The 57,027-nt window shown below is 61.4% G+C and carries 51 protein-coding genes (1 of these 51 running past the window's edge); 25 read left to right on the top strand and 26 right to left on the bottom strand.

Features of this window, described 5'->3' with window-relative positions; all coding sequences use genetic code 11:
* The first annotated feature begins 18 nt into the window (after positions 1–18).
* Together AF70_RS07255 and AF70_RS07260 are read left to right on the top strand one after the other, a co-directional pair.
* On the top strand, positions 19–1,128 hold the full coding sequence (locus tag AF70_RS07255; RefSeq protein WP_028938809.1) for a DUF3182 family protein: 1,110 nt from the start codon (positions 19–21) through the stop codon (positions 1,126–1,128).
* Entirely contained in the window at positions 1,118–1,876 is a 759-nt protein-coding gene (locus AF70_RS07260) for a S9 family peptidase (protein WP_019581399.1), read from the top strand. Before AF70_RS07255 ends, AF70_RS07260 begins: the two co-directional genes overlap by 11 nt.
* A gap of 40 nt (positions 1,877–1,916) precedes the next feature.
* Here AF70_RS07260 and AF70_RS07265 read toward each other — a convergent pair whose 3' ends face one another.
* The 6 genes from AF70_RS07265 to AF70_RS07290 all read right to left on the bottom strand — a co-directional run bounded on the left by AF70_RS07265 (position 1,917) and on the right by AF70_RS07290 (position 11,759).
* On the bottom strand, positions 1,917–2,903 hold the full coding sequence (locus AF70_RS07265; protein WP_028938810.1) for a lysylphosphatidylglycerol synthase domain-containing protein: 987 nt from the start codon (positions 2,901–2,903) through the stop codon (positions 1,917–1,919).
* Entirely contained in the window at positions 2,900–4,186 is a 1,287-nt protein-coding gene (gene clsB, locus AF70_RS07270) for a cardiolipin synthase ClsB (protein WP_028938811.1), read from the bottom strand. The genes AF70_RS07265 and clsB overlap by 4 nt, the downstream gene beginning before the upstream one ends.
* Positions 4,183–4,980, bottom strand: a complete 798-nt coding sequence (locus AF70_RS07275) for an endonuclease/exonuclease/phosphatase family protein (RefSeq protein ID WP_028938812.1) — start codon at positions 4,978–4,980, stop codon at positions 4,183–4,185. The genes clsB and AF70_RS07275 overlap by 4 nt, the downstream gene beginning before the upstream one ends.
* Positions 4,977–5,903, bottom strand: a complete 927-nt coding sequence (locus AF70_RS07280) for a DUF72 domain-containing protein (protein ID WP_028938813.1) — start codon at positions 5,901–5,903, stop codon at positions 4,977–4,979. The genes AF70_RS07275 and AF70_RS07280 overlap by 4 nt, the downstream gene beginning before the upstream one ends.
* A 157-nt stretch (positions 5,904–6,060) precedes the next feature.
* Positions 6,061–7,272: an MFS transporter gene (locus AF70_RS07285; RefSeq protein WP_028938814.1), complete on the bottom strand. Its 1,212-nt coding sequence runs from the start codon at positions 7,270–7,272 to the stop codon at positions 6,061–6,063.
* A 146-nt stretch (positions 7,273–7,418) separates the two neighbouring features.
* On the bottom strand, positions 7,419–11,759 hold the full coding sequence (locus AF70_RS07290; protein WP_028938815.1) for a DEAD/DEAH box helicase: 4,341 nt from the start codon (positions 11,757–11,759) through the stop codon (positions 7,419–7,421).
* A gap of 225 nt (positions 11,760–11,984) precedes the next feature.
* Between AF70_RS07290 and AF70_RS07295 the strand changes: the two genes are divergently transcribed.
* Entirely contained in the window at positions 11,985–12,869 is an 885-nt protein-coding gene (locus AF70_RS07295; protein WP_032830885.1) for a sugar nucleotide-binding protein, read from the top strand.
* Positions 12,862–13,791: an NAD-dependent epimerase/dehydratase family protein gene (locus AF70_RS07300; protein ID WP_019581391.1), complete on the top strand. Its 930-nt coding sequence runs from the start codon at positions 12,862–12,864 to the stop codon at positions 13,789–13,791. The genes AF70_RS07295 and AF70_RS07300 overlap by 8 nt, the downstream gene beginning before the upstream one ends.
* A gap of 200 nt (positions 13,792–13,991) precedes the next feature.
* Here the strand turns inward: AF70_RS07300 and AF70_RS07305 are convergent, their stop codons facing one another.
* The 5 genes from AF70_RS07305 to AF70_RS07325 form a co-directional block, all read right to left on the bottom strand.
* The gene (locus tag AF70_RS07305) at positions 13,992–14,690 is read right to left on the bottom strand and encodes an OmpW family protein (RefSeq protein ID WP_019581390.1); all 699 of its coding nucleotides are present in this window, start codon (positions 14,688–14,690) and stop codon (positions 13,992–13,994) included.
* Between the two features lie 164 nt (positions 14,691–14,854).
* The gene (locus AF70_RS07310; protein WP_028938816.1) at positions 14,855–15,373 is read right to left on the bottom strand and encodes a DUF3299 domain-containing protein; all 519 of its coding nucleotides are present in this window, start codon (positions 15,371–15,373) and stop codon (positions 14,855–14,857) included.
* A gap of 11 nt (positions 15,374–15,384) precedes the next feature.
* Complete coding sequence (locus AF70_RS07315; RefSeq protein ID WP_028938817.1) at positions 15,385–16,650, bottom strand: ABC transporter permease; 1,266 nt, start codon at positions 16,648–16,650, stop codon at positions 15,385–15,387.
* 1 nt (position 16,651) lies between these two features.
* A complete protein-coding gene (locus tag AF70_RS07320) occupies positions 16,652–17,362 on the bottom strand; it encodes an ABC transporter ATP-binding protein (RefSeq protein WP_019650853.1) in 711 nt (236 codons plus the stop codon).
* 47 nt (positions 17,363–17,409) lie between these two features.
* Complete coding sequence (locus AF70_RS07325) at positions 17,410–17,997, bottom strand: DUF2796 domain-containing protein (protein ID WP_028938818.1); 588 nt, start codon at positions 17,995–17,997, stop codon at positions 17,410–17,412.
* 135 nt (positions 17,998–18,132) lie between these two features.
* Here AF70_RS07325 and AF70_RS07330 point away from each other — a divergent pair, with 135 nt between their 5' ends.
* On the top strand, positions 18,133–18,474 hold the full coding sequence (locus AF70_RS07330) for a hypothetical protein (RefSeq protein WP_019581386.1): 342 nt from the start codon (positions 18,133–18,135) through the stop codon (positions 18,472–18,474).
* Between the two features lie 15 nt (positions 18,475–18,489).
* Here AF70_RS07330 and trxA read toward each other — a convergent pair whose 3' ends face one another.
* The 3 genes from trxA to AF70_RS07345 form a co-directional block, all read right to left on the bottom strand.
* On the bottom strand, positions 18,490–19,362 hold the full coding sequence (gene trxA / locus AF70_RS07335) for a thioredoxin (RefSeq protein ID WP_019581385.1): 873 nt from the start codon (positions 19,360–19,362) through the stop codon (positions 18,490–18,492).
* A 193-nt stretch (positions 19,363–19,555) separates the two neighbouring features.
* On the bottom strand, positions 19,556–20,212 hold the full coding sequence (locus tag AF70_RS07340; protein ID WP_028938819.1) for a methyltransferase: 657 nt from the start codon (positions 20,210–20,212) through the stop codon (positions 19,556–19,558).
* Entirely contained in the window at positions 20,209–20,673 is a 465-nt protein-coding gene (locus AF70_RS07345) for a YbaY family lipoprotein (RefSeq protein ID WP_018925687.1), read from the bottom strand. The genes AF70_RS07340 and AF70_RS07345 overlap by 4 nt, the downstream gene beginning before the upstream one ends.
* A 116-nt stretch (positions 20,674–20,789) precedes the next feature.
* Between AF70_RS07345 and nrdR the strand changes: the two genes are divergently transcribed.
* From nrdR to AF70_RS07405, 12 genes are all read left to right on the top strand, one after another.
* Positions 20,790–21,254 carry a transcriptional regulator NrdR gene (nrdR, locus tag AF70_RS07350; protein WP_007906838.1) on the top strand — a complete coding sequence of 155 codons (465 nt, stop codon included), beginning with the start codon at positions 20,790–20,792 and terminating at the stop codon, positions 21,252–21,254.
* Positions 21,251–22,384 carry a bifunctional diaminohydroxyphosphoribosylaminopyrimidine deaminase/5-amino-6-(5-phosphoribosylamino)uracil reductase RibD gene (gene ribD / locus AF70_RS07355; RefSeq protein WP_018925688.1) on the top strand — a complete coding sequence of 378 codons (1,134 nt, stop codon included), beginning with the start codon at positions 21,251–21,253 and terminating at the stop codon, positions 22,382–22,384. Before nrdR ends, ribD begins: the two co-directional genes overlap by 4 nt.
* A gap of 44 nt (positions 22,385–22,428) precedes the next feature.
* A complete protein-coding gene (locus tag AF70_RS07360; RefSeq protein ID WP_019581381.1) occupies positions 22,429–23,094 on the top strand; it encodes a riboflavin synthase in 666 nt (221 codons plus the stop codon).
* A gap of 16 nt (positions 23,095–23,110) precedes the next feature.
* Complete coding sequence (gene ribBA, locus AF70_RS07365) at positions 23,111–24,202, top strand: bifunctional 3,4-dihydroxy-2-butanone-4-phosphate synthase/GTP cyclohydrolase II (protein WP_018925690.1); 1,092 nt, start codon at positions 23,111–23,113, stop codon at positions 24,200–24,202.
* 91 nt (positions 24,203–24,293) lie between these two features.
* Positions 24,294–24,770 (top strand): 6,7-dimethyl-8-ribityllumazine synthase, encoded by a 477-nt coding sequence (gene ribE / locus AF70_RS07370; protein ID WP_003228649.1) that lies wholly within the window; start codon positions 24,294–24,296, stop codon positions 24,768–24,770.
* Positions 24,767–25,267: a transcription antitermination factor NusB gene (nusB, locus tag AF70_RS07375; RefSeq protein WP_007933632.1), complete on the top strand. Its 501-nt coding sequence runs from the start codon at positions 24,767–24,769 to the stop codon at positions 25,265–25,267. The genes ribE and nusB overlap by 4 nt, the downstream gene beginning before the upstream one ends.
* A 23-nt stretch (positions 25,268–25,290) precedes the next feature.
* Complete coding sequence (gene thiL, locus AF70_RS07380) at positions 25,291–26,256, top strand: thiamine-phosphate kinase (RefSeq protein ID WP_028938820.1); 966 nt, start codon at positions 25,291–25,293, stop codon at positions 26,254–26,256.
* Complete coding sequence (locus AF70_RS07385; RefSeq protein WP_019581378.1) at positions 26,253–26,756, top strand: phosphatidylglycerophosphatase A; 504 nt, start codon at positions 26,253–26,255, stop codon at positions 26,754–26,756. Before thiL ends, AF70_RS07385 begins: the two co-directional genes overlap by 4 nt.
* 22 nt (positions 26,757–26,778) lie before the next feature.
* Positions 26,779–27,513 (top strand): ABC transporter substrate-binding protein, encoded by a 735-nt coding sequence (locus AF70_RS07390; protein WP_019581377.1) that lies wholly within the window; start codon positions 26,779–26,781, stop codon positions 27,511–27,513.
* 140 nt (positions 27,514–27,653) lie between these two features.
* Positions 27,654–28,271, top strand: a complete 618-nt coding sequence (ribA, locus tag AF70_RS07395) for a GTP cyclohydrolase II (RefSeq protein ID WP_007933624.1) — start codon at positions 27,654–27,656, stop codon at positions 28,269–28,271.
* Complete coding sequence (locus AF70_RS07400; protein ID WP_019581376.1) at positions 28,268–28,687, top strand: hypothetical protein; 420 nt, start codon at positions 28,268–28,270, stop codon at positions 28,685–28,687. The genes ribA and AF70_RS07400 overlap by 4 nt, the downstream gene beginning before the upstream one ends.
* On the top strand, positions 28,687–29,487 hold the full coding sequence (locus tag AF70_RS07405; RefSeq protein ID WP_028938821.1) for a cobalamin-binding protein: 801 nt from the start codon (positions 28,687–28,689) through the stop codon (positions 29,485–29,487). Before AF70_RS07400 ends, AF70_RS07405 begins: the two co-directional genes overlap by 1 nt.
* Before the next feature lie 55 nt (positions 29,488–29,542).
* Here the strand turns inward: AF70_RS07405 and dxs are convergent, their stop codons facing one another.
* The 3 genes from dxs to AF70_RS07420 all read right to left on the bottom strand — a co-directional run bounded on the left by dxs (position 29,543) and on the right by AF70_RS07420 (position 32,659).
* Entirely contained in the window at positions 29,543–31,441 is a 1,899-nt protein-coding gene (gene dxs, locus AF70_RS07410) for a 1-deoxy-D-xylulose-5-phosphate synthase (protein WP_028938822.1), read from the bottom strand.
* Positions 31,442–31,532: 91 nt separating this feature from the next.
* Positions 31,533–32,420 (bottom strand): (2E,6E)-farnesyl diphosphate synthase, encoded by an 888-nt coding sequence (gene ispA, locus AF70_RS07415; RefSeq protein WP_019581373.1) that lies wholly within the window; start codon positions 32,418–32,420, stop codon positions 31,533–31,535.
* Positions 32,417–32,659, bottom strand: coding sequence for an exodeoxyribonuclease VII small subunit (locus AF70_RS07420; RefSeq protein ID WP_028938823.1), 243 nt, complete (start codon positions 32,657–32,659; stop codon positions 32,417–32,419). The genes ispA and AF70_RS07420 overlap by 4 nt, the downstream gene beginning before the upstream one ends.
* 509 nt (positions 32,660–33,168) lie before the next feature.
* On the opposite strand from AF70_RS07420, the gene AF70_RS07425 reads away from it, so the two are divergent.
* The 6 genes from AF70_RS07425 to AF70_RS07450 are packed head-to-tail and all read left to right on the top strand — an operon-like array spanning position 33,169 to position 43,347.
* Positions 33,169–33,960 (top strand): YfaP family protein, encoded by a 792-nt coding sequence (locus AF70_RS07425; RefSeq protein WP_018925700.1) that lies wholly within the window; start codon positions 33,169–33,171, stop codon positions 33,958–33,960.
* 37 nt (positions 33,961–33,997) lie between these two features.
* Positions 33,998–35,710, top strand: coding sequence for a DUF2138 domain-containing protein (locus tag AF70_RS07430; RefSeq protein WP_028938824.1), 1,713 nt, complete (start codon positions 33,998–34,000; stop codon positions 35,708–35,710).
* The gene (locus AF70_RS07435; protein ID WP_032830886.1) at positions 35,680–36,345 is read left to right on the top strand and encodes a DUF1175 domain-containing protein; all 666 of its coding nucleotides are present in this window, start codon (positions 35,680–35,682) and stop codon (positions 36,343–36,345) included. The genes AF70_RS07430 and AF70_RS07435 overlap by 31 nt, the downstream gene beginning before the upstream one ends.
* A gap of 11 nt (positions 36,346–36,356) precedes the next feature.
* Positions 36,357–40,916 carry an alpha-2-macroglobulin gene (locus AF70_RS07440; protein ID WP_371929192.1) on the top strand — a complete coding sequence of 1,520 codons (4,560 nt, stop codon included), beginning with the start codon at positions 36,357–36,359 and terminating at the stop codon, positions 40,914–40,916.
* A 1-nt stretch (position 40,917) separates the two neighbouring features.
* The gene (locus tag AF70_RS07445) at positions 40,918–42,537 is read left to right on the top strand and encodes a DUF2300 domain-containing protein (protein ID WP_028938826.1); all 1,620 of its coding nucleotides are present in this window, start codon (positions 40,918–40,920) and stop codon (positions 42,535–42,537) included.
* Between the two features lie 3 nt (positions 42,538–42,540).
* Positions 42,541–43,347: a YfaP family protein gene (locus AF70_RS07450; protein WP_028938827.1), complete on the top strand. Its 807-nt coding sequence runs from the start codon at positions 42,541–42,543 to the stop codon at positions 43,345–43,347.
* 688 nt (positions 43,348–44,035) lie between these two features.
* On the opposite strand, the gene AF70_RS07455 is transcribed toward AF70_RS07450, so the two are convergent.
* The 9 genes from AF70_RS07455 to AF70_RS07495 form a co-directional block, all read right to left on the bottom strand.
* A complete protein-coding gene (locus AF70_RS07455; protein ID WP_028938828.1) occupies positions 44,036–44,782 on the bottom strand; it encodes a S24 family peptidase in 747 nt (248 codons plus the stop codon).
* 228 nt (positions 44,783–45,010) lie between these two features.
* Complete coding sequence (gene ppa, locus AF70_RS07460) at positions 45,011–45,538, bottom strand: inorganic diphosphatase (RefSeq protein ID WP_007933577.1); 528 nt, start codon at positions 45,536–45,538, stop codon at positions 45,011–45,013.
* 114 nt (positions 45,539–45,652) lie between these two features.
* Positions 45,653–46,465, bottom strand: coding sequence for a zinc-dependent peptidase (locus AF70_RS07465; RefSeq protein ID WP_028938829.1), 813 nt, complete (start codon positions 46,463–46,465; stop codon positions 45,653–45,655).
* A 6-nt stretch (positions 46,466–46,471) separates the two neighbouring features.
* Complete coding sequence (locus AF70_RS07470; RefSeq protein ID WP_028938830.1) at positions 46,472–47,128, bottom strand: DedA family protein; 657 nt, start codon at positions 47,126–47,128, stop codon at positions 46,472–46,474.
* A 268-nt stretch (positions 47,129–47,396) separates the two neighbouring features.
* Positions 47,397–47,858 (bottom strand): N-acetyltransferase, encoded by a 462-nt coding sequence (locus AF70_RS07475; RefSeq protein WP_028938831.1) that lies wholly within the window; start codon positions 47,856–47,858, stop codon positions 47,397–47,399.
* A 113-nt stretch (positions 47,859–47,971) separates the two neighbouring features.
* The gene (gene eutC / locus AF70_RS07480) at positions 47,972–48,796 is read right to left on the bottom strand and encodes an ethanolamine ammonia-lyase subunit EutC (protein WP_028938832.1); all 825 of its coding nucleotides are present in this window, start codon (positions 48,794–48,796) and stop codon (positions 47,972–47,974) included.
* A gap of 8 nt (positions 48,797–48,804) precedes the next feature.
* Positions 48,805–50,199 (bottom strand): ethanolamine ammonia-lyase subunit EutB, encoded by a 1,395-nt coding sequence (locus tag AF70_RS07485; protein ID WP_018925735.1) that lies wholly within the window; start codon positions 50,197–50,199, stop codon positions 48,805–48,807.
* A gap of 119 nt (positions 50,200–50,318) precedes the next feature.
* Positions 50,319–51,689: an ethanolamine permease gene (eat, locus tag AF70_RS07490; protein ID WP_019650879.1), complete on the bottom strand. Its 1,371-nt coding sequence runs from the start codon at positions 51,687–51,689 to the stop codon at positions 50,319–50,321.
* A gap of 190 nt (positions 51,690–51,879) precedes the next feature.
* The gene (locus AF70_RS07495; protein ID WP_028938833.1) at positions 51,880–53,400 is read right to left on the bottom strand and encodes an aldehyde dehydrogenase family protein; all 1,521 of its coding nucleotides are present in this window, start codon (positions 53,398–53,400) and stop codon (positions 51,880–51,882) included.
* A gap of 479 nt (positions 53,401–53,879) precedes the next feature.
* On the opposite strand from AF70_RS07495, the gene AF70_RS07500 reads away from it, so the two are divergent.
* Positions 53,880–55,793: a sigma-54-dependent Fis family transcriptional regulator gene (locus AF70_RS07500; RefSeq protein WP_019581357.1), complete on the top strand. Its 1,914-nt coding sequence runs from the start codon at positions 53,880–53,882 to the stop codon at positions 55,791–55,793.
* 187 nt (positions 55,794–55,980) lie between these two features.
* A protein-coding gene (gene mpl / locus AF70_RS07505) for a UDP-N-acetylmuramate:L-alanyl-gamma-D-glutamyl-meso-diaminopimelate ligase (RefSeq protein ID WP_019581356.1) crosses the window boundary here: on the top strand, positions 55,981–57,027 show its 5' portion. Its footprint extends 303 nt past the window's final position; only the first 1,047 of its 1,350 coding nucleotides appear in the window; its start codon is at positions 55,981–55,983; its stop codon lies beyond the right edge, outside the window.

Below are 57,027 nucleotides of genomic sequence, written 5' to 3' on the forward strand. Positions count from 1 at the left end.
AGATTGAAGGGGGGACGCATGACCCCAACAAATCGCAAGAAACTGGTACTCGCCCATTCGGTACGGCCCGATGCCCCGCTGCACGAAGTTGAAACCAATCGCGCGCTGGCCCGCTGGCTGGCGCAGATCGTCGGGCTCGAATACGGCGGCAGTTACGACCCGCAACTGCACAGCGGTCGTGACCGCTATCTGTTGCCGACCCAGACGCTGGTGGGCGCCGCTACCGCCCGGAAGCTGGGCGTCAAAGGGCCGGAGGATTTGTGGGGCGGTTACGTCGACCACGATTTCATCGGTACCAAAGCCATCAGTCATGGGCTGTTGAACCGCGATGCGTTCGCGCCCGAAGGCTGGGCACCGTTGTTTTGCGAACGGGTGCGCAGCGTCGTGCTCGACGGCCTCAGCGTGTTCTCCCTGGACGATGCGCGCCCGGCGGCGGAGCACCTGCTCTACAGCGGCCCGATCCGCATCAAGCCTATTCACGCCTGCGCCGGGCGCGGTCAGGAAGTGATCAAGAGCCTCGACCAGTTCGACGCCATCCTCGCTCGCCCCGAGGCCAAGGCACTGTTCACCGAAGGCGTTGTGCTGGAGCAGGATTTGACCGAGGTGATCACCCACAGCGTCGGCCAAAGCTTCATCGGCGACAAAGTGCTGAGTTATTGCGGTGATCAATACTTGACCGAAGACGCTCAGGGCGAGCAGGTTTATGGAGGGTCCAACCTGTTGGTGGTGCAGGGTTATTACGAGGACCTGCTGGCGCTGGAACTGCTGGATGAGGTGAGGCTGGCGATCCAGCAGGCACAGGTATTCGACAGTGCGGCGGATGAAGCCTACCCCGGTTTCTATGCTTCGCGGCGCAACTACGACATCGCCCAGGGGCTGGACTGCAACGGCCGACAACGCAGCGGCGTGCTCGAACAATCCTGGCGTTTGGGCGGTGCCAGCAGCGCCGAAGTCGCGGCGTTGCAGAGCTTTGTCAGCGACCCCGGCCTGCGTGCGATTCGCGTGTCGTCGGTCGAAACCTATAGCGATCAATCGCTGCCGGAGAACGCCATCGAGATTTACCGCGGGCCGGCGGAGCGCAGTGATTTTCTTCTCAAGTACGTGACGGTCAAATCCTATGACGGCTAGAAGCGAAACCATTCAGATCGACATCGACGATGAACAGATGAGCGGGACTTTCCTCAGCCCCAAATCGAAAGTCCCGGGGGTGCTTTTCGTCCACGGTTGGGGCGGTAGCCAGGAGCGCGACCTGGAGCGCGCCAAAGGCATCGCCGGGTTGGGTTGTGTGTGCCTGACGTTCGACTTGCGAGGTCATACCGGCGGGACCGGCATTCCGTTGTCCAGGGTTACCCGCGAAGACAACCTGCGCGACCTGCTGGCAGCCTACGACCGCTTGCTCGCCCACCCGGCGCTCGACACCTCCGCGATTGCGGTGGTCGGCACCAGTTATGGCGGTTATCTGGCGGCGATCCTGACGACGTTGCGTCCGGTGCGCTGGTTGGCGCTGCGGGTGCCGGCGTTGTACCGCGACGACTTGTGGCACACGCCCAAGCGTGAGTTGGACAAAGCCGACTTGCGCGACTATCGCGGCACGCTGGTGCGCGCCGACAGCAATCGCGCGTTGCACGCCTGCTCGCAATTCACCGGGGATGTGTTGCTGGTGGAGTCCGAGACCGATGCCTATGTGCCCCACGCGACGATCATGAGTTACCGCGCCGCGTGCCAACAGACTCACTCGCTGACTCACCGGATCATCGATGGTGCGGATCACGCCTTGAGCGACCCGGTTTCGCAGCAGGCGTACACCTCGATCCTGGTGGGCTGGATCACCGAGATGGTGGTGGGTGAGCGGTTGAGCATCATTCAATCGAGTTGAGAGAGGCGGTGGTCTTGCGATCATTCGTGGATGCGACCGCTCACCGAGGTTTCTTCGAGATCCGCAACGACTTGGCCTTGGCTTCCACCACCAAGTACATCACCACGGTTATCAACAGCGGCAGAATGAAATAGATCGCCCGATAAGCGATCAACCCTGCCACCAGGCTGCCCCGCGATACTTCGTGCTGCAGCAGCGCCACGAACACCGCCTCCAACACACCGAGCCCGGCCGGGATATGGGTGATGACCCCGGCAATGGCGCTGATCAGCAACACACCAAGCACCAGCGGATAGTCCAGTTTGCTCGGCAGCAACGTGAAGATCACCGCCGCCATCAGCGCCCAGTTCAGTGCGCCGAGGGCCAGTTGCAGGATTGCCATGCGTAGCGACGGCAGAATGATTTCCACGCCGCGAACCGACCATTTCCGGCGCCTGGAATACCGGCAGGCCGCCAGATATCCCATGCTCAACAGCAGCAACAAAATCCCCACGTCTTGCAGTGCATTGCTGCTCACTTTCCAGCCCGGCGGCATTCGCATCAGGCCGCTGCTGAACACCGCGCCGGCAATCACCATGTAGCCGAACCAGTTGGTCGCCAGGCTCAGCCCGAGGATTTTTGCGATGTTGCCTTTGCTCACGCCGAGCCGCGAATACAGCCGATAACGCATGGCGACACCGCCGACCCAGGCGCTCAGGTTGAGGTTGAAGGCATAGCTGATGATCCCCACCGGGAGGATCTGCCGCCAAGTCAGGTTCTGCCGGATGTAGGTGCGCCCGATCAGGTCGAAACAGGCATAGACCAGAAAGCTTGCCAGGGTCACACCTGACGCAATGATCAACGTGCGTACTTTGAAATCAGCCAGGGTATCGAACACTTCGTTCCATTCGATGCGCTGGGCAAGCATCGTGAACAATACGATCAGCGCCAGGAAGAACAGCATCGTCAGCGGCCTTTTCCAGCGGTGCCAGTGGTGTTTGCCCGGCGTGTCGGAGTGCGACGCAGGCTGCGCTTCGGAATGGCTCATGCCTTGGCGCTCCCGGGTGGATGGATGAAGGGCTTCAGGCGCGGTTTATGCGCCGGCAACCAGCCGGCCCATGCGGGGAAATGCCGCAGGAAGTGAAACACCAGAAAGCCGATGGTCATGTCCCAGATCCGCCCGCGAGGGGCTGTGTCCACCGACATGACCTTGCAATGGTTGCTGCTCAACTCGTCGAGACGCTCGTACAGATCGCGGTTGAAGGCACGGTCGCGGATCAGCACGTTGGCTTCCAGGTTCAGGGACAGGCTCAGCGGGTCGAGGTTGCTTGAGCCGACAGTGCTCCAGTCCTCGTCGACCAGGGCGACTTTGCCATGCAGAGGGCGGTCGCAATATTCGTAGATCAACACCCCGGCCCGCAGCAGGTAGTCGTAGGTCATGCGCGCGGCGAGTCTGGCCACCCGCAGGTCCGGTTGTCCCTGAAGAATCAGGCGCACCTCGACCCCCCGGCGTGCCGCATTGCGGATCTCGTGCAGCAGCCGATAGCCTGGAAAGAAGTAGGCATTAGCGATCACCACGCGACGCCGGGCACTGCGCAGCACCTGTAAATACACCTCTTCGATATCTTTTGGGTGTTCTGCGTTGTCGCGATACACCAGTCGTACCTGACCGTCATGATCGTCGACCGCCAGTTCAGCATGCCGCTGCCGGCGGCGTTGCCACCAGTATTTGGCCCGGGCCGGTCGACCGCCTTGCAGCAAGGCGAAATGATGAATATCGGCCACCGCCGGGCCTTGCACTTCAACCGAATAATCCTGCTTGGCCTCGGGGCCGAAGTCGGCCAGATGGTCGGCGGAAAAATTGATTCCGCCGAGGAACGCAATCGTGCCGTCGACCACCACAATCTTGCGGTGCAGACGGCGGAACCAGTTGGTGCGGATGCCCAGATGGCGCGGGGCGGGGTCGAATATTTGCAGGCGCACACCTGCATTGCTCAGGGCGGCGAGGAACGCCGTACTCAGTTCGCCACAGCCGAATCCATCGAGACTGACGGTAATACGCACGCCGCGTTGCGCCGCTTCAATCAGGATCTGTTGAAGCTCATTGCCGACCTTGTCCTCGAACACAATAAACGTCTCCAGCAGGATTTCACTCTGGGCCTGGCGCAGCACTTCAAACACCCGTGGAAAGTACGCCTCACCGTTTTCCAGCAACTCGACCCGGTTGTTACCGTGCCAGCCGTATTCAACATCAGTCACCGCAGGCTCGCGCACGGGGGGAGGAGGGGAGACGTGTTCGGCCGTGGTTTTTTCCATCGATGGGCTGCTCATAACTCGATCTCCACCGACAGGGGCGCATGGTCGGAAAGGTGTGACCAGGGGCGTGCCGCCAGCACTTGCGGATGGCTGGCCTTGAGATGGCGCACGTAGATGCGGTCCAGGCGTAACGTCGGTAAGCGCGCCGGGAAACTGCGCGCCGGTTTGCCGTGAAACTCGGCGAACACCTCACGCAACCCGCAAGGCTTGAGCAACGCATCGGCGCGCTGGCGCCAGTCGTTGAAGTCGCCGGCGACCACCACCGGGGCATCTTGCGGTAGCTCTTCCAGGCGTCGGATCAGCAGCTTGAGCTGGGCCGTCCGGTGGCTTTCGCGCAGCCCCAGATGGACGCAAATGGCATGCACTTCCCGGCCATCGCCGGGCATGCGCAACACGCAATGCAGGACTCCACGGTTTTCATGGCCGCTGATGGACACGTCGAGATTGTCGTGGCGAATGATCTGGAATTTCGACAACAGTGCATTGCCGTGATCGCCCGCCGGGTAGACCGCGTTGCGCCCGTAGGCGAATTGCGGCCACAGGCTATCGGCAAGGAATTCGTACTGGGGCATCGCCGGCCAATTGTTGTAGCGCTGGGGATGCTGTTCGTGGGTGCCGTGGACCTCCTGCAAAAACACCACATCGGCGGACACACTGCGCACCGCTTCGCGCAACTCGGGCAGGATGAAGCGCCGATTGAGTGCGGTGAACCCCTTGTGGGTGTTGACCGTCAGCACGGTGAAGCGGCTCACGGCATTGCTGATGGGTTGCTGCTCATCCGTCCCACCGACCGGTTCGGGAATGCTCATGGCAGCGCTCCTTCGGCAACCGGCTCGCCGGGGACCGTGACAAGGTCTTTGTCGAGATGCAAACGCTCAAGCAGGTGGCGGGCATCGAAGGGCGCGCGGACTTTGATGTCGTTATCGAAATAGCAGAACACTTCCCGGGATCTGCGAGTCTTGGGTTTTTGCCGGGGCGCGATCAATTGCGGATCTGCCGGTTGCTGGCCGTGATGCCAGGCCTCGATCCGCTCGCTCCAGCGTTGCAGCGCTTGAGGAGTGTAACCGCTGGCGTAGAGTTCTTCGGCGCCGTGCAGGCGCAGGTAGATGAAGTCGCTGGTGAGGTCTTCGCGGTACGGCCATTTACCGGCGGTATCGGCAATCACCAACGCGGTGTTGTAGCGTTTGAGCAGCCGGACGAAGGCCGGATCGACGAAGCTTTCGTGGCGAATTTCCACGGCGTGGCGCACCGGTTTTTTGCCATAGGCCTTTATGCTGGCGTGACCGTTCAGACGTGGTTCGTGCTGGCGGGCGAGGGCGGCGGCCTGTTCGGTGTCGTGGGGAAGTTGTTCAAGGAAATGTTCGAACAGCTCCGGGTCGAATTTGAAGCTGGGCGGAAACTGCCAGAGGATCGGGCCGAGTTTTTCCTTGAGCTCCAGCACCCCGGAGGCGAAGAAATTCGCCAGGGGTTTATGGATCTCCCGCAGGCGCTTGATGTGGGTGATGAAGCGCGGCGCCTTGACGCTGAACACGAAGCCTGGCGGGGTTTCGGCGTACCACTGGGCGTAACGTTCGGGGCGTTGCAGGGCGTAGAACGATCCATTGATTTCGATGCTGTTGACTGCCCGTGACGCGAATTGCAGTTCGCGTTTGTGGGTCAGCCCCTTCGGGTAAAAGCCTCCCCGCCAGGGCGTGTAGCGCCAGCCTGAAATACCGATATGAATCGCCGCCATGTCGCCTCCCATCCTCGGACAGCCCTGTCTTTTGATGACTGCCAGGCGTGCGAGAAAGTTTCGACGGGGCTACGGACGGTAAAAGCAAAAGATCGCAGCTTTCGGCAGCTTCCCACAGGCGCGCAGGAGTTGCCGAAAGCGACGATCATTTGATCTATCAGTGTCCGGCGACGATCCGGGCCGAACCTTCAGCCGGCTCCGCATACACCGGGCCCAATCGATCGAGACGACCACTCCAGGCGGTCAGTGCCAATGCCGCCAACACCACCAGGCCACCGATCCATGCGGTATGGATCAGGCCCATATGCGCCACGATCAAGCCACCACCCCACGCACCGCCGGCAATGCCGAGGTTGAATGCCGCAATGTTCAGGCCCGACGCCACGTCCACCGCGTGCGGGGTGTGATGTTCGGCCTGACGCACCACATACACCTGCAGCCCCGGCACGTTACCGAACGCCACCGCACCCCAGACCAGCACAGTGGCCAGGGCCAGCCATGGATTGGCGGCGGTGAAGGTCAGTGCGAACAGTACGGCGGCTAGCAGGGCGAAGATGATTTTCAGGGCGCCGATCGGGCCGCGTTTATCCGCCAGCTTGCCGCCCCAGATGTTGCCGACGGCCACCGAGATGCCGTACACCAGCAGCACCAGGCTGACGGTGCTGGCGCTGAAGCCCGCAATGTCCTGAAGAATCGGCGCCAGAAAGGTGAAGGCGATGAACGAGCCGCCGTAGCCGACCGCCGTCATGGCATACACCAACAACAGGCGCGGTTGCTTGAGCACTTGCAACTGCTGCAACAGCGAAGCCGGTTTGCTGTGGGCGATGTTCTTCGGTACGTAGAGCAGGCTGCCGATGAAGGCGATCACACCCAGTGCAGACACCGCGAGGAAGGTTTCACGCCAGCCGAAATGCTGACCGATAAACGTCCCCAGCGGCACGCCAGTGACCAGCGCCACGGTCAGGCCGGTGAACATGATGGCAATCGCGCTGGCGGCTTTTTCCTTCGGCACCAGGCTGGTGGCGATGATCGAGCCAATTGAGAAAAACACCCCGTGGGCCAGGCCGGTGACGATCCGCGCAATGATCAGCGACTCGTAGCTGGGCGCTTTCCAGGCCAACAAGTTGCCGAGGGTGAACAGCACCATCAGCGACAACAGCAGCAGTTTACGCGGGACTTTGCCGGTGAGGGCGGTCAGCACCGGCGCGCCGACGGCCACCCCGAGTGCATACAAACTGACCAGCAAACCGGCGGACGGCAGGCTGACGCCGAGGTCGGCGCCGATGGTGGGTAACAGGCCAACGATGACGAACTCCGTCGTCCCGATGGCGAAAGCGCTGAGGGTCAGCGCCAGCAAGGCAATGGGCATGGCTGCAACTCCGGTGGATTGATTGATGGAGCGCAGTGTCGGGGTTTGGGGAGTGCGGAAAAATACAGGGATGGGCATTTGATATTTGCGTGCAAAGCAAATATCTCACGGCTGGCATTAAACCTTGTGGCGAGGGAGATTGAATCCTACAGGGGGGAGTGGCGGATCAGTGTATTGCGTACTTCTGTAGTCGATTGCTGATCCAGCTCCAGCCAGAACTGCTGCTTGCCGGCGATCTCGGCGGCAGCCGGCAAGCCATCGCGATACACCAGCCGATTGCTCGCCAGCGCCGGCACTTTTGCGCCCGGCAGCAGGGTGCCGGCGAGGTTCAGCGGATCCACCCCGCACACCGCGATCAAACTACCGTCATGGGGGCGCCGCCTGACTTCGCGCAGCAACGGGATCGCCTCGGGCAGGGCAAACTGTTCGCCGGCCAAACCACTGACAAACCGCCCGCCACGAATCTCGCCCCGGGCCTCCAGCCGATGGAACGTGCGCAGCAATTCCCGCCAACTCGGCAACCAGTCCGCCTCGCGCTCCAGTAAGCGCCAGAACACCACGCCGTACCGGCGCAGCAAGGTCATGGCTATGTGTTCCAGGGTTTCTGTGGGTGTGGACGTCGGGCGTTGTTTATCCACAACCGGCTTATCCACAACCGGCGCGACCGCACTGCGGCGCAGCAACGCCCAACGCCCGGCGTCGTCCATCCCGCCGACAAACGCTCCACGCCCGCGTCGACTGCTGCGATTCTGGCGTTTGCTGGCCGGGGTGATCAGCGCCCGCAACCCGGCGAAACTGTCGGCGTTTACCAGTCCGGCGCCGACCAGTTCCTGCAAGGCGATTTCCAGTTCCGAGCGCAGCAGATGGGCCTCGTGAATCAGCTCATCGAAAAACAGAGCGCCGTGCTGGCTGAGTGCTGCATGGACCTTTTGTGTTTTGGGCGACAGTTCGTTGACCGGTGTCTGCTCGGTCAAGCTGCTCCACAACCCGACCTGACTACGCGGCAGCAACAGAATCGGCGTGCTGCGCAATGCCGTGCCGGCGCTCTTGTTGCGCGCGGTCAGGCGGGTCCAGACCAGTTTGCCGCTGCGGCATAACTCATCCAGCCAGCTCGCCGAATAGTCTTTGAGCCGCGCCGGCAGAATGTCGCTGTCCCATGCCGAAGCAGCGGCGGGGTAGCCTTCGAACTGGCTGATGATCGCCGGCAACACTGCGCTGCCCTGGCCTCGGCTCAGGGTGGAAAGATGCTGCCAGTCGAACAGAAAGCGCATGAAATCCTGCAACGCCACCGGCTCGATTTCTCGGCGCAGCCGTTTGACCGTGTAGCGATGAATCCGCGCCAGCAGATGCCGTTCGCACCATTCCTCTTCGCGGGTGTCCGGGCTGAACTGCCCGCGCAGCACGTAACCTTCACGTTCCAGTTGGGCCAGGGCCTGAGTGACTTGAAGCGCCGGTAATCCAAACGGTTCGGCAATCGCTTTCAGCGGCAATGGACCAAACGCACTGAGTCGCGCACGGACCACTTCCAGCACCGCTTCGTCCGGCTCCCAGGTTTCATCGAAACCGGGCAACGCCTCCAACGACGGAAACAAGGTGGCCTGTGGATAAATCGCCCGCAGGCAGGTCAGTCGCTCCAGTGGCAGCCACAGCGATTGCTTGGCGTTGATCTGCAAACGGCTGGCGCGGCCACTGTTGGCCAGGGTGTTCAGCCATTCGAGCCAATTGGGGTTGGCCCGGGCCTCGGCGTCGGTGATGCACGCCAGGCTCATCAAGGCCTCATGCATTTCATCGAGGCCGGTTGGCGTTGGCCAGGCTTCGTCGCGCACCGCGGCAATCGCCTCGGCGTCCAGCGCACCGAGGTCGTTGGTGGACTGCGGATCGCTCCAGCGGCGGTTGAGCACCGCCTGAGTGCGGCGTTCTTCCAGCGGCGCGTCGTCGAGGAAGGTGTAGGGGCGGGCACTGAGGATTTCCGCCGCCAGTGGCGAAGGCGCCGGCAGGTCGCGGCTGATCAGGCGGATATCGCCCTGTTCCATGCGCCGCAACAACGCCAGCCAGCCTTCGCTGTCCATGGCCTCGTGCAGGCAATCGTCGAGGGTTTGTTCCACCAGCGGATGGTCGGGAATCTCGCGCTCGCCGGCGAGGTTTTCCACGCAGGCGATCTGATCGGGAAACACGCTGGCGATCAGGTCTTCGCTTTTCATCCGCTGGATCTGCGGCGGCACTTTGCGGCCGCCGCTGTAGCGTGGCAGCGCGAGGGCGACCCCGGCATTCCAGCGCCAGCGCACGCCGAACAGCGGGGCCTCGAGCACCGCTTGAGTCAGGATATGTTCGGCGCTGTTGCTGTGCAGGTAGCGCCAGACGTCGTCCAGCTCGAAGCTGTGGCTGGTGGACAGCGACAACACGATGGCGTCCTCGCTGGCGGCGGCCTGCAATTCGAAGTTGAAGGTGCGGCAGAAACGCTTGCGCAGGGCCAGGCCCCAGGCGCGGTTGATGCGGCTGCCGAACGGTGAGTGGATGATCAGTTGCGTACCGCCTGACTCGTCGAAAAAACGCTCCATCACCAGTGTGTCCTGGGACGGCAAGGCGCCGAGGGTCAGGCGGGCCTGGGCCAGGTAGTCGACCAGTTGCTCGGCGCTGGCGAGGTTCAAACCGAGAGTGTCGGTCAGCCAGTCGAGGGCTGGTTGCAGATCGCCGGGTGTGGCGGTGAGCAGTTCATCGAGTTGCGCTTGCAGACGGGCCACGGCGAACGACAGTTCATTGCTGCGACCGGGTGCTTCACCGAGCCAGAACGGAATGGTCGGCGGCTGGCCCTGAGCATCTTCGACCCGGACCTTGCCGGTTTCGACCCGCAGGATTCGATACGAGGTATTGCCCAGCTGAAAGATATCCCCGGCGATGCTTTCCACCGCGAAGTCTTCGTTGACGCTGCCGATGTTCAGCCCCTGAGGCTCCAGCAACACGCTGTAGTCGGCGTTGTCGGGAATCGTCCCGCCGCTGGTCACGGCGGTCAGCTTGGCGCCCCGACGACCGCGCAAGGTTCGGCTTACGGCGTCCCGGTGCAGGTACGCGCTACGTATGCCCTGGCGACCGTTGTAGCCCTCGGCGAGCATGTGCAGCAACGCCTGATAATGTTTTTCGTCGAGCTTGGCGTAAGGCGAGGCTTTACGCAGCATCTCCAGCAACGCCTGCTCGTGCCATTCCTGGCAACTGACCTCGGCGATGATCTGCTGGGCCAGCACGTCCAGCGGTGCTTCGGGGATCAGCAAGGTGTCGAGTTCGCCACGGCGCACGCAATCGAGCAAAGCGGCGCATTCGATCAGGTCGTCGCGGGTGGTGGCGAACAATCGGCCCTTGGGCGTGCCGCCGACCTGGTGCCCGGAGCGGCCGACCCGTTGCAGAAAACCGGCAATCGAGCGTGGCGAAGCGATCTGGCACACCAGGTCGACGTCGCCGATATCAATCCCCAGTTCCAGCGAGGCGGTGGCGATCAGCACTTGCAGCTCGCCGCGCTTGAGCCGTTGCTCGGCGTCCAGGCGAAATTCCTTGGCCAGGCTGCCATGGTGGGCGGCCACCGCGTCTTTGCCGAGGCGTTCGCTCAAGTGTCGGCTCAGGCGTTCGGCCAAGCGCCGGGTGTTGACGAAAATCAGCGTGGTCCGGTGATCGCGGGCGAGGGCGGCGAGGCGGTCATAGACCAGCTCCCACACGTCGTTGGCCATCACCGCCGACAGCGGCACGGGCGGCACTTCGATATCGAGATCCCGTGGGCGGGCATGGCCGATGTCGATGATTTCGCAGTCGCGATCACGACCAACCAAAAAACGCGACACCGCTTCGATGGGTTTTTGCGTGGCAGACAGGCCGATCCGCACCAGCGGTTGCGGGCAAAGTGCTTGCAGGCGCTCCAGGCTCAGGGCCAGGTGACTGCCGCGTTTGCTGGCGGCGATGGCGTGGATTTCGTCGACGATCACCGTTTGCGTGGTGCCGAGCATTTTCCGGCCGGAGTCGGAGCCGAGCAGTACGTAAAGGGATTCCGGAGTGGTCACCAGAATGTGCGGCGCGGTTTTGCGCATGGCCGAGCGATCTTTTTGTGGTGTATCGCCGGTGCGCACGGCAGTGCTGATCGGCACGTCGGGCAGGCCCATCAGGCGTAACTGCTCGGTGATGCCGGCCAGCGGGTTTTGCAGGTTGATCCGGATGTCGTTGGACAGGGCCTTGAGCGGCGAAACGTAGACCACCAGGGTTTCGTCTGGCAGGCCATCCGGGTTTTCCAGGCCACGATGGACCAGATCGTCGAGCACGGCCAGAAACGCGGTGAGGGTTTTGCCGGAGCCGGTGGGCGCGGCAATCAGCGTTGAACGGCGCTGGCGGATCAACGGCCACGCCCGGGCCTGGGCGGCGGTAGCCGTCGCGAAGGTGTTGCTGAACCAGGCGCTGACGGCGGGGTGGAAACCGTTCAGAGCGCTGTCTGCGGGGATGGGCAGGTTCATGAGCCAATTTATGCGGGTGGGGGCGGGAAGTTGCAAGTACCGCTCAGGCTCTGTGTTGATCCTGAGGCCAGTAGCTGCACCACAAATCCCCGGGAACTACACTTTACGGGTGACGGTTGCGCACTAAACCCGCAAAATGCAACGATTCCGGCAATTATTGAGGACATCGCCTGCGGGCGTTGTCGATAAAGCCATCGTTCCAATCAGACTGGGCCTGCTGACTCTATGCGAATGCGCCTTATGTTACTGGGCGGCGGAAATGCCCTTGGGCAGGCGCTGATTCGCCTCGGTGCGGAGGAAGACATCGGTTTCCTCGCCCCCCGCCCACCACAAGACGGCTGGGACGCCGCGAGCCTGACGCAACTGCTCGACGATACCCGTCCGGATGCGTTGATCAATCTCGCCTACTATTTCGACTGGTTCCAGGCGGAGACCGTCAGCGAACAGCGTCTGGCCGGGCAGGAGCGCGCCATCGAGCGTCTGGCCGAATTGTGCCAGCATCACAACATCGTGCTGGTGCAACCGTCGAGTTATCGCGTGTTCGATGGCTCCCGGGCGACCGCCTACAGCGAAAAAGACGAACCGGTACCGTTGGGCCTGCGCGGTCAGGCCTTGTGGCGAATCGAACAAAGTGTGCGCGCCACCTGTCCGCAGCACGTGTTGCTGCGTTTCGGCTGGCTGCTCGATGACAGCCCCGACGGCACCCTCGGACGATTCCTCGCCCGGGCGGAGAAAGCGGAAGAATTGCTGTTGGCCGATGATCGTCGCGGTAATCCGACGCCGGTGGACGACGCCGCCCGAGTGATCATTTCGGTGCTCAAGCAACTCGATTGCGCGGCGCCGCTGTGGGGCACTTACCACTACGCCGGGCATGAGGCGACCACGCCGCTGGCACTGGGCCAGGCGATTCTCACTGAAGCGCGCGCCCTGCACCCGCTGGCCATCGAAGCGCCGACCGCCCAGGCTCACGCCGCGCGGCCCGACGCTGCCGAAGAACCGCAACACGCGGTGCTGGCCTGCAAGAAAATTCTGCACACTTTCGGGATCAAACCCCGCGCCTGGCGCGCGGCACTCCCGGGCTTACTGGATAGGTTTTATCGCCATGGCTGACGGCCCTGTTTTAATCACCGGCGGCGCCGGTTTCATCGGTTCGCACCTGACCGATGCCTTGCTCGCCAAAGGGCATTCGGTGCGAATTCTCGATGACTTGTCCACCGGCAAGCGCAGCAACCTGCCGATGGACAATCCCCTCGTCGAACTGATCGAAGGCGATGTCGCTGATGCCGCCCTGGTGGCGCAGGCGATGCTCGGTTGCAGCGCGGTGGCGCATCTGGCCGCGGTGGCTTCGGTGCAGGCTTCGGTGGATGACCCGGTGAAAACTCACCAGAGCAACTTCATCGGCTCGCTGAACGTCTGCGAAGCCATGCGTCAGGCCGGTGTCAAACGCGTGTTGTACGCGTCCAGCGCAGCGGTCTATGGCAACAACGGTGAAGGCGAGTCGATCGACGAAGACACGCCCAAGGCACCGTTGACGCCGTATGCGGCGGACAAGTTGGCGAGCGAGCATTACTTCGATTTCTATCGCCGCCAGCATGGTCTGGAACCGGTGATTTTCCGCTTCTTCAACATCTTCGGCCCGCGCCAGGATCCGTCCTCGCCGTACTCCGGAGTGATCAGCATTTTCAGCGAGCGCGCGCAGAAAGGCCTGCCGATCACCGTGTTCGGTGATGGCGAGCAGACTCGGGATTTTGTCTACGTCGAGGATCTGGTGGACGTGCTGGTGCAAGCCATCGAGAAACCGCAGGTCGAGGTCGGCGCGGTGAATGTCGGCTGGAATCAGGCGACGACTCTCAAGCAGATGCTTGAAGCCCTTGAAGCCGTGGTCGGCAAGCTGCCGCCCGTGAGCTATGGCCCGGCGCGTTCCGGTGACATCCGCCATTCACGAGCGAATAACCGGCGTTTGCTGGAGCGGTTCACCTACCCGGAGCAGACGCCGATGAGCGTTGGCCTGGCGCGTTTGCTGGGGCGCTGAGGTTTTACACAGTTGTGAAAAAGGCGCCTTGAAGGCGCCTTTTTTGTGTGTCGAATATGACCGGTGCAGTTCTTTGTGGTGAGGGGGCTTGCCCCCGTTGGGTTGCGAAGCAGCCCCACTGCATTTCGCCTGACGTCCTCATCGGTTGGATGGCGCCTGCTGCGCAGGCGAACGGGGGCAAGCCCCCTCGCCACAGTTCCTTAGAACTTGTAACCCAGACCGACCATGTAGATGAACGGATCGACGTCCACGTTCACCCGTGCGCGGGTGCCCGGAGCCACGGCGTTGTTTTCCACGGTGGCACGGGTGTCGATGTCGATGTAGCGCACTTGGGCGTTGATCATCACCTTATCGGTGAGCATGTAGTCGGCACCGACTTCCCAGGCCAGGCCCCAGGAGTTTTTCGCGTTGAAGTTGCTGAAGCCATTGGCGCTGGCTTCGCTGCTGACGTGCTCGTCGTAGATCCAGGTGTAGTTGATCCCGCCGCCGACATACGGCTGGAATGCGGACTTGGCATCCATCGGATAGTAGACCAGGCTCAGGGTCGGCGGCAGGTGTTTCAGGGTGCCGAGTTTGCCGTTGGCGGCGCCTAGCGCGGTGCCTTTGAGCTTCACCTCATGCTCGAACGGCGAAGCCGCGAGCAGCTCGATCGCCAGGTTGTTGCTGATCATGTACGCAAAGTTCAGGCCCAGTTGCGTGTCGCTGCTCATGGTGGCCTTGCCACCCAGATCGGCGCCCTTCAGCGGGCCTTGATCGACCTTGACGCTGGAGCTGTCGGCCGTCGGATTCACGGTGATCGCACCGGCCCGAACGATGATGTCGCCGGCGGTGTGGGCATGGGCGAGCGGGGCTGCGAGCGCGAGGGCAAGCAGTGAAGCGCTGAGCAGGGACTTGTGCATGGGGGCTCCAAAGGACGTTAAAAATGCTTGATGTCCAATGGTAGGGATCCAACTGATACGGTCTTTTGACTCAGCTCAATGAAACAGTGATGGGCTGATTTTGAGGGCCTCATCGCGGGCAAACCCGCGATGGCAGTCTTGTAGGCGACAAATAACCACCGGATTCACTCCGGCAGTTCATACACATAAATCTTCTGCGCCTCCATCTGATACCCGGCATCCGCCAATTCGCTGGTGGACGCCTTGACCTGCAACGCACCTTCGACCCAGTACGGCTGGTACAGCTCATCGAGCTTCACGCCGACTTCGCTTTTGACGTGCACGATCTGGTTCGACGGCGGAGGCGGTACATGGATGCAGGCGCCGAAATACGGCACCAGCAGAAACTCCGTGGTGCGGCCTTCTTCACTGACCTCCAGCGGCACGATGTACCCCGGCAAGCGAATGTTCTGGCCATCGAGACTTGTCACCACCGGCGCGTTCGGCATGTCCTGTTTGGCGGCCGGGGCCGACTCCGCGGACAACGCATCGCTCATCTTCGACAGGTCGTGCAGCGGCGTCATGTTCGGCACTTCCGGCGGGGCATCCGGCGGGATCATTTCCGACCAGGTCAGGTCTTTCGGCTCGGCCGCCCACAGCGGCAGAGCAACCAGCATCAACAGCGCAAGCAGAGCGCGGGGCATGTTCAACGTCCTCACAGGCGGATCGACAGGCCATCGGCCAAGGATTGGCGATAAGCGCGCCAGGCCGGCACGCTGCCCATCAGCAGCGCGGCGATCAGGATGCCACCGAGCAGCGTCCATTCATATTCGCTTGGCCAGGCCAGCGGCAGGTACAAACCGTAATTCGACTGCACGTAACCCTGCGCCACGGCGATGCCCACATACAGCAACGCCACGCCGACAATCACCCCCGACAGCGCCAGGGCAAACGCTTCCAGCACCAGTAAAGTCGCGATATGCCATGGTCGCGCGCCCACCGAACGCAGAATCGCCATCTCCCGGCGTCGCTCGTTGAGGCTGGTGAGAATCGCCGTGAGCATGCCGATCAACCCCGTCAGCACCACGAACAGCGAGACGACGAACAAGGCTTTTTCCGCCGTGCTCATCAAACTCCACAGCTCCTGCAACGCCACACCCGGCAGGATCGCCAGCATCGGTTCGCCACGGAATTCGTTGATTTCACGTTGCAGCGCGAAGGTCGAAATCTTGTTGTTAAGGCCGAGCATGAACGCGGTGATCGCTTGCGGCGTCAGGTCCATGTTGCGCGCCTGATCTGCACTGACCCGACCGTTACCCCGCGCCGGTACACCGTTGTGCCAGTCGATGTGGATCGCTTCCATGCCGCCGAGGCTGATGTGCAGCGTGCGGTCCACCGGGGTGCCGGTGCGTTTGAGGATGCCGACCACGGTGAACGGCTTGTCGTCGTGCTTGACCAGGCTGATCGCCGCCACGCCATGGGCCAGCACCAGTTTGTCGCCGAGTTTGTAGTGCAGCGCATCGGCCACTTCGGCACCGAGCACCACTTCGAACGGATCGCTGGCGAAGGCACGGCCGTCGGCCAGTTCCAGATGCTGTTGATGGCCGTACTGGTAATGCTCGAAGTACGCCTCGGTGGTGCCCATCACCCGATAACCACGATGGGAATCGCCGAGGGACATCGGGATCGCCCACTTCACTTTCGGGTTGTTGGCGAACTGCTCGAAGCTGTCCCAGCGGATGTTGTTGGTGGCGTTGCCGATACGGAATACCGAATACAGCAGCAGGTTCACCGAGCCGGAACGCGCGCCGACGATCAGGTCGGTGCCGCTGATGGTGCTGGCGAAACTGGCCTTGGCTTCGGTGCGCACTCGTTCTACCGCCAGCAACAGGCAGACCGACAGGGCGATGGCGAACGCGGTGAGGATCGCGGTGAAGCGACGGTTAGCGAGGCTGGCCATGGCTAGACGAAACAAATACATCTCAAACCTCGGACGGGGTGGCGGCGCGATTGAGATCGGCCAGCGACAGGTGGCGATCGAACAGCGGCGCGAGGCTCTGATCGTGACTGACGAACAACAGGCTCGAGCCGGCTTCGCGGCATTCGGCGAACAACAGGCGAATGAAGTTTTCGCGAGCGTCGTAGTCCAGTGCCGAGGTCGGTTCGTCGGCGATCACCAGTTCCGGCTGACCGATCAACGCACGCGCGGCAGCGACCCGTTGCTGCTGGCCGATGGACAGCGAATCGGCGCGGCGGCCCAGAATGTTTTCGTCCTTCAGGCCCAGATGGGCGAGCAGGGTGGCGGCGGCCTGATCGACACTGCCGTGGCGCTGTTTCGCCCGCTCGGCGCGCAGTTTCGAGAAGTGACAGGGCAGTTCGACGTTCTCCCGCACCGACAGAAACGGCAGCAAGTTGAATTGCTGGAAGATGTAGCCGGTGTGATCGACCCGGAAGTGGTCGCGAGCCCCGGCAGACAGTTCGGTCAATTCCTGGCCGAGCAGCCGGATGCTGCCGCGATCAGGCTTTTGCACACCGCCGAGCAAGCCGAGCAGGGTGGTCTTGCCGCTGCCGCTGGGGCCTTTGAGGAACAGGGTTTCACCAGGCTCCAGGCGAAACGCCGGGATGTCCAGCAGCGGCGGGTGACCGGGCCAGCTGAAGCCCAGGTCGGACAATTCGATGAGTGCTTGGGTCATGTGAAACCGGTCAGGTTGGTGGTGAACCCTGTGGGAGCGGTGTCGGATCAGAATTTCAGGGCAGCCGCCTTGGCCGTCACCTCAACCCCTTGCTGTCCGCTCGGGCTGATCAGTTGTACCTGAATCTTCTGGGTAGCCGGGAACGTGTTGAAGACAGTCGCCAGGTCCAGGGTCTTCAGCGCGCCCGGGGCCGAGCAGCTGAATTGGTAACGGGCGTGGATTTCGCTGTGGTCATGTTGATGCTCGTGACCGTCCTTGGCTTCTTCATGCTCATCGTCGGCATCCGGTTTGTCACCGAACAACGGGCTTTCCAGTTCCTGGGTCGCGACCACGCAACCGGCGACTTTCGGCAGGTTGAACAGCGTCAGCGGTTTTTCCAGTTGGGCACGGACCGCGGCGACTTTGGCCTTGTCGGCGTCGGTGGTGGCAGCGTGTTCGAAGCCGACCAGGTTCATTGCCGGGCTTTCCAGTTCCAGCTCCAGGGTCTGGCCGTCCAGCGCAGCATTCAAACGACCGACGCCGTGTTCGTGGGCGCCGAGGCTGCCGTGCTCGTGGTCGTGATCTTGCTCGACAGCCGCGTGGGCGACAGCCAGCGGTAACAAGGCAAACGGCAAAGCGAGCAGCAGACGGCGCATGGCGGGTCTCCGAAAAGTAAAATGAAAAATTTGTTATGTAATCTTATAACGAAAGTGCCGAGAGTTTGACCGTCTGCTTGGCGTTGCGCAAGACCCATGGGAGCATGCGAGTCAGGAATGTGCTGGAGCAGACTTATGTTGCGAATACGCGGAAGCATCGGCGACTGGCCGGTGGATTTGACCCTGGAACTGGATGAGGGCGACTGGGCGCAGCTCGGTGCGCAGTTGCAGGCTGCCAAACCCGAGGCGAGTGTGACACCGGCCAAACCGGTGAATCAGGACGAGGCGCTGTGGCAGATCGCTAAAGAACTGCTGCGCAAGGCCGGGCAATTGAGCGGGCCGGATTTGCTGGAACAACTGGAAGGGCTGACCGGCAGTGCAGCGGCAGGCAAGCGCTTATTGGTGCGTTTGCGCCACTGCGCAGAGGTCAAAGTAGTGAGCGGTGGGGATACGCCGCTCTACAGCTGGATCGAGTAAGCCGCAAAAAAGAGCTTAATAGAGCGCGGCAAACAGCTTGCGACGGTACGTGGTCACCAACGGGTGATCGTTGCCCAGCAGTTCGAACACTTGCAGCAAGGTCTTGTGTGGCAAGCCTTCGCTGTAGCTGCGATTGCGGATGAACAGTTTCAGCAAGGCATCCAGCGCCGCGTCGTATTGCTGACGGGCCAGTTGCTGGATCGCCAATTGATAGACCGCCTCATCGTCCTGCGGGTTTTTCGCCAGGCGTGCTTTCAGGTCTGCCGCATCCGGCAAATCCCTGGCCTGGCCGAGAAACTGGATCTGCGCCTTGGCGCCGGCCAGCGCGGCCTTGTGCTCATCGGTCTTGACCGCGTCGAGTACGGTTTGCGCTTCACTCAGTTCGCCGCGCTCGGTGAGGCAGCGGGCGTAGAGGATCAGTGCTTTGGCATTGGTGTTGTCTTCAGTCAGCAAGACTTTGAGCGTGGCTTCGGCGTCGGCGAAACGACCGTCATCGAACAGCGCCTGAGCCTGTTCGAACGGATCGGCGACGGCTGGAGGCGGCATTTGCACATGAGGTTCGAGCATCGTGCGCACAGCGGATTCCGGTTGCGCACCGGCAAAACCGTCCACCGGCTGACCATCCTTGAACAGCACCACGGTCGGCAGGCTGCGAATGCCGAAACGCGCAACAATGTCCTGCTCGATGTCGCAGTTGACCTTGGCCAGCAGCAACTCACCCTGATAGCTCTCGGCGATGGTTTGCAGCATCGGCATCAAGGCCTTGCACGGCGCACACCATTCGGCCCAGAAATCCACCAGTACCGGTTTGTGGAAAGAGTTCTCGATCACCGACTGGTCGAAATCGGCAGTCGTGGCGTCGAAGATGTACGGCGTTTCCTGACTCATGGGGGATCTCGTAAAAGCGTGGATGAGGCCACTATAAGGCTTGGTGGGGGGCGGCTGAAAGCGGGGTGATCATTGAGTGATGTGCTGCCAGGCAGGACGTCTTCGCGGGCAAGCCTCGCTCCTACAGGTCCGCGCTGATTTCGAAATCGCCACCCAACCCTGTAGGAGCGAGGCTTGCCCGCGAAGCTTTTTGCTAACCGCGCCGCGCGTGGTAAAGGCTCACATGCCGAAACTCTTCGGGTTCGGCCAGGTCCGGCAAGGTCATCGCCTGCAGCATCTCGATGCGCCGATACAGCGGATGGCGAAAATCCCGCACCCGTGAATCCGCCACCAACGCTTCCCGGCCACGGCTGAGAAACTCGTCGAGTAGCGGCAGATTTTCCCGGTCGTACAACACGTCGGCCACCAGAATCAGATCAAATCGATCCGCTTCGGCGAAAAAATCCGTCGAGTAGCGCAGCTGCACATCATTGAGTTCGGCATTCGCCCGACACGCGGCAATCGCCAGCGGGTCCAGGTCACAGGCCACCACTTCCAGCGCCCCGGCCTTCACAGCCGCAATCGCAGCCACGCCGGAACCGGCACCGAAATCCAGCACCCGTTTGCCTTCGACCCAGTGCGGGTGTTTGGCGAGATAGCGGGCCACGGCCAACCCACTGGCCCAGCAGAAACTCCAGTACGGCGGCTCGTGGAGAATTCGTCGGGTTTCTTCGGGGCTGAAGGCGCGGTCCATGTTGTCGCCGTCGATCAGCCAGAGTTTCAGCTCGGTGCCCGGTAACTCACAGGCTACAAGCTGTGCGTCACCGAGCAGTTCACCCAACGCCTGTTGCAGGTCGAGCGGTGCAATCATGGCGCTTTGACGAATTGCAACTGACCCAGGGCCTGGGTTGTCGGCTGGGTGATGAGTTGCGCCGGCAGATGCAGAATCAACTGCCCGGACTGGCTGGCGCGGCCGCGCAGTTCAACGCGAGCGCCAACCGGGAAGGATTCAGGGTTGAAACGCAGGCGAAACGGCAACACCTGATTGGTGCCGATCAGGTTGGCACTGGCGAGCAATTGTTGCGGGCGATCCTTTTCGTCGATCACCAGCAGCGCCAGTTCGACTTCAGCGTCGGCCGGCACGCCCATCAGGGTGCCACTGATTTCACGTTGGTAAGCCGGCAGCGGGCCGAGCTCGGCAGACGCCTTGGCTTTCTTCTGCGCCTGTTGCGGCGCTGGGCCTGGTGTTGGTGGCTGGGGCTTGGGTGCATCGCTGCCACAGGCCACCAGCAGGCTGAAAAGACTGAGCAAAACGAGCGGTCGTAACGACATTGGCGGCTCCAGCAAGGTGAAAACATTATAGCCCGTCTGTATACCGCAAACCCTATGGCTTGTCTTGCCACGGGGATGCGCTACCATGGCCCTCCCATTTTTTGTTGCCTGCCACCATGCACTGTCCCTTCTGCGGTGCCAACGACACCAAGGTCATCGACTCGCGTCTGGTCGCCGAGGGCGAACAGGTGCGCCGCCGGCGTGAATGCCTGGCCTGCGGCGAACGCTTCACGACGTTCGAAACCGCTGAACTGGTGTTGCCGCGCCTGATCAAAACCGACGGCAGTCGCCAGCCGTTCGACGAAGAAAAGCTTCGTGCCGGCATGCAGCGAGCGCTGGAGAAGCGCCCGGTGAGTGTCGAGCGCCTGGAATCGTCGCTGGTGCACATCAAACACAAGCTGCGCGCCACCGGCGAACGCGAGGTCAAATCCCTCGTGGTCGGCGAACTGGTGATGGCCGAGCTGAAAAAGCTTGATGAGGTCGCCTATATCCGCTTCGCTTCGGTGTATCGACGCTTCCAGGACCTCAACGAGTTCCGCGAAGAGATAGATCGCCTCGCCCGTGAACCGGTGAAAGAATGACCACCTCCCCGGAACAAGCCATCCTCGACGCCCATTACATGGCCCGTGCCCTGGAACTGGCGCGCAAAGGTCATTACACGACGCACCCCAACCCGCGGGTTGGCTGCGTGGTGGTGCGCGACGGGCAGATTGTCGGCGAAGGCTGGCATGTGCGCGCCGGCGAGCCCCATGCCGAAGTCCATGCCTTGCGTGCCGCCGGTGACAAGGCGCGAGGCGCCACGGCTTATGTGACCCTGGAGCCGTGCAGTCACCACGGCCGCACGCCGCCCTGCGCCGATGCGCTGGTGAATGCCGGTGTGGCGCGCGTCGTTGCGGCGATGCAGGACCCGAACCCGGAAGTTGCCGGTCGCGGTCTGCAACGTCTGGCCCAGGCGGGTATTGCCACCGAAAGCGGTGTGCTGGAAGGTGAGGCGCGCAAGCTCAATGAAGGCTTCCTCAAACGCATGGAACACGGCTTGCCGTTCGTGCGGGTCAAGTTGGCCATGAGCCTCGACGGTCGCACAGCGATGGAAAGCGGCGAGAGCCAATGGATTACCGGCCCGGCGGCGCGCTCGGCGGTACAACGGCTGCGCGCGCAGGCCAGCGTGGTGCTGACCGGCGCCGACACGGTGCTGGCGGACAATGCCCGCTTGACCGTGCGTGCCGATGAATTGGGCCTCGATCCCGAACAAACCGCCTTGGCCATGAGCCGTCCGCCACTGCGCGTGCTGATCGACGGTCGCCTGCGGGTGCCGTTGGACGCGCCGTTCTTCAAGGCCGGCCCGGCATTGGTCGCGACGTGCATGGCGATCGAAGAGCAATACGCCAACGGTCCGGAATGCCTGATCGTGGCGGGCGACGATGGCCAGGTCGACCTGCGCAAGTTGCTGGTTGAATTGGCTGCGCGTGACGTCAACGAGGTACTGGTCGAAGCCGGGCCGCGTCTGGCCGGGGCGTTTGCTCAGCAAGGGTTGGTGGACGAGTTCCAGATTTTCATTGCCGGCAAGTTTCTCGGCTCCACGGCGCGCCCGTTGCTGGACTGGCCGCTGGCGCAGATGAAAGATGCGCCCGAGCTCAAAATTACCGAAATCCGCGCGGTTGGCGATGACTGGCGAGTCATTGCCATACCTGTCCCAACGGTCAGCGTATAATTCCCGGCTGCAGCCCAGAAGGCCCTGTTCTCGAGGAGGACTCCATGTTTACCGGCATCATCGAATCCATCGGCAGTATTCGTGCATTGACCCCAAAAGGCGGAGATGTGCGGGTTTACGTAGAAACCGGCAAGCTCGACCTGAGCGACGTCAAACTGGGTGACAGCATTGCTGTCAACGGCGTGTGCCTGACGGCGGTTGAACTACCGGGCAATGGCTTTGCGGCGGACGTCAGTCGCGAAACCCTCGACTGCACCGCCATGAATGACCTCAAGAGCGGCAGCCCAGTGAATCTGGAAAAAGCCCTGACCCCGACCACTCGCCTGGGTGGGCACTTGGTCAGCGGTCACGTCGACGGTGTCGGCGAAGTGGTTTCGCGCACCGACAATGCCCGCGCCGTGGAATTTCGCATCCGTGCGCCGAAAGAACTGGCCAAGTACATCGCCCATAAAGGTTCGATCACCGTCGACGGCACCAGCCTGACGGTGAACGCGGTCGATGGCGCCGAATTCCTGCTGACGATCATTCCGCACACCCTGAGCGAAACCATCATGGCTGCTTACAAGCCTGGTCGCCGGGTGAACCTGGAGGTCGATCTGCTGGCTCGTTATCTGGAGCGCCTGCTGCTGGGCGACAAGGCTGCTGAGCCAACTGCCGGCAGCACTATTACTGAAAGCTTTCTGGCCCAAAACGGCTACCTCAAATCCTGACTCAAGGGGGTGCCTTGTGGCGCTCAATAGCATCGAAGAACTGGTTGAAGACATCCGCCAAGGCAAGATGGTCATCCTCATGGATGACGAAGACCGCGAGAACGAAGGCGACCTGATCATGGCCGCCGAGTGCTGCAAGGCTGAGCACATCAACTTCATGGCCAAGCACGCCCGTGGCCTGATCTGCATGCCGATGAGCCGCGAGCGCTGCGAACTGCTCAAGCTGCCATTGATGGCGCCACGCAACGGTTCCGGCTTCGGCACCAAATTCACCGTGTCCATCGAAGCCGCCGAAGGCGTGACCACCGGTATCTCCGCGGCCGACCGTGCGCGTACCGTACAAGCCGCTGCCGCCAAAGACGCCAAGGCTGAAGACATCGTCAGCCCCGGCCACATCTTCCCGCTGATGGCCCAGGCCGGCGGCACCCTGGCCCGCGCCGGCCATACCGAGGCGGCCTGCGACCTGGCGCGCATGGCCGGTTTCGAGCCGAGCGGTGTGATCTGCGAAGTGATGAACGATGACGGCACCATGTCCCGTCGCGCCGAACTCGAAGCGTTTGCCGCCGAGCACAACATCAAGATCGGCACCATTGCCGACCTGATCCACTACCGGATGATCCACGAACGTACCGTTCAGCGGATTGCCGAGCAGCCGCTGGACAGCGAACTGGGCCAGTTCAACCTGGTGACCTATCGTGATTCGGTGGAAGGCGACGTGCACATGGCCCTGACCCTGGGCAACGTGTGCGCCGAAGAACCGACCCTGGTTCGGGTGCACAACATGGACCCGCTGCGTGACCTGCTGATGGTCAAGCAACCGGGCCGCTGGAGCCTGCGCGCCGCCATGGCCGCGGTTGCCGAGGCTGGCAGCGGTGTGGTGCTGTTGCTCGGTCACCCGCTCGATGGCGACGTGTTGCTGGCGCACATCCGCGAAACCGCCGACCACAGCGCAGTGAAAAAACCGACCACCTACAGCATCGTCGGTGCCGGTTCGCAGATCCTTCGGGACCTGGGTGTGCGCAAAATGCGCCTGATGAGTGCGCCGATGAAATTTAATGCGATATCCGGTTTCGATCTGGAAGTTGTAGAATACGTGCCCTCCGAATAATGACCGGTTGTTTCCAGTCCTTGATTCGCGGCTAACACATCACTGAGGGATGCGTAGAAAACGCGTCCCGGCTCTTTAAGAGATCTAACGAATGACCCTGAAGACCATCGAAGGTACCTTCATCGCCCCTAAAGGCCGCTACGCTCTGGTAGTGGGCCGTTTCAACAGCTTCGTGGTTGAAAGCCTGGTCAGCGGTGCAGTTGATGCCCTGGTTCGCCATGGCGTGAGCGAAAGCGACATCACCATCATCCGTGCGCCTGGCGCCTTCGAAATCCCGCTGGTTGCGCAGAAAGTCGCTCAGAAGGGCGAGTTCGCGGCAATCATCGCCCTGGGCGCGGTCATTCGTGGCGGCACTCCGCACTTCGAATACGTGGCTGGCGAGTGCACCAAGGGCCTGGCCCAGGTGTCCATGGAGTTCGGCGTACCGGTCGCTTTCGGCGTACTGACCGTTGATTCCATCGAACAAGCCATCGAACGTTCCGGCACCAAGGCCGGTAACAAAGGTGCTGAAGCTGCCCTGTCCGCTCTGGAAATGGTCAGCCTGCTGGCGCAGTTGGAGGCCAAGTGATTAGCGACGATAGCGATCGTTTCAACCCGCGCGATCCAAAGCCTGCGGATGCCGGCAAGCCATCGAAAAGCGCCAAGCGTCGCGAAGCCCGTCAGCTCGCGACCCAGGCACTGTACCAATGGCATATGGCCAAGCAGTCGCTGAACGAGATCGAAGCGCAGTTCCGGGTCGATAACGATTTTACCGATGTCGATGGCGCGTACTTCCGCGAAATCCTGCACGGGGTTCCGCAGTTCAAGACCGAGATCGACACCGCGCTCAAGCCTTGCCTGGACTTGACCATCGAAGAGCTGGACCCGGTTGAACTGGCGGTTCTGCGCCTGTCCACATGGGAACTGCTCAAGCGTGTCGACGTGCCATACCGCGTGGTGATCAACGAAGGTATCGAACTGGCCAAGGTCTTCGGTTCCACCGACGGCCACAAGTTCGTCAACGGTGTGCTCGACAAGCTGGCCCCGCGTCTGCGTGAAGCCGAAGTGAAGGCATTCAAGCGCTGATCGGCGCTTGAATTGCCATTGCCATGGGTGAGTTTGAGCTGATCCGCAACTTCTTCGCCGCCGCGCCTTGCGCGCAGGGCGGTGAAGGCGTTGCCCTCGGGATCGGCGACGACTGCGCCTTGCTGGCTATTCCTCCCGGGGAGCAGTTGGCGATTTCTACCGATACGCTGGTGGCCGGTGTGCATTTCGCCGACCCCTGCGATCCGTTTCTGCTCGGCCAACGCTCGCTGGCCGTGGCCGTCAGCGACCTGGCCGCCATGGGCGCCACCCCCGTTGCCTTTACCCTTGCCTTGACCTTGCCGACCGGGACTTCCGATTGGCTGGAAGCGTTCGCCCGTGGTTTGAACCTCATGGCGCAGAATTGCCGTGTGGCACTGGTGGGCGGCGATACCACTCGCGGGCCGTTGAGCCTGACCATGACCGTGTTCGGCCGGGTGCCGACCGGTCTGGCGCTGACCCGCAGCGGCGCACAGCCGGGTGATTTGCTCTGTGTGGGCGGTGATCTCGGTAACGGCGCGGGCGCATTGCCGCTGGTGCTCGGCCAGCGGACTGCGGACGCGGCCATCGCCGATCCATTGCTGGCCCACTACTGGTCGCCGCAACCGCAACTGGCGTTGGGCCAGGCCTTGCGTGGCAAGGCTACCGCTGCGCTGGACATCTCCGACGGCCTGCTCGCCGACTGCGGGCATATTGCCCTGGCGTCGAAAGTCGGGATTCGGGTAGAGCGCAGCAGGCTGCCGTTGTCGAAGGCGCTGCTGGCTTTCCTCGGTCAATCCGGCGCTGAGCAGGCTGCCCTGAGTGGCGGTGACGATTACGTGCTGGCCTTCACCTTGCCGCCTGCCGAGTTGCCATCGTTACTGGCGGACGGCTGGTCGATCCATGTGCTCGGGCAGGTGGTTGCAGGGCAGGGCGTGATTCTGCTGGACGCCGACGGACACGACATCACCCCGCCAATCCGGGGTTACCAACATTTTCGGGAGACACCGTGACAGATCATCCCAAACAGGTTCCGTCGGAGTTCGTACCGCCGTCGGTCTGGCGCAATCCATGGCATTTCCTGGCGTTCGGCTTCGGCTCGGGCACCCTGCCAAAAGCGCCGGGCACCTGGGGTTCGTTGGTGGCGCTGCCCTTTATTCCGTTGTGGCAGATGCTGCCCGACTGGGGCTACTGGCTGATGCTCGGCATCACCATGTTGTTCGGCTTCTGGCTGTGCGGCAAGGTTGCCGACGATTTGCGCGTGCATGACCACGAAGGCATCGTCTGGGACGAAATGGTCGGGATGTGGATCACCCTGTGGCTGGTGCCGGAAGGTTGGTATTGGTTGCTGGCGGGGTTCCTGATGTTCCGCTTCTTCGACATCCTCAAGCCGTGGCCGATTCGCTGGATCGACCGGCATGTGCACGGTGGCGTCGGCATCATGCTCGACGACGTGCTGGCCGGGGTGTTTGCGTGGTTGGCGATGCAGGGGCTGGTGTGGTTCTTCGCCTGAAGAATGCAGCCGAGGATAAAAGATGGTTCGCTGGTTGATGGTGATGGTTTTCGCGACGTTTTGCTCGTTCGCCCAGGCGGGGGATGCGCCGACGACGCCGTCCGTGATTCATCTGGCCAGCGAAGCGTGGGAAGACTTTACCGCCGCCGATGGCCATGGTTTGGGCTGGGACGTGTTGCGCGAAGTGTTCGAGCCGGCAGGCGTTAAGCTGGATATTCGAATCGAGCCGTATACGCGTGCCGCGGGCCTGGCACAGCGTGGCGAAGTGGACGCGTGTGTCGGTGCCTATCGGGATGAAGTCAGTGACGTGCTCTATCCGCGCTGGAGTTTCGATACCGATCCGATCTATGCGCTGGGCCTGGCCACCAATCCGGCGCCGACCGCGCAAACCCTGGGTAATTATCGATTGGCCTGGCTGCGTGGCTACAAGTACCAGGCTTACCTGCCCAACGTGCAGCGCTATAACGAAGTCGCGCGGCGTACCGGGATTCTGTCGATGCTGATCCACAACCACGTCGACTACTACATTGACGCGCTGGACGAGGTTAACTCTATCGTCAGCCGAGCCAAGGATCCGTCGCAGTTTCGCCGCACGCACATCGCGGATTTACCGCTGTACCTGTGCTTTGCCGATACCCCTCGGGCACGGCAGTTGATGGTGCTGTTCGACCAGCGTATGGAGTTGCTGGTAAAAAGCGGTCAGCTGAAACCGGTCTTCGAACGCTGGAAACAGCCCTATCCGTTCGGCTCGAAATGAAAGCGGTCAATGCGGGTGCGGGGCAGATATCAAACTTTTTGATCGTTATGGCCGATAATTCAGCCTAAGCGTCTGTAGGAGCGTGCTGTTACAATGCCGCCTCTGCGAATCTTCAGTACTTATAGATCAGGAGCACACCGGTGCCTGTCGTTTTTGTCGCCGCTTCCAAGCTGCCAACGCCTTTTGCGCAATTCACCATGCACGGTTTTCTCGATGAAGAAAACGGTCGCGAGCACGTGGTGCTGAGCCTGGGTGAGATCGCCGACGGTGCTCCGGTACTCGGCCGGTTGCACTCCGAATGCCTGACCGGCGATGCCTTGTTCAGCCAGCGTTGCGACTGCGGTTCGCAACTCGAGGCGGCGTTGCAGGCGATCGCCCGTGAAGGCCGTGGCGTATTGCTCTACTTGCGTCAGGAAGGTCGCGGCATTGGCCTGCTGAACAAGATCCGCGCCTATGAATTGCAGGACGGCGGTGCTGACACCGTTGAAGCCAACGAACGTCTGGGCTTCGCCGCCGACCAGCGCGACTACGCCATGTGCCTGCCGATGCTGGAGCACCTGGGCGTGAAGTCCCTGCGTCTGATGACCAACAACCCACGCAAGGTCAAAGCCTTGACCGACATGGGCATCGTGGTTGCCGAGCGCGTGCCGTTGCACACCGGGCACAACCCGCACAACAAACTCTACCTGGCCACCAAGGCCAGCAAGCTCGACCATATGATGGGCAACGAGCATCAGGGCGAGGTTGACCGGGCGTGACCCGCGGTCAGGTACGGCGACGACTGGCCGTCAACTGGTGGCAATATCTGGCGTTGGCCTTGCTGCCGCTGTTCGTGGTCAATGGCTTATTCGGCCAAAGCGAGGCGATTCTGCCGGTGCTGGCCATGCCGTTTTTCATTGCCGGTGTGGCGTCGATGTTTGTCAGCCTGAAGTTCTTTGGCGGTTACAAACATGCGCTGATCGCGACCCAAAAAGCCCTCGACACCCCTGAAGAACCCGCCGCCTGGATCGCCCTGGCCGCGAAACGCCGTGCTGCGTTTCTGGTCGCTGGCCTGCCCGCCTGGATCGGCGCACTGGCAGTCTTCGTTGGTCTGGAAGCCGTGCCGCTGATGCTGCTGGCATTGTCGACGGCGGTGCTGTTCTACCTCTACCGTATCCCGCGTCAACTCGGCTGATGCGCTGTGTCTGGCTGGCAGTCCTGTTGCTGGCCATCGGTGGTCCGGCCGCTGCGGCCGAGCGGGTTGTCAGCCTGGCACCGTCGCTTTCCGAAATCGTGATTGAACTGAATTCGGCTGACCTGCTGGTCGGAGTGCTGGATGCCGGTGAGCGTCCGGCCGAGCTCAAAGATATTCCTTCGGTGGGCCGCTACGGTCAGTTGGACATCGAACGGTTGCTCAGCCTCAAACCCGATTTACTGCTGCTCTGGCCGGGCAGTGTGGGGTCGGCTCAGCGTGAACAGCTCAAACGGCTGAACATCCCCACCTACGTCGCCGAACCTCATAACCTCGAACAACTCACTGTGCAGATCGAAGCGATAGCCACGCAACTCGGGCGAGCGGAGCGGGGCGTTGCATTGGCCGAAAAGCTGCGTCAGCGACTCGATTCCCTGCGCCAGCGCTATCGAAGGGACGAGCCACTGCGGGTGTTTTATCAAGTCTGGGATCGGCCGCTGTACACCGTGGGCGGTGGGCAGATCATCAGCGATGCGCTACAGGTTTGCGGAGCACGCAACGTATTTGCCGACCTGCCGCAGCCTGCACCGCAGGTCGGTGTGGAGGCGGTGTTGCAGCGCAATCCCCAGGTGATTCTGGCCAGCGATCAGGCGCAGCTCGAGGCGTGGAAGGCTTGGCCCCAGGTGGCGGCGGTGGCGCAGGGGCAATTGCTGTTGGTGACGGATAAAGGCCTGGAGCGGCCGAGTGGGCAGATGATCGAAGCGACGGCCAAGCTCTGTCAGTTGATCGCACCCGATCTTTAACCTGTGGCGATAGAGCAAGCTCCCTCGCCGCAGGGTTTTGCATGTAGCCAGAGGATCAGATATTCAGCAATTGCAGGCGCTGACGCACCGCCTCTTCGATCCCGGCTTCATCCAGCCCGCATTCGGCGAGCATTTGCGCAGGCTTGGCGTGTTCGACGTAGATGTCTGGCAAGCCCAGGTGCAGCACCGACTTGAGGATGTTCTCGCGGGCGAGGAATTCGCTGACCGCGCCACCGGCGCCGCCCATGATCGCGTTCTCTTCGACGGTCACCAGCAACTCGTGGCTGCCGGCGATTTCGCGAACCAGTGCTTCGTCGAGCGGTTTGACGAAGCGCATGTCGACCACCGTTGCATCCAGCTTCTCAGCGACTTTCAGTGCCTCGGCCAGTTGTACGCCGAACACCAGCAGGGCGACTTTGTTGCCCTGACGGCGAACCACACCCTTGCCGATCTCAATCGGTTCGAGGTTTTTCTCGATCGGCGCATTCGGGCCGGTGCCACGCGGGTAACGCACCGCCGCCGGGCCGTTGTACAGGTGGCCGGTGCTGAGCATTTTGCGCAGTTCGTTTTCGTCGCTCGGGGTCATCACCAGCATGCCGGGGATGCAACGCAGGAACGACAGGTCGAAGCTGCCTGCGTGCGTCGGGCCGTCTTCGCCCACCAGACCGGCGCGGTCGATGGCGAACAGTACGTCGAGGTTTTGCACCGCGACGTCATGAATCAGCTGGTCGTAACCGCGTTGCAGGAAGGTCGAATAGATCGCCACCACCGGTTTGGCGCCTTCACAGGCCATGCCGGCTGCCAGGGTCACGGCGTGTTGCTCGGCAATCGCCACGTCGAAATAGCGCGTCGGGAAGCGTTCACTGAAGGCCACCAGATCGGAGCCTTCCTTCATCGCCGGGGTGATCCCGACCAGACGCGGATCAGCCGCCGCCATGTCGCACAACCACTCACCGAACACACCGGAATATTTCGGCCCGCTGGCTTTTTTCGGCGCGGCGGCCGGAGCGTCCAGCGGTTCGAGTTTGGTGATGGCGTGGTAACCGATCGGGTCGACTTCCGCCGGGGCGAAACCTTTGCCTTTCTTGGTGACCACGTGCAGGAATTGCGGGCCTTTCAGATCGCGCATGTTGCGCAGGGTGGCGATCAGGGTCGGCAGGTCGTGGCCATCGATCGGGCCGATGTAGTTCCAGCCCAGCTCTTCGAACAGCGTGCCGGGGACCAGCATGCCTTTGGCGTATTCTTCGGTGCGACGGGCGATTTCCCAGGCGCCGGGCAGGCGCGACAGGACCTTTTTGCTGCCTTCGCGCATGCTCGCGTAAGTGCGGCTGGAAAGGATTTTCGCCAGATAGTTCGACAACCCACCGACGTTGCGCGAGATCGACATGTCGTTGTCGTTGAGGATCACCAGCATGTTGGCGTCCACTTCCGGCGCGTGGTTCAGCGCCTCGAAGGCCATGCCAGCGGTCAGTGCACCGTCGCCGATCACCGCGATCGCCTTGCGATCACTGTGTTGCAGACGGGCGGCAATCGCCATGCCCAGCGCTGCGCTGATCGAGGTGCTGGAGTGGCCGACGCCAAAGGTGTCGTACTCGCTCTCGGAACGACGCGGGAAGGCGGCGATGCCATCCTTCTGGCGCAGGGTGCTCATGCGCGCGCGACGACCGGTGAGGATTTTGTGCGGATAGGCCTGATGACCCACGTCCCACACCAGCCGGTCGTCCGGGGTGTCGAAGACGTAATGCAACGCGATGGTCAGCTCGATCACGCCCAGGCCGGCACCGAAATGCCCACCGGTCTGGCCGACCGTGTAGAGCAATTCCAGGCGCAACTCATCAGCCAGGGTTTCCAGCTCGGCTTCGCCTAACCGGCGCAGGCCGTCCGGCGTGTTGGCACGGTCGAGCAGGGGCGTGGTCGGGCGCTTACGGGGAATCTCATGAAACGTCGTGGGCATCAGGCGAATCGTTATAGGTATAAAAGATGCGGCAGTTTACCTGATGCATCGCCCCCTGCCCACGCGTTGGTCTTTTTTGGCGGATACGCCGTCAGTTGCGGCGGTCAACGATGTACCGGGCCAGATCGCGCAAGGGCTCTGCTGCCGCGTCAAACGGTCGCAGCGCGTGCAGGGCCTGGTCGCGCAGTTCCAGAGCATAGGCCTTGGCCGCGTCGAGACCGAGCAGCGCCGGGTAGGTCGGCTTGTCCCGGGCGATGTCGGCGCCCTGGCGTTTACCGAGGGTGGCGGTGTCACTTTCAACGTCGAGAATGTCGTCCTGGACCTGAAATGCCAGGCCGATCGCCTGTGCATAACTTTGCAGCGACTTCAGTTCGTCCTTCTCGGCATGACCGCTGGCCAGGGCGCCGAGTTTGACGCTGACTTCGATCAACGCGCCGGTCTTGTGCCGATGCATGTACTCAAGGGCTTTTTGATCAAGCTTCAGACCCACCGAGCCAAGATCGATGGCTTGCCCGCCGACCATGCCCGCCGGACCTGCCGCCAGCGCCAGGGCGCTGACCATCTGCAGACGGGTTTCGGCGTCTGACGCACTCAGGCGCGGGTCGAGCAGGGCGCTGAAGGCCAGGCTCTGCAAGCCGTCGCCGGCGAGAATCGCGCAGGCTTCGTCGAACTTCTTGTGGGTGGTCGGCTGGCCGCGACGCAGGTCGTCATCGTCCATGGCCGGCAAATCGTCGTGCACCAGCGAATAGGCATGGATCAGCTCAACCGCGCAGGCGGCGCCGTTGGCTTGCTCGGCCTTGCCGCCCAGCGCTTCACACGCGGCGTAGGCCAGCAGCGGACGTACACGCTTGCCGCCATTCATCACGCTGTAGCGCATGGCTTCATAGAGGCGGGCGAGCTCAGGGCTCGGCGGGTTGAACAGGGTTTCCAGTGCTGCATTGACGCGGGCCTGGCTGGCTGCCGAATACGCTGCAATCATTCTGGCTGATCCGCGTCGAAGGGTTCCTCGGCCAACTCGCCATCACGCTCGAGCAGCACTTGAACCTTCTGCTCGGCCTGGGCCAGCGCCGCCTGGCAGTCACGGGTCAGCCCGATGCCCTGCTCGAAAGCGGTCAGCGAGTCTTCCAGCGACAATTCACCGTTCTCCAGACACTCTACCAGCGTTTGCAGGTCAGCGAGGGATTGTTCGAAATCCAGTGCAGCTTTTTTGCGGGCCATGGCGGCTATTTCCGGTTGACGTTAAACCGGCGCGACACTAGCAGACATGGGGGGTATGGGCAAATGAGCTGGGCCATTTGGAGCAGCAGTTCCGGGGTGGCAACGCACCTTGTGGCGAGGGGGCTTGCTCCCGTTCGGCTGCGCAGCAGTCGCGAACCTCTGGACGCGGTAGGCCTGAATAAACGCGATGTATGGTTTTGGGGCCGCTTCGCTACCCAGCGGGAGCAAGCTCCCTCGCCACAGATGTATGTCGTCTATATAGGTTGTGTGGATTATTCGGCTCACTTTATGAGCCGAATAAGATCGCTATTCGGCTCACGCCCAACAAACACCGTGATTCTCACCGCAAATATAGATGTATCTGATTGTTAAAAAACTGCCGAATGGCTAATCTTCGCGCCTTCAACGACCCTATATTCAGGGTCATTCTGACGAAACACAGTTTTTTTGATCTGTAACGCGCCGAGGATCAGGCGCAGGGTTTCGTTATGCATGGCAGGAGGCGTCACATGCGTTGGGTTCTTTCACTGCTGATTACGCTGGTTTGCGCTCAAGTTGCGCGGGCCGAGCCCACGGCCGAGCTATCGGAACCGGTGGGTGGTTGGCGCTATCACGGCTTGCTGGACCGCAGTGAAAACCCTCGCGTCGCCTATCCCACACCGCCCATCGACCGTGGCGTGCAGCGCAATCGCACAATGATCGAAGGCCAGCTCAAGGCCCTCGGCACGCTCCGTCCGCCCCACAGCCTGGCGGTCAACGGCAATCCCCTGAATCTGTACACCGACGATCAAGGGCGTTTTGCCCGCCCGTATGCGTTCGGCGCCGGTTCCAACAGCGTCGAAGTGCGCAGTTCCGAGGGCAAGTCGCTCAAGCGCGTTCAATTCTATGAAGCCAATAACCTGCGCACCCCGGCGCGGATTCGCGTGGTGCTGGGCTGGGACGATCCCAAGGCCGAACTCGACCTGCACATCATTACCCCCGACGGCCAGCACGCGTTCTGGGCCAGTCCGGCGATGAGCAACGGCGGTGGGCTGGACCCGGACGGGGTCGATGGCCCCGGTCCGGAAATGTTCACCATGACTGCGCCGATGCACGGCACCTATCTGGTTTACGTGAACTATTGGGGCAACTACGGCAGCGGCGGCTATAACTTCGATGAGAACAGCAACCAGAACGAGGTGATCACCTCGCAAATCAATCTGGTGCTCAATGAAAACACCGTCGACGAAAAACGCGAGACGTTCATCGTGCCCTTGCGGGCAATCGGCGACCTGCTGCTGGTCAAGACTTTCAACTATTAAACATCCCGCACCACGGATGAAATCGGGTTTTGTGAACATGAGCGATAACACTGTGACTCCGGCCGCCGACGTACCAGCAGCCAAAACTCCACGTCGTTGGCCAGCGCTAGTGATCGGGCTGTGCCTGGCGGCAGGCGTAGCGGGCGGGTTAGGCTGGTTCCTGCACAAACCCAAGGCTCCGCCTGCGCAGTTGGCCAGCGACAAACTGGGCATGAGCCGCCCGGACGGTCTGCTCGAAACCCATTCCCTGAGCCAGTTGCCCAAGGATCTGCTGGCCGTGCCGTTCCTCAAGGAAACCCTGACCGAAGATTTCGTCTTCTATTACGAAGCTCACGCCGACCGTCTCGGTTTGATTGGCAGCCTGCGGCGGATCATTTACGAGCATGACCTGAAGTTGCAGGACAGCCTGATCGAGCAGCTCTTCGACCAACCGGCGGATGTGGCGCTGTGGCGCGGGGCGGATGGGCGTCTCAAGGATTTCCTGTTGGTGATGGATCGCGGCGGTCTGGCCAAGGTGCTAGAGCCGTTGGCGAAAGTGGCGCTGGATGATTCGCAACTGAGCAAGCTCAGTGAAGTGAAAGTCGGCGCCGACGCCGTCACCCTCTATCAGCTCAACTACAACGCCAGCAAGGCGTTGGTGTTCGCTTCCCATGGCGACAAATTGGTGGTGCTGTCCAATCCGGCCAAACTCTACGACCCGGATAACGGGGCTTTGGAGGAAACTGGCGGCGTTTCGACCAAGGCGATCGCCGCCTTGCTCAACGGCGACAAACTGTTCCCCGAAGCCTTCGGCCTGCCGCCGCGTGCGCCCGAGGTAAAACAACGCCTCTCGGTCAACTCCAGCGTGTTGGCCATGGGTTATCAGCGCTTCATCCCGAACTTTGCCGGCCTGCGTTTCGACATGGACGACAAGGGCTGGCACAGCTTCCTCGCCATGGACGAACTGGACAACCAGCCGGACTTCGACTTCAAACCGATCTGGCAAGCCATGCCGATGGGCGCCAGCGCTTGCGTGGCCTTGCCACTGGCCGCCGAACAACAGAAACCGCTACTGGTGAAACTCGGCGCCGAAGAGTCCGTAGCCCAGGCCCTGACTGAACACATGGCCGGTGCCGCGGGCCTGTGCTGGTATGGCGATTCGCGGCTGTACACGCCGCTGCTGGTGGCCAGCCTGAATGACGATGACAGCGCCAAACTTGATGGTGACTTGGGCAACCTGTTCGGCTCGATGGTCGGTGCCTACGAAGGCAATGTTGCCGAGCACGCATTCCCGGTGGTCGAGAAACAGGACGGTAAAACCCATCAGTGGCAGCGCCAGGTCAGCTCCAACTTCGGCCCCTATAAGGCCAAGGATGCCGAGCAGCCAGACGCGATCACCGGCAAAGCCTTCATGCGCGTAAGCCTGGCGCGCCACGGTTCGACGCTGCTGTTCTCCCTCGACGACAAGCTTGTGGACAAGGCCCTCGGCACTCTCGACAAACGCTTCCCGCCGCTGGCTGATGTGCTGCCGAAAGACCTGCTGATGCCGATCTATTTCGGCCCCGATTCCATGGCGCAACTGATGCAACAGGAAACCCTGGACAGCCTGCCGCAGGACATGGAACCGGTGTTCTACAACGCCGCGCAAACCTACCTGATTCCGAAACTGCGCACCCTCGGTGGCTATGGCAAATACGCCCTGACCCTGCCCAAAGGCAGCGAGCCCGACGGCCACTGGCAATGGCTGCCGCTGGAGTGGAAAGCCCTGTGACTGCACTCATCCGAGGCCTTGGCTTGCTGGCGTTGCTGCTGGGGACTCGCACATTCGCCAGCGAAGCCGCCGCGCTCGACCCGCAGCAATCCCAGGTATTCCGCGCCTGGTTCGTGCGCATCGCCCAGGAACAATTGACCCAAGGCCCGAGCCCGCGTTGGTACCAGCAGGACTGCGCCGGGTTGGTGCGGTTTGCCGCCAATGAAGCGCTGAAAGTCCACGACGACAAATGGCTGCGCAGCAATGGCCTGTCCAACCGCTACCTGCCGCCGGAGCTGCAACTGAGTGAAGCCCAACGCGGCCTCGCCCAGCAATGGCAGCAGGGCGGCGGCAAGGTCGGGCCTTACGTCAACGCGATCAAATTGATTCAGTTCAACAGTCATCTGGTCGGCCGCGATCTGGCCCAGGCCCGGCCCGGCGATTTGATGTTTTTCGATCAGGGCGACGACCAGCACCTGATGATCTGGATGGGCCGCTTCATTGCCTATCACACCGGCACCACTACCCCCACCGACAACGGCATGCGCTCCGCAAGCCTGCAGCAACTCATGACATGGAAGGACACCCGATGGATACCCGACGCAGCCAACCCCAACTTCATCGGCGTCTATCGACTGAACTTTCTCTCCCAATGATCGGTGCCCGCATGCTGCGCATTTGCTCAAAACTGCCTCTTTTGCTTGCGTTGGTTCTGCCTCTGTCGGCAGTCAACGCCGAAGACACCGTCGAGCCGAGCGGCTATACGCCGGTGGCCGGTGAAAGCTTTTTCCTGTTGGCCGACAGTAGTTTCGCCAGCGATGAACAGGCGGTGGTACGCCTCGAAGCGCCGGGTCGTGACTATCGCCGGTTCCGCATGGAGCCTTACGGCGGTGCGGACATTCGGGTGTATCGCATCGACAAGCCGCTGGATTTCCTCAAGCGCCAGAAGAACCTGCACCGTGTGGTCAGCGACGGCCAGTTCAAGGGCGAAGGCCTGTCGAACACCCTCGCGTACCTGTGGGACAACTGGTACCGCAAATCCCGTCGGGTGATGCAACGGGCGTTTTCCTACGAGTCGCGTAAACAAGTCACCGAGGAAGTGCCGGAACTGAAGATGGGCACCGCCATCGCCGCGCCAACGCCCTACGACGCACAGCCGCAATTCGCGTTGATTCCGGGTCTGCCGGTGGTCAGCCAATTCCGTTATCCGCTATGGCAAGCCAAACCGATCCAGCCGCCTGAAGGTGTGAAACTGGTTGGTTCTTCCAGTGAGTTCGTCAGCGTCTCGCCGGGTAACGTTTATATCCCGCTGGGCAACCTGAAACCGGGCCTGTACCTGGTGGAAGCGCTGATCGGCAAGTACCGCGCGACCACCATGGTGTTCGTCTCCAATACCGTGGCCGTGAGCAAGATTGCCGGTGATGAATTGCTGGTATGGGCCGCGCGCAAACATGAAGGCAGTTCGGTGCCGAAGGTTAATGTGCTGTGGACCGATGGCCTGGGCGTGATGAGCAGTGGCGCGACCGATGCCGATGGTTTGCTGCGCCTGAAACACGTCAGCCCGGAGCGTTCGTTCGTGATCGGCGAGGACGAAGAGGGCGGGGTGTTCGTCTCCGAGAACTTCTATTACGACAGCGAAATCTACGACACCAAACTCTATGCGTTTACCGATCGGCCGCTGTACCGGCCGGGTGATTGGGTGTCGTTGAAAATCGTCGGCCGCGAATTCAAGAATGCCCGGGATTCCGTGGCACCGACCGCTGCCGACGTCAACGTCACCGTACTCGACGCCACCGGCACAGCGCTGCAATCGTTGGCGCTGAAGCTCGATTCCAAGGCCGGCACCCAGGGCCGTTTCCAGTTGCCGGACAATGCGGTAGCAGGCGGTTATGAACTGCGTTTCAGCTACAAGGATCAGGCCTACAGCAGCGCCTTCCGCGTTGCCGAATACATCAAGCCGCACTTCGAGATCTCCCTGAACCTGGCCAAGCAGGATTACCGCACCGGCGAACCGGTCAAGGGTAGTCTGGTGTTGTTGTACCCGGACGGTAAACCAGTGGCCGACGCCAAGGTGAGCCTGAGCCTGCGCGCCCAACAACTGTCGATGGTCGATAACGAACTGCAATACCTGGGGCAATTCCCGGTGGAGCTGACCAGCGCCGAACTGACCACCGACGCCAAGGGCAACGCGACGCTAGACCTGCCCGCCGCCGAAAAACCGAGCCGCTACATGCTCACCGTGTTCGCCAGTGATGGCGCGGCGTATCGGGTCAAGACCACCAAGGAAATCCTCATCGACCGTGGTGCCGCCAGTTTCCGCCTGAGCGCGCCGCAACGGTTCAGCGCGGTGGGCGGCAAGGTTGCCTTCAGCTATGCCAACGAAGGTGGCAGCGAGCAGAGCAAAGCGGTCAACCCGAGCAGCTACAGCTGGGTGCGACTCGAAGATCAGACCACTGGCGAAGGAAAACTCGCCGCCAAAGATAAAGGCTTCACCCTGGCCTTCGACCGTCCGGGTACTTACAACCTGACGCTGAAAGATGATCATGGCCGCGTGCTTGGCGCGACCGGTCATTCGGTCACGGGTGATGGCGTCAAAGCCGTGCCCGGCACCGTGGAAATCGTCCTCGACAAACCCGAGTACAAGGCCGGTGACGAAGCCCTCGCGTTGATCACTTTCCCCGAGCCGGTCAGCGATGCGTTGTTGTCGCTGGAGCGCGACAAGGTCGAGGCCACGGCGTTGCTGTCCAAGGGCGCCGACTGGCTGAAGATGGAAAAACTCAGCGACACCCAATACCGCGCGCGCATCGCGGTGAAGGACAACTTCGCGCCGAACCTGACGTTCTCCGTGCTCTATACCAAGGGCGGTCAGTACAGCTTCCAGAACGCCGGTATCAAGGTGGTCGCGCCACAGATCGATGTGGCGATCACTACCGACAAAGAGGCGTATCAGCCCGGCGATACCGTGTCCGTGGACCTCACCACCCAGTTCGCCGGCAAGCCGATTCCGGCTCACCTGACGGTCAGCGTGGTCGACGAAATGATCTACGCGCTGCAGCCGGAAGTGGCGCCGACCATCGACCAGTTCTTCTACCACCCGCGCCGCAACAACGTGCGCACCAGCGCCAGTTTGTCGTTCATCAGCTACGACGTGGCACTGCCGGGCAGCCCGGGCGCGCCGGGCAAAGCCAACCGCAGCGAGCGTGGGGTGAAAGTGTTGGAGCGGCCGCGTCGTGAAGACGTCGACACCGCCGCGTGGCAGCCGGAATTGATCACCGACGCCAACGGCAAGACCCGCTTCACCTTCAAGATGCCGGACTCCTTGACTCGCTGGCGCATCACCGCCCGCGCCATCGCCGATGACGGTCAGGTCGGGCAGAAGAAGCAATTCGTGCGCTCGGAAAAACCGCTGTACCTGAAGTGGAGCGGCCCGACCAAATTCCGTAACGGCGACAAACCGGATCTTGGCGTATTCGCTTTCAGTCAGGCCGAGAAACCGGTCAAGGCTGAGCTGGTGATTCATTACGCGGGTGCCGAGCAACGTGTGCCGGTCACACTGAACAACGGCGTCAACTACGTCCCATTGCCGGCGTTCACATTGGCCAATGGCGATTGGACCGCCGAGCTGGTGCAGGATGGCAAAACCGCTGACGCCTTGGCCGTACGCCTGACCGCGACTGGCGAAGGCTGGCAGGTGACCCAGAGCCAAAGCCTGGACGCGGTCAGCGGCGACACGCCGTTGACCTTGCCGGCGGACGCCACGGATATTCGCCTGCGTCTGGATGACAGCCCGCAAGCAGTGTTCCGTTCAGCCCTCGATGATCTGCTGAGCTATCCGTATGGCGGCGTCGAACAAACCGCCAGCCGTCTGCTGCCGCTGAGCATCGCCTATCCAACGCTGTCGTCGAACCCGCAGATCCGTGATCGCTTGCGTTTGATCATGCAGAACAGCCGCCTGCGTCTGGTGCAAATGGCCGGGCCGTCGGCGTGCTTCACTTGGTGGGGCTTTGACGGCGAGCCGGATGCGTTCCTCACCGCTTACGCCTATTACGCCGACTGGCACGCCAGCAAAGTGCTGGAACTGAGCCTGCCGCCGGAGCACTGGCAGCGGGTGTTGGAGGTCTACGCGAAACAGGCGCAGAACACGCCGTTGTTGCAGCGGGCGTTGATTCTGTCGTTTGCCAAACAGATGCAATTGCCGGTGAGCACGCTGCTCAGCGGTTTGATCGACGACCTGGTGAAAGCCGGCGAAGGCAATGCCGCGAGCGTGATGGACGATGGCGCAGAGAGCCTGGTCATGAACGATCCGGATTCGGCCTTGGGGCTGGCCAGTGCTCGGGTGTTGACCGCGTCTTTGGCGCGTCAGGCCAAGGTCAATCTGCCGCCGGCGTTCAGTCGTCAAGTGGATGCTGCGCAACAGCAAGTGGCCGCCAGCGCTCAACCGTTTGTCGAAGCCCTGAACCTGTCGCTGCAGACTTTCGATCAGGCTCATGCGCAAGCGTTGTTGCAACGCCTGTTGCCACAGCAATCGACCCTGGAACGCGCGTTGGCGCTGACCTGGTTGCAACGCAGCATCGAGCAGGCCTCTCCGACCATCGCATTGGCACCGGGTGAGGGCTGGAAGAAACGTTACAGTGATACCGGTGAGATGTATTGGACGTGGCAGGGCTCTTCGCCAGTGCCGGCGGCATTGTCGCTGACCGGAACGCAAGAGCGCCCGCTACGCGCCGTGTTGAGCTTCCAGACCAAACAACCGGCAATCGATCCGATGGCTGTGACCATCACCCGTCGCCTGTCGCGTCTGGTGCCGGGTGATGAAGCGTTCGAATTCAAACTCGAAGCAGTCGGCACCAAGCCGTTGTCCAGCGACAGCCTGTATCTGGACGAAGTGATCATCACCAGCAAAGCCGCGAAACCGCTGCGCTACGGCATGCTCGAAGTGCCGCTGCCACCGGGTGCGGACGTCGAGCGCACCACGTGGGGCATCAAGCTGATGGGCAAGGCCGGCACCGAGCCGACCGCGCTGGAGAAGGCCCGTTTCGAGCCGGGGCAAATGGCCTATGCGGTGCCAGTGGATGCGCTGAGCGGTGAGTTGCGCCTGCGTCATCTGGTGCGCTTCTCGCAAAAAGGCCAGTTCAACCTGCCGCCGGTGCGTTTCACGCAGGTCTACGCGCCACAGCATCAGGCTCAGGAACAGAAACCGGCACTCGGTCAGGTCACGGTCAACTGACATGACCCGGTGTCTGGTCTGGTGGTTGCTGTGTTTGATTCCTGCGCTGGCGACAGCGCAGGACGAGCCGCTGCGCCTGGGTTTCAAGGGTGAGCTGCTTGCGTTGAGCCAGACTCAGGTGATCTCGCGTGAGCCATTGCCTGACGACTTGCAGACGCCGTTGGGCAGCTTGTGGAAGCTGTTTGTCTACGGCTGGCTGGTGGACGCCGGCGCGCGCGAGCCCGCTTATGAATGTCGCGGGCAATCGAAGGAAGAAGTTTATTGCTGCACGGCGGGCGGCACGATCGGGCGTGATCAGGCGTTGGTGAAGTCTTGCGGCTTGTACTTTGAGCCTGCGCGCCTGGGCATTGCCGGCACGCAGTGGCGCGAGTATTGGCAGGCGAAGCAAGCGCCGAAATGGTTGCTGGATTTGCCGTTGTTGCAACCGCAGACCCGGGTTCCGGTGGCGGAGTTGTTGAAGGTGTTGGCCGTGATGCCGGCGCAGGATCAGGCGCGAAGGGTGTTGCTCGATGTGGTGCTCAATGCCGCGGATGGCAATGTCGTGGGTGAACTCGGTGGTCGGTTGCGGGTGAAAACCTGGAGCTGGCTGGGGGATCAGGATCCTTCGTCGCGCCAAGGCGGATTCGCGGGCTGGACGGTAGACGGCACGCCGATCTGGGCCAGTGGGCGCGGCACCAGCCAAATGGTGTTGCGCCATTATGGTCAGGCGCTGGCGACGGTGCTGCCCTCGTCATGGCCAGCCGAGGCAGGGAAGTGCGTTGAGGTCGGTCTGTTCGCGCGTTATCCACTGAAACGCGTGCTGTCGGGGGATCGCGTTGTAGCGCCCGGCCCTTTGCAAGGCGACTACCGCGTCGAGTTCGCCAACGGCAATCAACTCGATATCCACAGCGACGGCGAGTTGTTCTTGCTCAAAGACAAACTCATCGCCCGCCTCGATCGTGAAGAATACGTCGCCCGCGTCCTGCAGCGTGAAGCCAGGCCTGAACCCGTCGAAGCAGCCAAAGCCCTGGCGGTCGCGATCCGCACCTACCTGCTGCAGAACGCCACTCGCAACGGCGACTGCCTGAACATCGATGACAGCAGCAGTCGACAGCGCGTCGCGCCACGTCCGGCCGCCACCGAGTCGCGCAATATCGCCTCGTGGACCAGCGATCTGGTTCTCGCAGGCAGCAACGTCACCTATCACTCCGACCAACCGGGGCCGGACAAACTCTCCTGGCAGCAAGCCGTCGAACAAGCCAATGCCGGCCAACGCTACGACGCCATTCTGCTGCACGCCTACCCGCGCGCCAGCCTCAGTCGCTGGGACAACCCGGTCGCCTCCTGCGAAGCGCTGCCCGCCGCGCAAGACTGGCTGCAAAACCAGCGCCGTGGCTGGCGCCAACGACTCGAAAGCGAAGTTGGCTACAACGAAGTCAGCACCTTTGCGGTCTGCCGCCTGGCCTTTGGTCGTCCGTTTGTCGACCGCGAACGCCAGCGCATCTACGTACGCGGCGTGCTGTCGTTGCAAGACCGCCTCGATCTGACCCACGAATACCTGCACCTGGCCTTCGAAGCACACCCTAACGGCCAGGATGAAACCTACATCGAAGGGCTCGCCCGTCACCTCTTGCTGGAATAGGCCATGAAACTCCGTTATCCACAGGTCTTGCTGTTGCTTTGCGCTTTTTGCGTACTGCCAGCGACATTTGCCGCCGTCAAACTTGATACGCCCATTGGCGGCTGGCGTACCGGCGCCCCTGAAGGCGAAGGCGAAAGCTTTCGTCAGACGGTCAATTACCCGGCCTCGTCGGTCAACACCCCGGTGGGCCAGGCCAACACCGCGCGCATTACCGGCCAGATCCAATCCACCCCCAAGAGCACTGAACCCGGCAAGCTGATCGTCAACGGCGTCAGCATGCCACTGAAGATCGACCCCGCCGGTCGCTTCGACCGCCCGTTCTCATTCCCCAAAGGCAGCAACAGCGTTGAAGTCCGCAGCCCCGATGGCCAACAACGCCACCGCACGCAGTTCCTCAATGCTAACGGCGGCGCCACCCCGGCCAAATTGCGCGTGCTGCTGGCTTGGGACAGCGACGGCACGGACCTGGACTTGCACCTCATAACCCCCGATGGCGCACACATCTGGTACGGCGACCGTGTCGCGCCCAATGGTGCGGCGCTGGATGTGGACGTGACCACCGGCTACGGCCCGGAAATCTTCGCCATGCCGGCGCCAATCAAGGGGCAATACCTGGTGTACGTGAACTACTACGGCGGCGGGTATCGCAGTGATGACGAAGGGCAGGAGGATGCGGTTCAGCCGCTGACCACCGCGCAAGTGACAGTGATTACGGAGGAGGGGACGCCTGATGAAAAGATGGAAACGTTCCTGGTGCCGATGCGGGCGGTGGGGGAGTTGACGTTGGTTAAGGGGTTTAGTTATCCGTGAGGGGAGATCGTCTCGGCACTGCTGAGACCTCTATCCAATCCGTAGCAGCTGCCGAGGCCGCGAGGCTGCGTTCGAGCCGGGGTCGCGCTCGACCGAAGTCCTCGCATATCCGCTGTACACGGTCTTCCTGAAAGAACCGGTTGCCTGATTTTACGACTGCTTCGCAGCCGGACGCAGGCTTCGCCAGCTGCTACAAGGAGTGCGGTGCTTGATGAGGGGGCTGAGGTTGGTTCGAAGGGAGGGCGCGGGATTATTCCGGGCATTAAAAAGCCGGCTTGTGGCCGGCTTCTCGGGGACTGGCTTGGTTTATTTTTGGTAAACCGCGCCAGCCTTCAAAACGTACACCCGGATCTTGCGTCCGGCTGTGGGACTTGGCGAGAAAGTGATCTGCCTTGTCGGTGCGATCTGAGCCTTGGAAAGGGTCGATGCGCAAATGTGGGGCGCAGCATACTGATTTTTTTGAGGAATTCCCAGCTTGGCGTGCGGGGTAGAGCTTTGCGGGAATGATTTTGTGTGGCCGCTTTGACCCTGTGGCGAGGGGGCTTGCCCCCGTTGGGGCGCGGAGCGTCCCTGAAGTGGGTAATCCCGAAGCACCGCATGTTCAGGTTTGCGACTGCTGCGCAGTCGAACGGGGCGGTGCGGCGTTCCGACAAGCCCCCTCGCCACATTGGATCCCAGGGCTTCGTATTTACAGGAACGGTACGGATGGTCTGCGTTTGTTGAGCGTGGACCACCAGAACACCCATCCCAATACCCTGATGTTCTGCTTGTCGATCTGTTCGGCATTGAAGATCTCATCCGGATACTCAGCCCTGTTGTGGCTGCGCAGCCGCAGCGCATTCCCGGGCATCCGGTGCAGGTACTTGATTCGCAACATCCCGTCATGTTCGATCGCATAGATCTCGCCATCGATAATCTGCGTAAGTCCGCGATCAATGGCGAGGGTAGAACCGTCTTCAATCTTTTCGGCCATGCTGTTGCCGATCATATGGGTGCAGATGGCATTGGCATGTTTGATTTCCAGGGAGTCGAGGTGGCTGTGGGGCAGGCGGATGGACTGACCTTTGTCCTCGACGACGTGGGTTTTATTGGAGCCTGGGGCGGTGGTGGTTTCTTTGAAGAAGGGCAGTTCGACGTCGATGGGCTCGATCACCGTGTAGATGCCCCGGATGGCCTGGGCGTCGAAGGTGTTGCCGGACTCGTCGAGCACACGCAGGCGCGAGGACTCTTTCGGGCCTTCGACGGTTTTCAGCCAGTCACTGTTTACAGACAGAAGTCGGGAGACTTCTTCCATGCGATAGGCGGGCACACCACGGGTGTACCAGTTGTGGATATTTTGCGCTTCCGTGTCGAAGAAAGCGGCAAATCCTGTCGTTGTGATGTTGGCTGCTTCGAGGAGCGCTCTGAACCGTGGGCCGCTAGTGTTCTTTTTCATAAACACGAGTCTACGGGCGCAGGATGGGGGTTTGAATAAACGACCCGTTCAAATTTCGAGGGAAATTTAAGACCGGATGTAAGACGCTTTTCGTAAAAAATAAACAGGCAAACACCCAGGCTGAAATGCTCAAAACTCATTGTGAAAAGCGTTCCAGGCGGGAACAAAAAACCCCGGATCAACCGGGGTTTTCCTTGAAGCGTGAGGTTAGAAACTAACCGTTGCTTCTCAGCCTTTGTAGGCGGCAACCGACTTGGTGATCGCGGCGCGGGCAGCGTCTGCGCCGTCCCAGCCTTCGATTTTCACCCATTTGCCTTTTTCGAGGTCTTTGTAGTTCGCGAAGAAGTGCTCGATCTGCTGGATCAGCAGGGCTGGCAGGTCGGTGTATTCCTTCACGTCCACGTACAGCTGGGACAGCTTGTCGTGTGGAACTGCGATGACTTTGGCATCGCCGCCGCCGTCGTCGGTCATGTTCAGGATGCCGACTGGACGCGCGCGGATCACCGAACCTGGAGCAACCGGGTAAGGAGTCACGACCAGCACGTCGAGGGGATCACCGTCGTCAGCCAGGGTGTTCGGGATGTAACCGTAGTTGGCCGGGTAGAACATCGGGGTGGCCATGAAACGGTCAACGAACAGGCAGTCGCTGTCTTTGTCGATTTCGTATTTGATCGGCGCGTGGTTGGCCGGGATCTCGATCGCGACGTAGATGTCGTTCGGCAGGTCTTTGCCAGCCGGAATCTTGCTGTAGCTCATTGGGCGGTGCCCCCGTTAGTTGACCAAAAATACTTGGCCGGATTGACCAAAAAGTGGCGGCGATTATAGGCATATTCCGCCGTTGATGCCATGCACCTAAGGGTCGTAGAGACCTTAGTCGCGTGCCTGATAGACCGGGTCTTCGGCCAGAAGTTGCCGTAGACGGGCCAGCGGATCCTGACGGTAAAACAACTTCAACTGCTCGTAGACCTGTGGATAAGCCTCGTGCAGCAGATCCGGGGCGCTGAAGAAGTATTCGCTGGTGACCGCGAAGAACTCGGCGGGGTTTTCCGCGGCATACGGGTCGATGGCGGTTTCAGCGTCCGGGTTGCGCTCCAGTTGCCGGTCGAGGTCGTCATAGGCTTCCTGCATGACCTTGGCCCAGTCGCTGACGCGCATGTCGGCGTGCAGCGGTGGCAGGCCATTGGCGGAGCCGTTGAGCATGTCGAGCTTGTGCGCGAGTTCGTGGATCACCAGGTTGTAGCCTTCCCAGCCACCGCTGGCCATCACGCCGGGCCAGGCCAGGATGATCGGGCCTTGCTGCCAGGCTTCGCCGCTGTGTTCACCATCCCATTCGTGTTCGACGCCGCTGGCATCGCGATGGCGCTGGGGGCTGAGGAAATCGTCGGGGTAGAGGATGACTTCGTGAAAGCCCTGATACCAGTTCAGATCGCCCAAATGCATGAGCGGTAATTGGGCCTGGGCGGCGAGTAGCAGGCGCTGCTCCTGGTGGAGTTCGACGCCGGGCAGGGCGCTCAGGTGTTTGTCTTGCAGGAACAGCACGCTGGCTTCGCGCAGCCACTGGTCTTCGGCCGCGCTGATGCCATCGAGGAAGCTCAGGTGATGGCGCACCCGTTGCCACATGTCGTCGGCAATCGGATGCTTGGCCAGGGTGCGCCGGCGTCGCCAGGCGCTGAGGGACCACATCGTCAGTCAGCGGGGTTCGGCTTTGGACGCGCCATTAGCAAGACGGCTGCGGATCACGCCAATGATCATCGGTAGCAGCGACACCAGGATGATACCCACCACCAGCAGCGACAGGTTTTTCTTGATGAACGGTACGTTGCCGAAGAAGTAGCCGAGGGTTACCAGGCCACCCACCCAGAGGATGGTGCCGAAAATGCTGAAGGCGAAGAAACGCGGGTAAGGCATTTTGCCAACGCCGGCGACGAACGGGGCAAAGGTACGGATGATTGGCATGAAACGCGCCAGGGTCACGGTTTTGCCGCCATGTTTGTCGTAGAAATCGTGGGTTTGTTGCAAGTAATCGCGGCGGAAGATTTTCGAGTTCGGGTTACTGAATAGCCGTTCGCCGACGGTGCGGCCGATCACGTAGTTGGTGCTGTCGCCGAGGATCGCCGCCAGCATCAGCAGGCCGCCCAGCAGTATCGGATCCATGCCACCACCGGCCGCCACGGCGCCCGCGATGAACAGCAGGGAATCGCCCGGCAGGAACGGCATCACCACCAGCCCGGTTTCGCAGAAGATCACCATGAACAGGATGGCGTAGATCCATGCTCCGTAGTTGTTCACCAGCATCTCGAGGTAAACATCGAGATGCAGAATAACGTCGATCGGGTTGAAATCCATGGAAAGCACCTGTGGTGATGGCCCGACTCAGCAGGCCTGTGCGGATAGCTTCGCGTAAGACTACAGCGGGGTGTGATTTTTCTTACGAGTCGTGAGGTGTGGGCATTATACGGGGTGAAAAGTGAAAAACGCGTCGAGTTTGTAGCGAGGAATGTCGATGTGTTACGGGGTTTGTCGGAAAAGGTCGCAGCCTTCGGTAGCACCTACAGGTTCGAGGTTGCCTCGGTCAATGCAGGCGCTGCCGAAGGCTGCGATCTTCTTGGTGACTTTAAAGTTCGTCACTGATCGGCAACACGTAGCTCTTGAACTCGGTGTCTTCCCTGAACCCGATGGATTCGTAGGTCTTCTGCGCGACTTCGTTGTTGCTGCTGGTGGAAACGCGCATGCGCACGGCATTGGTTTCCTTGGCCATTTTCTTCGCGGTGCGGATCAGGTTGTCGGCCACTAACTGGCGGCGGGCGTCTTCGGCGACGTAGATGTCGTTGAGGATCCATACGCGTTTGAGCGAAAGAGACGAGAAGCTCGGGTACAACTGACAGAAACCCAACAGTTTGTTGTTGTCGTCATCGGCCAGGGCCAGGTAGATCACCGACTCTTTGCGCCGCAGGCGCTTTTCGAGGAACGCTCGGGACGAGTCCGGATACGGCAGGGAACCGTAAAACTCGCGATATTTGACGAACAACGGGGTCAGCAGGTCCAGGTGTTCGAGGGTCGCTTGAATAATCCGCATGGTAGGTCTCGTCTTCAAGTGGCTGTCTTACATGGTGACGGCGATAGGAAACCCTTGGCGGCCGTGCATCGATCCTGCCTTAAACCGGAATAGAAACGCAATGCGGAAACGGTTCAGGCGTCCGACGGGCTGAGTAGGAAATTACCTTTCAAACCTGCTCCTGTGTCCGACTCCAGCGTCTGAACCTGGGCTTCGTCCTTCAGACTGACCCCCGATAACTGCCGCCGACAGGCTTCGCGCATCAAATACAGCAAACGGTGTGCCGCCATGCCGTAACTCAAGCCTTCGAGCCGGACATTCGAGATGCAGTTGCGGTAGGCATCTGTCAGTCCGACCTTGGGATTATAGGTGAAATACAGCCCCAGGCTGTCTGGAGAGCTTAATCCAGGGCGTTCCCCGATCAGAATGACCACCATTTTTGCGCCCAGCAGCTCGCCAATCTCGTCAGCCACCGCAACCCGGCCTTGTTCCACCAGAATCACCGGCGACAGGGACCAGCCTTCGATAGCTGTCTGTTCTTCCATGCGTGCCAGAAACGGCAAGGTGTGGCGATGAACGGCCAGTGCCGAGAGACCATCGGCCACCACAACAGCCAGATCCACCCCGCCTGGATGGGCTCGCGAGTAATCACGCAGAGTCTGCGCTGACTCATCACTCAACTTGCGCCCCAAATCGGGGCGCTGCAAATAGCTGTTCCGATCCGTGGCGGCACTGCGCAGCAGCAAACTCTCACGCCCACGCTCGGTCAGTTGCGAACTGAGCGCCGAGTGATCGAATGGCAGGTGCACCGCATCCCGGGCTTGGGCATGGGCGTACTGGAAATCCAGCTGCGCGCGGGTCGGCATGCTGGTGCCGGTACGGCCGAGGGCAATGCGTGCCGGGGTCAGGCGGCGCAGTTCCAGCAATGGGTTCTGCGGATCGACAGGTGGTTTATACATATAAACACTCATCCCAGTTGCGCCAATGCCTGGCGGAACGCCGGTGGCAGGCTGTTGCCGAAGTGAATTTTGCCGTCCGCCTGGGTGAAGATGCCCATGTTCGCCAGCCACTGCTCAAACTCCGGCGCCGGTTTCAGGCCCAGGGTTTGCCGGGCGTAGAGGGCGTCGTGGAACGAGGTGGTCTGGTAATTGAGCATGATGTCGTCGGAGCCGGGGATGCCCATGATGAAGTTGATCCCGGCTACGCCCAGCAAGGTCAGCAGAGTGTCCATGTCGTCCTGGTCGGCTTCGGCATGGTTGGTGTAACAGATATCGCAGCCCATGGGTACGCCCAGCAGCTTGCCGCAGAAGTGGTCTTCGAGCCCGGCGCGGATGATCTGTTTACCGTTATAGAGGTATTCCGGGCCGATGAAGCCTACGACGGTGTTCACCAGAAACGGTTTGAAATGCCGTGCCACGGCGTAGGCGCGGGTTTCACAGGTCTGTTGATCGATGCCGTGGTGGGCGTTGGCCGACAAGGCACTGCCTTGGCCGGTCTCGAAATACATCAGGTTTTGGCCCAATGTGCCGCGATTCAGGCTCAAGCCGGCGTCGTAGCCTTCCTGTAAAACGTTGAGGTTGATGCCGAAACTGGCGTTGGCCGCTTCGGTGCCGGCAATTGACTGGAACACCAGGTCCAGCGGAACACCGCGATTGACCGCCTCGATGGAGGTGGTGACGTGGGTCAGCACGCAGGCCTGTGTCGGAATGTCGTAGCGTTGGATGATCGCGTCGAGCATTTCCAGAATGGCGCAGATCGAAGCGATGCTGTCGGTGGCCGGGTTGATGCCGATCATCGCGTCGCCGTTGCCGTACAGCAGGCCGTCGAGAATGCTGGCGGCGATGCCGGCCGGTTCGTCGGTGGGGTGATTGGGTTGCAGGCGCGTCGAGAGCCGACCGCGCAGGCCCAGGGTGCCGCGGAACTTGGTGACCACGCGGATTTTCTGCGCCACCAGCACCAGATCCTGCACGCGCATGATCTTCGACACGGCGGCGACCATTTCCGGGGTCAGGCCGGGGGCGAGGGCGCGCAGGCTTTGTTCATCGGCGGCTTCACTGAGCAGCCAGTCGCGGAAACCGCCGACGGTGAGGTGGCTGACCGCTTTAAATGCCTGTTTGTCGTGAGTGTCGATGATCAGTCGGGTGACCTCATCGGCCTCGTAAGGAATCAGCACTTCCTCCAGGAAGTGGGCCAGCGGGGTGTCGGCCAGGGCCATCTGCGCGGCCACCCGCTCGCCATCGTTGAGCGCTGCAACGCCGGCCAGAAAGTCCCCGGAGCGCGCCGGGCTGGCTTTGGCCATGACCTCCTTGAGGCTGTCGAAGCGGTAGGTCTGGGCGCCGACGGTATGGGCAAATACGGCCATGGGACGGTGTCCTCCTGATTCAATAAATATCTCAAATGCACCACTAAACCCCTGTGGGAGCGGGTTCTGGTGCACTTCAATAGGGCAGGCGCCGGGAATCAGCCCGGCGCCGGTGCAATTCAGACACCTTCGAGCATCGCATCCGCCGGCGCATCGGCGCGTTGCTTGGCGGTCAGTTGGAAATACAGGTAACCGGCCACCATGAAACCGAGGAACACGCAGCCGATCAGCGCGTTGAACCAGGCCATCGCCACCAGGCACACCACCGCCAGGAACAGTGCGATCCCCGGTACGATCGGGTAGCCCGGCGCGCGGAAGGTGCGCTCCAGGTTGGGTTCGGTTTTACGCAGTTTGAACAGGCTCAGCATACTGATGATGTACATCACGATGGCGCCGAATACCGACATGGTGATCATTGCCGCCGTCAGCGTCATGCCTTGCAGGTTGACCAGACCGTCGCTGTAGATCGCCGCGATGCCAATCACGCCGCCCGCCAGGATCGCCCGGTGCGGGGTCTGGAAACGCGACAGTTTGGCCAGGGAGGCTGGCAGGTAACCGGCGCGAGCCAGGGCGAAGAACTGCCGCGAATAACCCAGAATGATCCCGTGGAAGCTCGCCACCAGGCCGAACAGACCGATCCACACCAACATGTGCATCCAGCTCGAGTTGTTGCCGACCACGGCTTTCATCGCCTGAGGTAGCGGGTCGTTGATGTTCGACAGTTGGCGCCAGTCGCCGACGCCGCCGGCCATGACCATCACGCCGATGGCGAGGAACACCAGGGTCAGAATGCCGCTGACGTAAGCCTTGGGAATCGTGCGTTTCGGGTCCTTGGCCTCTTCGGCGGCCATGGCTGCGCCTTCAATGGCGAGGAAAAACCAGATCGCGAACGGGATGGCCGCAAAGATGCCGGGAATCGAGGCCATGCTGAATTCGTTGGCGCCTGACCAGCCGTTGAGCACGAAGTTACTGAAGCTGAAGCCCGGTGCGACCACACCCATGAACACCAGCAATTCGGCGACGGCAAGCACAGTGACCACCAGTTCGAAGGTGGCCGCGATGCTGACGCCGAGGATGTTCAGGGTCATGAACACGAAATAGGCGCCAACCGCGGCGACCTTCGGGTCCAGTTCCGGGTATTGCACATTGAGGTAGGCGCCGATGGCCATGGCAATTGCCGGTGGCGCAAAGACGAATTCGATCAGGGTGGCGATGCCGGCGATCAGTCCGCCTCGCTCGCCGAAGGCCCGACGGCTGTAGGCAAACGGCCCGCCAGCGTGGGGAATGGCGGTGGTCAATTCGGTGAAACTGAAGATGAAGCAGGTGTACATCGTCGCCACCATCAATGCGGTGACGAGAAAACCCAGGGTACCTGCGGTGCCCCAGCCATAACTCCAGCCGAAATACTCGCCGGAAATCACCAGGCCGACGGCAATGCCCCATAGATGCAGGGTGCCGAGTGTGGGTTTGAGCTGTGTAGTAGAAGTCATAAGTCCTCTCTGTCTTTTTTATTGTTTGATCTGTTGGACTTTCGGGTGTGGCGTTCAGGTGTAGAGCGGGCACGCAAAGCCCATGCCAGACCGGCAGGGCGATGAAGGAGGGTTTAAGGACACCATCGCGGGCTTGCCCGCGATGGCCTTCTGAAGGGCGACACAGAAATACCTGTATCGCCCCCGGTTTTTAGAAGAAGCCCAACGGGTTGATGTCGTAGCTCACCAGCAGGTTTTTGGTCTGCTGATAGTGATCGAGCATCATTTTGTGGGTTTCACGGCCGACGCCGGACTTTTTGTAACCACCGAACGCGGCGTGTGCCGGGTACAGGTGGTAGCAGTTGGTCCACACGCGACCGGCCTTGATGGCGCGGCCCACGCGGTAGGCGCGGTTGATGTCGCGGGTCCAGAGGCCGGCACCCAGGCCGAACTCGGTGTCGTTGGCGATGGCCAGGGCCTCGGCTTCGTCCTTGAAGGTGGTGATGCTCACCACCGGGCCGAAGATTTCTTCCTGGAACACGCGCATTTTGTTGGTGCCCTTGAGCAGGGTCGGCTGGATGTAATACCCGGTCGCCAGGCTGCCCTCGAGTTTTTCCACCTTGCCACCGGTCAGCAGCTCGGCGCCTTCGCCCTTGGCGATGTCCAGGTACGAAAGGATTTTATCGAATTGCTGCTCGGACGCCTGGGCGCCGACCATGGTGTCGGTGTCCAGCGGGTCGCCACGCTTGATCTGCAGGACTTTTTTCATGACAACTGCCATGAACTCGTCGTAGATCGACTCCTGTACCAGGGCGCGGGACGGGCAGGTGCAAACTTCGCCCTGGTTGAAGAATGCCAGCACCAGACCTTCAGCGGCTTTCTCGATGAAGGACGGTTCGGCCTGCATGACGTCTTCGAAGAAGATGTTCGGCGACTTGCCTCCCAACTCCACGGTGGACGGAATGATGTTTTCGGCGGCGCATTTCATGATGTGCGAGCCGACTGGAGTCGAACCGGTGAAGGCGATCTTGGCGATGCGTTTGCTGGTGGCCAGGGCTTCACCGGCTTCTTTGCCAAAGCCTTGCACCACGTTGAGCACGCCAGGTGGCAGCAGGTCGCCGATCAGCTCCATCAGCACAGTAATGCCCAGCGGGGTTTGCTCGGCAGGTTTGAGGACGATGCAGTTACCGGCGGCCAGGGCCGGAGCGAGTTTCCAGGCGGCCATCAGAATCGGGAAGTTCCACGGGATGATCTGCCCGACCACGCCCAGCGGTTCATGGATGTGATAGGCCACGGTATTGCCGTCGATCTCGGCGGCGCTGCCTTCCTGGGCGCGGATGCAGCCGGCGAAGTAGCGGAAATGGTCGGCGGCCAGCGGGATGTCGGCGTTGAGGGTTTCGCGCACGGCCTTGCCGTTGTCCCAGGATTCGGTGATCGCCAGCAGTTCCAGGTTCTGTTCGATGCGATCGGCGATTTTCAGCAGGACCAGCGAGCGAGCCTGGGCGGACGTGGCGCCCCAGGCATCGGCGGCGGCATGGGCGGCGTCCAGGGCTTTTTCGATGTCTTCGGCAGTGGAGCGCGGGAATTCGGCAATCGGTTGGCCGTTGACCGGCGAAGTATTGGTGAAGTACTGACCTTTGACAGGCGCGACGAACTCGCCGCCGATGTAGTTACCGTATTTGCTCTTGAACGAAACGATAGCGCCTTCAGTGCCTGGGTGAGCGTAACGCATGATGGGTTTCTCCTTGGCTTTTGTGCTTATAAGGGAGGACGCGCCAGAGCGCGGTAACAAGCGTAGAGCAAAGGTTGGGCCACCGCCTTGCAGGTCAGTTAAATCAAGGACTTGTGTGTTTTTTGTCGGACGGCTGGGCGGGGCTTGTGACGCTTGCGGTACAACCCGTGTGACACTTTGTACCGCTTGTGGCACAACCTGTGACCGATGGGTCTTGCCAGCATTGCAATGCGTCGATGGCTGGAGGATGCTGGGCCTCAAATGGCCCACAGGTAATCCTCTGTGGCGAGGGAGCTTGCGTGGTGAGGGGGCTTGCCCCCGTTGGGCAGCGAAGCAGCCCCCAAACCATTCACCTCGATTTACCAGATACACCGCATGCTCAGGATTTACGACTGCTGCGCAGCCGAACGGGGGCAAGCCCCCTCGCCACAGGAAGTGGTTATAGGTAGGCACTCACCTATCGGGGAGAATAATAAGAAATGCACGACAACCATTTGAGTCGCCATGCCCAGCAAGTGTTGACCGTGACCCAGGGTAAGTCCCACCTGCACGGTCCCGGCAGCGATCCGTCCATTGCCCGCTCCTGGCTGCGTTGCCTTGAGGACTATCACCTCGACCCGGCCCTGACCATGGCGCCGACGGTGCTGGAACATGCCCGCATCCTGGAAAGCCGCGAACGCTTGCAGCAAGTGCTGCAGATCGCCGGCAACGAAATGACCAGCCTCCACCAGCAACTCTCCGGCGCCGGCCACGCAGTGTTGCTGACCGACGCTCGCGGGGTGATCCTCAACTGCGTCACCGCGCCCGCCGAACGGAAGATTTTCGAACGCGCCGGCCTTTGGCTTGGCGCCGACTGGAGCGAAGCCTGCGAAGGTACCAACGGCATCGGCACCTGCCTGGTGGAGCGCCAGTCCCTGACCATCCACCAGGACGAACACTTTCGCGGCCGCCACACCGGCCTGACCTGCTCGGCAAGCCCGGTGTTCGACCCTCATGGTGAACTGTTGGCGGTGCTTGACGTGTCTTCGGCGCGTCATGAGGTTTCGCGGCAGAGCCAGTTTCACACCATGGCCCTGGTCAATCTGTCGGCGAAGATGATCGAGAGCTGTTATTTCCTGCGTTACTTCGACAATCAATGGCTGCTGCGTTTTCACTTGCAGGCCGAATCCGTCGGACTGTTCAGCGAAGGGCTGCTGGCGTTCGACGGGGAAGGGCGGATCTGTGCGGTCAACCAGAGCGCGCTGAATTTGCTGGGGCATATTCGTGGCGGCCTGTTGGGCCAGCCGGTGGAGGCGTTTTTCGACTGCTCGCTGAATGAGTTGCTCGGCCGCGCGAGCGCCAATGCCAGCGCCAGTTGGCCGTTGCGCACCCGCGACGGGCGGCGGCTGTTTGCTGTATTGCGTGGGCAGCCGCGCAGCATTCCTGCACCGGTGGTGCAAAGCCCGGCAGTGGCCGAGCGTCCACGGCTGTCGGGTATTTGCCTGGGCGATGCCGCGTTGCAGGAAGACTTCCGCAAGGCCTTGCGGGTGTTCGAACGGGACGTGCCGTTGCTGATCAATGGCGAAACCGGCTCAGGCAAGGAGGCTTTCGCCAAGGCCGTGCATCAGGCCAGTCAACGGGCGGAAAAATCGTTTGTTGCCCTCAATTGCGCGGCGATTCCCGAAAGCCTGATCGAAAGCGAGCTGTTCGGCTATCGCGGCGGAAGCTTCACCGGTGCCCGCAAGGAAGGCATGCGCGGCAAGTTGCAGCAGGCCGATGGCGGGACTTTATTCCTGGATGAAATCGGCGACATGCCGTTGAGCATGCAAACCCGGCTATTAAGGGTGCTGGAAGACCGTCAGGTGGTGCCGATTGGCGGCGAGCCGGAATCGGTCAATGTGCGGATCATCAGCGCCACTCACCGTAACCTGCTCGAAAGGGTGCAGGACGGCAGTTTCCGCGAGGATTTGTATTACCGGCTCAATGGGCTGGAAGTCGCATTGCCGGCGTTGCGCGAGCGCACGGATAAATCACAGTTGCTCGACTTTCTGCTGGCCGAAGAGGCGGGCGGGGAGACAGTATTGATTGATGCAGCGGCGCGGCAGGCCTTGCTGGATTTTGCCTGGCCGGGGAACGTGCGGCAGTTGCGTAATGTGCTGCGGACCCTGGCGGCGTTGTGTGACGGCGGTCGGATCGGGCTGGAAGATTTGCCGGCGATGATTCGTCAGGCCCGGCCGGTGATGGTGGCGACGATTGAAGAGCCGTCCGAATATCCGCTGGACGATGCCGAGCGGCTGGCATTGCTCAACGCACTGGAACAGCAACGCTGGCACATGACCCACACGGCTGAACAGCTGGGCGTCAGCCGCAATACCCTCTACCGGAAGCTGCGCAAACACGGCATCGCCCGTTAGGTTGTGACTGATCGTTCCCACGCTCTGCGTGGGAATGCCTCCCCGGACGCTCTGCGTCCGCTTTTGGGACGCAGAGCGTCCCTTGCTGCATTCCCACGCAGAGCGTGGGAACGAGCGTGGTTACAGCTAAAGAGTGCGATTTTCCCCTCCCTACGCTAACCTGCGGCCATGTTTTACGAGGTCGACTATGCACATTCATATTCTTGGTATTTGCGGCACTTTCATGGGTTCGATGGCGGTTCTGGCCAAAGAGCTGGGCCATCGCGTGACCGGCTCCGATGCCAACGTCTACCCGCCGATGAGCACTCAGCTGCAAGCCCAGGGCATTGAGTTGACCCAAGGTTACGACCCGGCGCAGCTCGATCCGGCCCCGGACCTGGTGGTGATCGGCAATGCCATGTCCCGCGGAAACCCGGCGGTCGAGTACGTGCTGAACAAAGGCCTGCCGTACGTCTCCGGCCCGCAATGGCTGGCGGATCACGTATTGCAAGGCCGCTGGGTGCTGGCGGTTGCCGGCACGCATGGCAAAACCACTACCAGCAGCATGCTCGCCTGGGTCCTGGAACACGCCGGCATGAGCCCGGGTTTCCTGATCGGCGGAGTGCCGCAGAATTTCTCGGTGTCGGCGCGTCTGGGCGATACGCCATTCTTCGTGATTGAAGCCGACGAATACGACAGCGCATTCTTCGACAAGCGCTCCAAGTTCGTTCACTACCGCCCGCGCACGGCGATCCTGAACAATCTGGAGTTCGATCATGCGGACATCTTCCCTGATCTGGCGGCCATCGAGCGACAGTTTCACCATTTGGTGCGGACCATTCCGAGCGAAGGCCTGGTGATCCATCCGACCACAGAGCCGGCCTTGCAGCGCGTGATCGAGATGGGCTGCTGGACCCCGGTGCAAACCACCGGCGCCGGCGGTCAATGGCAGGTCAAACTGCTCAGTGAAGATGGCTCGAAGTTCGAAGTGATGTTCGAAGGCGTCGCTCAAGGCGTGGTCGAGTGGGACATGACCGGTCAGCACAACGTCGCCAACGCCTTGGCCACCCTGGCCGCCGCGCGTCACGTCGGCGTCGTGCCGTCGATGGGCATCGCGGCACTGAGCGCGTTCAAAAGCGTGAAGCGCCGGATGGAAAAAGTCGCGGAAGTCCGTGGCATCACCATTTACGACGACTTCGCCCACCACCCGACCGCCATCGCCACCACCCTCGACGGTTTGCGCAAGCGCATCGGC

It is taken from the genome of Pseudomonas sp. KD5, from assembly GCF_012932895.1.
Lineage (GTDB): Bacteria > Pseudomonadota > Gammaproteobacteria > Pseudomonadales > Pseudomonadaceae > Aquipseudomonas.

Coding starts and splice junctions, on each gene's coding strand:
- AF70_RS07255 (WP_028938809.1), top strand. CDS start 19: ATGACCCCAACAAATCGCAAGAAACTGGTACTCGCCCATTCGGTACGG.
- AF70_RS07260 (WP_019581399.1), top strand. CDS start 1,118: ATGACGGCTAGAAGCGAAACCATTCAGATCGACATCGACGATGAACAG.
- AF70_RS07265 (WP_028938810.1), bottom strand. CDS start 2,903: ATGAGCCATTCCGAAGCGCAGCCTGCGTCGCACTCCGACACGCCGGGC.
- clsB (WP_028938811.1), bottom strand. CDS start 4,186: ATGAGCAGCCCATCGATGGAAAAAACCACGGCCGAACACGTCTCCCCT.
- AF70_RS07275 (WP_028938812.1), bottom strand. CDS start 4,980: ATGAGCATTCCCGAACCGGTCGGTGGGACGGATGAGCAGCAACCCATC.
- AF70_RS07280 (WP_028938813.1), bottom strand. CDS start 5,903: ATGGCGGCGATTCATATCGGTATTTCAGGCTGGCGCTACACGCCCTGG.
- AF70_RS07285 (WP_028938814.1), bottom strand. CDS start 7,272: ATGCCCATTGCCTTGCTGGCGCTGACCCTCAGCGCTTTCGCCATCGGG.
- AF70_RS07290 (WP_028938815.1), bottom strand. CDS start 11,759: ATGAACCTGCCCATCCCCGCAGACAGCGCTCTGAACGGTTTCCACCCC.
- AF70_RS07295 (WP_032830885.1), top strand. CDS start 11,985: ATGCGAATGCGCCTTATGTTACTGGGCGGCGGAAATGCCCTTGGGCAG.
- AF70_RS07300 (WP_019581391.1), top strand. CDS start 12,862: ATGGCTGACGGCCCTGTTTTAATCACCGGCGGCGCCGGTTTCATCGGT.
- AF70_RS07305 (WP_019581390.1), bottom strand. CDS start 14,690: ATGCACAAGTCCCTGCTCAGCGCTTCACTGCTTGCCCTCGCGCTCGCA.
- AF70_RS07310 (WP_028938816.1), bottom strand. CDS start 15,373: ATGCCCCGCGCTCTGCTTGCGCTGTTGATGCTGGTTGCTCTGCCGCTG.
- AF70_RS07315 (WP_028938817.1), bottom strand. CDS start 16,650: ATGTATTTGTTTCGTCTAGCCATGGCCAGCCTCGCTAACCGTCGCTTC.
- AF70_RS07320 (WP_019650853.1), bottom strand. CDS start 17,362: ATGACCCAAGCACTCATCGAATTGTCCGACCTGGGCTTCAGCTGGCCC.
- AF70_RS07325 (WP_028938818.1), bottom strand. CDS start 17,997: ATGCGCCGTCTGCTGCTCGCTTTGCCGTTTGCCTTGTTACCGCTGGCT.
- AF70_RS07330 (WP_019581386.1), top strand. CDS start 18,133: ATGTTGCGAATACGCGGAAGCATCGGCGACTGGCCGGTGGATTTGACC.
- trxA (WP_019581385.1), bottom strand. CDS start 19,362: ATGAGTCAGGAAACGCCGTACATCTTCGACGCCACGACTGCCGATTTC.
- AF70_RS07340 (WP_028938819.1), bottom strand. CDS start 20,212: ATGATTGCACCGCTCGACCTGCAACAGGCGTTGGGTGAACTGCTCGGT.
- AF70_RS07345 (WP_018925687.1), bottom strand. CDS start 20,673: ATGTCGTTACGACCGCTCGTTTTGCTCAGTCTTTTCAGCCTGCTGGTG.
- nrdR (WP_007906838.1), top strand. CDS start 20,790: ATGCACTGTCCCTTCTGCGGTGCCAACGACACCAAGGTCATCGACTCG.
- ribD (WP_018925688.1), top strand. CDS start 21,251: ATGACCACCTCCCCGGAACAAGCCATCCTCGACGCCCATTACATGGCC.
- AF70_RS07360 (WP_019581381.1), top strand. CDS start 22,429: ATGTTTACCGGCATCATCGAATCCATCGGCAGTATTCGTGCATTGACC.
- ribE (WP_003228649.1), top strand. CDS start 24,294: ATGACCCTGAAGACCATCGAAGGTACCTTCATCGCCCCTAAAGGCCGC.
- thiL (WP_028938820.1), top strand. CDS start 25,291: ATGGGTGAGTTTGAGCTGATCCGCAACTTCTTCGCCGCCGCGCCTTGC.
- AF70_RS07390 (WP_019581377.1), top strand. CDS start 26,779: ATGGTTCGCTGGTTGATGGTGATGGTTTTCGCGACGTTTTGCTCGTTC.
- AF70_RS07405 (WP_028938821.1), top strand. CDS start 28,687: ATGCGCTGTGTCTGGCTGGCAGTCCTGTTGCTGGCCATCGGTGGTCCG.
- dxs (WP_028938822.1), bottom strand. CDS start 31,441: ATGCCCACGACGTTTCATGAGATTCCCCGTAAGCGCCCGACCACGCCC.
- ispA (WP_019581373.1), bottom strand. CDS start 32,420: ATGATTGCAGCGTATTCGGCAGCCAGCCAGGCCCGCGTCAATGCAGCA.
- AF70_RS07420 (WP_028938823.1), bottom strand. CDS start 32,659: ATGGCCCGCAAAAAAGCTGCACTGGATTTCGAACAATCCCTCGCTGAC.
- AF70_RS07425 (WP_018925700.1), top strand. CDS start 33,169: ATGCGTTGGGTTCTTTCACTGCTGATTACGCTGGTTTGCGCTCAAGTT.
- AF70_RS07430 (WP_028938824.1), top strand. CDS start 33,998: ATGAGCGATAACACTGTGACTCCGGCCGCCGACGTACCAGCAGCCAAA.
- AF70_RS07435 (WP_032830886.1), top strand. CDS start 35,680: ATGGCTGCCGCTGGAGTGGAAAGCCCTGTGACTGCACTCATCCGAGGC.
- AF70_RS07440 (WP_371929192.1), top strand. CDS start 36,357: ATGCTGCGCATTTGCTCAAAACTGCCTCTTTTGCTTGCGTTGGTTCTG.
- AF70_RS07445 (WP_028938826.1), top strand. CDS start 40,918: ATGACCCGGTGTCTGGTCTGGTGGTTGCTGTGTTTGATTCCTGCGCTG.
- AF70_RS07450 (WP_028938827.1), top strand. CDS start 42,541: ATGAAACTCCGTTATCCACAGGTCTTGCTGTTGCTTTGCGCTTTTTGC.
- AF70_RS07455 (WP_028938828.1), bottom strand. CDS start 44,782: ATGAAAAAGAACACTAGCGGCCCACGGTTCAGAGCGCTCCTCGAAGCA.
- ppa (WP_007933577.1), bottom strand. CDS start 45,538: ATGAGCTACAGCAAGATTCCGGCTGGCAAAGACCTGCCGAACGACATC.
- AF70_RS07465 (WP_028938829.1), bottom strand. CDS start 46,465: ATGTGGTCCCTCAGCGCCTGGCGACGCCGGCGCACCCTGGCCAAGCAT.
- AF70_RS07470 (WP_028938830.1), bottom strand. CDS start 47,128: ATGGATTTCAACCCGATCGACGTTATTCTGCATCTCGATGTTTACCTC.
- AF70_RS07475 (WP_028938831.1), bottom strand. CDS start 47,858: ATGCGGATTATTCAAGCGACCCTCGAACACCTGGACCTGCTGACCCCG.
- eutC (WP_028938832.1), bottom strand. CDS start 48,796: ATGTATAAACCACCTGTCGATCCGCAGAACCCATTGCTGGAACTGCGC.
- AF70_RS07485 (WP_018925735.1), bottom strand. CDS start 50,199: ATGGCCGTATTTGCCCATACCGTCGGCGCCCAGACCTACCGCTTCGAC.
- eat (WP_019650879.1), bottom strand. CDS start 51,689: ATGACTTCTACTACACAGCTCAAACCCACACTCGGCACCCTGCATCTA.
- AF70_RS07495 (WP_028938833.1), bottom strand. CDS start 53,400: ATGCGTTACGCTCACCCAGGCACTGAAGGCGCTATCGTTTCGTTCAAG.
- AF70_RS07500 (WP_019581357.1), top strand. CDS start 53,880: ATGCACGACAACCATTTGAGTCGCCATGCCCAGCAAGTGTTGACCGTG.